Source organism: Breznakia blatticola (assembly GCF_004365815.1).
Classification (GTDB): domain Bacteria; phylum Bacillota_I; class Bacilli_A; order Erysipelotrichales; family Erysipelotrichaceae; genus Breznakia; species Breznakia blatticola.
The window spans coordinates 1-57,671 of the sequence record NZ_SODD01000012.1; the positions used below are offsets into that span (position 1 = coordinate 1).

Sequence of the window (57,671 nt, forward strand, 5' to 3'; positions counted from 1 at the left end):
TCGTGATTAATACATATGTAGCGCCGTATACGAGAACCGTACGTACGGTGCAATGGGAGGGGCGAAAGAATATATTTCTTTCCCTCTACCCTATTTGCTAGCGCACTGTTTTCGATATTCTGTTGGTGACATGTTTTCTTTTCGTTTAAATAAGAAGCTGAAGTAGTTTGGATCACTATAGCCAATTTCAAATGCGATATTTCCAAGTTTTTCATTCGTTTCACGCAGTAATTTCTTGGCAAGTGTAATGCGCTTGTTTGTAATGTATTCAATAAATGTCATATTCATCGCTTGTGAGAATATCGTACTAAAGTGTGATGGACTTAGTGCAATTTCTTCAGCGACATAATTTAATGAAATATCAGGACTACTGTAATTTTCATCAATTACTTTTAACGCTTGTGTGATGACGCTTCGATAGCGAGCCATAGAAGGATCAATTTTCGTGTTCAGGATAATTTCCAATAAATTGTTTAGCAATGCTTGGTATTGTGTAACATTATTTGAAATTGCAGAGATGCTTTCTGGTTCATTTAGAAATTGAAAGTCAAATCCTTCAACCTGAAGTTCTTTCTTGCGAACAATCGATAGTAGTTCAAGTAATACGAAGTAACGATATACGCGATTACGTGCTTCTGAAGGATGTGCATCTTCAGGGAAGTAACTTAGCAATTCGATAAGCTGTGGAATATCTTCTTTACTACTTTCGTTCAGTTTGACGATAAAATCTTTATTAAAAGGATTGGTTGGTGATAATTCACCATCACGAAGATCATCTTCACAACTTAAAATGTTATCCGGGCGTAATACCCCATAACTTTTCATCATCAAGTTTGTTGAATCAAAACATTGTTTGATTTCACTGATACGATTCACTATTGGACCAATTGCAACACCGAGTTCCGATTGACCATCACGATCGAGCTCATGAAGTATAAAGTGCGCAAGTTGATAACTTTTTTCTAAGAGGGCATCGCGATTTGCATCAAATAGTAAGAGCTTGATGTATTTTGTGGACATCGTACTAAAGATGCAACTGACATCATCAGTAAGTACACTTGCAAGCCTATCATAATAACGATGGTAATCCGATATTTCTTTTTCTGGTTTTGCGGAAACCAAAAGCACTGTATATTTCTTACCAACTAAATCTACACCCAATTCTTTAGCACGTTCAATGGCTTTATCAACTTTGAGTTGTCCTTGAAATAGTGCTTCAAGAAAATTATTGCGGCTCATCACAGACATAATTGCATCCGTATTTCCCGGGTAATGATTTTCATTTTGATTTTGTTCGTTGAAGGCATCGATGGATTTGCGCAGTGCAGTATATAGTTCAGCTGATTTAATTGGCTTGAGTAGGTAATCATCAACACCGAGTTGAAGTGCTTGTTTGGCGTAATCAAATTCATCAAATCCACTAATAATGATAATTCGTATCCAAGGAAAAATCTCTTTTGCTTCTTTGGCAAGTTGTAAACCATCCATAAATGGCATTCGAATATCTGTGATGAGGATATCTGGTTTTAAATCCATCATCATCGATAAGCCAAGTTCTCCATCTCCTGCTTCACCACAAAACTTTAAATCAAGTGCTTCACTGTTTTCGATGATTTCATTGCGAATGGAATCGCGAATCAAATGTTCATCTTCTACGATGAATACTTTATACATACATAACACCTTCCTTTATTAATGGGTTCTTTGTTTTTGGTAATACGATTTTCATAGTGGTTCCTTTGCGATGTGCACTGGTAATATCAATGCGTGCTTGTAGTCCATAGTTTAATTTCAAGCGACGATTAACATTGTACAAACCATAGCCACTTTCAAATTCATAATCCAATGGCATATCCAAATTGTTGCGAACCTCGTGTAGTTTTTCTTCAGACATTCCTACTCCATTATCTTTTACTTCAAAGACAATAGACTCTTCAGTTTCATAACCAATAATTTCAATAATTCCTTTACGACGTGAACCTTTCGTACCATGGTAGATAGCATTTTCAACGATTGGTTGTAAGATCATTTTTAGTACGGTCATATGCATGATTTCCTGTGGAATATCAATCGTATATTCCAGAGCCGCTCCATAACGCGTTTTCAAAATGGTTAGATAATCTTCAATGTGACGTTTCTCTTTTTCGATTGGAATCCAATCTTCTCCTTTACTCAATGAGATGCGCAAGAAATCCGACAATGCAAAGGTCATGCGTTTTACATCTTCCAAGCTTTCCTGGTTTGCTAATGAGATAATTGCATCAAGCGTATTGTAGATAAAGTGAGGTGTAATTTGTGCTTGAAGAACCCGCAACTCACTTTGTGCTAAATGATATTGTTTGTCAGCATTATCTTTTAGTAAAACTTGTAAGTCATTTGCCATGATATTCAATGACGAAGTTAATTCTTCTAATTCTTCCATATTGGCAGGAGGACTTTGATAGGTAAGGTTGCCTCGTGCAAGTTCTTTTGATAACAGGACAAGATCATTAATCGGTTGTTCGATTTTATTTGTCATATTTCGTTGATTGCGACGAATAAAAATGATTGAACCAATAAAAATAAGAATTTGGAATATCGTTAAGACAATAAGTGTCTGCGTTAATGTATTACTCATTTGTGCAGCCATGTTGATTTCCAGTCGAACATAATCTTGCAAGACCGAATAGAGTAAATCATTAACCGAGACAATTTGTTTCATAATGTCTTCATTTTCTTTAACTGGAACTTCGTTTTGCAAGTTATAGATAATATCTTCTAAATATCCTTCAATCGTTTCGATTGTGCGAAGCGATACATCAATAAGTGTAGTTTCTTGTGTTGTTGATGCATGTTCACGAATATCGAACAATTGTTCACGAACATCATTTAGGGTATTAGATGAACTCATGTTGGACACACTGGTTTGTCCGGTAACTAAATCCCATACATTAGCGATTACTTCGTTTTTTACGATGGAACTAGTTTCATCAGCTTTACTTACATTGTCCACTAATTGTTGGTAAGTTAGAATTTGTCGTGTATAAATAACGGTATTAAATACCAATGGAATAATAATCAATAAGGAGATGATGACATTGGAGCGTTTGAGCATCTCTTTAATACTTGTATGTTTTGAGCGAAACATGATTAATAATTCCTTGGGGGAATCGCATCAAGGTCCCCTTTATCCGAAAAGACGGTTTCTGTCATATAGATCTCTCGTGGAATCTCTTTATTGGAACCGTCTTCTTGATATTTAAAGTAACGTTCGATTGCACTTATTAAATAGGGACCGGCATCTGGGTTGCACTCCACAACACAGTTTACACGTCCTTTTTTTAGTTCCTTAATGACATCGTTTTGTCCGTCAATTGTGATGATTTTAATATCTTTTCCTGGTTTGATATCAACAGCATCCAATGCATCTAAAATACCCAAAGTCATTTCATCGTTATGTGAATAAATAATATCAATCTCTTTAATATTCTTTTCCTTAATATAGTTACGCATCAGTTCTTCACCCATCGTACGAGTGTAGTTTCCATATAAAGTCTCTTTAATCGTAAGTGTAATATTTGAACGATTGCGTATCGTTTCATCAAAACCAGAATGGCGAAGTATCGAACCATAAGAATCTGCATTTCCACTAACTTCTAAAATATTGACTTCACTTTTTTCTTCACTTGTAAAACAGCTGCTTGCATATATTCCTGCACGATTCCCTTCTGCTTTAAAGTTAGGACCAATATGTGATGTAAATAATGAAGTATCATCAATGGTAATATCACGGTCAACAAGAATCACTGGAATATTTGCTTGTTTTGCCTCTTTTAGTACAGCATCCCATCCCGTATGCGAGATTGGTGTAAAAACAATCATATCAACTTTGTATGCAATAAATGCACGAATATCTTGAATTTGTTGGCTTTGTTGCATCATCCCATTTCGATACATAACTTGATAGCCATCTGACTTTAACGCTGAAAGAATGGATTCGGTATGACGTTTACGCCATGAACTCTCAATACCTGATTGAGAAAAACCGATAATTATGTCTTTTTCAGGTTCACTTTCTTGTGGAGTACAACTAACATTTGCAAACAGCAAACACAATCCGATAAGTATGACTTGTAGTTTTTTCATCATGACAAACTCCCTTATACACTTTCTATATTTTTATTATACCTTAATTCTTTGTTGGTGCTTTTAAAAAGAAAAAAACCAAGAAATCACAAAAAATATTCAAGATAGAATAGAAAAATTCAAAGAATTGAAGAATTATTTCAAGATGATTCAAATGGAACTTAATGTAATCGCTTTCATATTTCCATAAGATAGAAGTAGATACAGAGCACAAATAAAAGAGGAGGAACTATGAAAAAGCTTATTTTAAAAGTATTAACGGTAGTAATGCTTATGGGATCTACACTTGTGATGACAGGTTGTGGTTCAGATTCAGATTCTGGTGGATCATCAGATAAAGGATTTGTAGGTATCTCAATGCCTACAAAGTCAGCAGAACGTTGGATTGCTGATGGAAATAATATGGTCACGGAACTAGAAGCACTTGGTTATAAAACAGACTTGCAATATGGTGAAGATAAAGTAGAAAACCAAGTAGCACAAATTGAAAACATGATCACAAAAGGTGTAGATATCTTAGTCATCGCATCGATTGATGGTAGTGCCTTAACTGATGTTCTTCAAAAAGCACATGATGAAGATATTGTAGTTATCGCATATGACCGCTTATTAATGAATTCAGAATATGTAGACTACTATTCAACGTTTGATAATTTTGGTGTAGGAGTTTTACAAGCAACATACATTGAAGAAAAATTAGGCTTAAAAGATGGAGCAGGACCATTCAATATTGAATTATTCGGTGGAAGTCCAGATGACAACAACGCATTAATTAACTTCAATGGAGTAATGAGTGTACTAGAAACATACATCGATAATGGACAACTGGTTGTACCTTCAGGACAAACAAACTTCAACCAAATCGCAACATTACGTTGGGATGGATCTACTGCACAAGCAAGAATGGATAACCTATTAAGTGCAAACTATACAGATAAAACATTAGATGCAGTCTTATCACCATATGACCCAATTAGTTTGGGAATCATCTCATCATTAAAAGGAGTGGGATATGGAGATGCAGATAAACCATTACCAGTAATCACAGGACAAGATGCAACAATCGCAGGAGTGAAATCAATTATCGCAGGAGAACAAACACAAACGATCTTCAAAGATACAAGAACACTAGCCAAAAACACAATCAAAATGATTGAAGCGATAACAGCAGGAAAAGAAGTAGAAGTAAATGATACAGAAACATATGACAACGGAGTAAAAGTTGTACCAACATATTTAGCAAACCCAGTATCAGTAGATAAAGAAAACTACAAGAAAGAGCTTATTGATACAGAATACTACACAGAAAAAGACTTAGCAGAGTAATCGATAACGATCTTTAAAGTATGATTGTAGGAGGAGAACAATGGCAGATTATATCTTAGAAATGAATGACATTACCAAAGAATTTACCGGTGTCCGTGCTTTAGATAATGTAAATATTAAAGTAGAACGCGGTGAAATTCATGCACTATGTGGGGAAAACGGTGCAGGTAAGAGTACATTAATGAAGGTTCTAAGTGGGGTACACCCTGCGGGAACCTATAAAGGAAGCATCACTTACAATGGAAAGGAATGTGAATTCAAGAATATTCGTGATTCAGAAAAAGAAGGAATCGTTATTATTCACCAAGAACTTGCATTAATTCCATACTTATCGATAAAGGAAAATATCTTTTTAGGAAATGAACAAGCATCACGTGGTGTGATTGATTGGGATATGACCGAAAAGAAAACGGATAATTTATTGAAAGCAGTACGCTTAAATTTAGATCCAAACACATTGATTACACAAATCGGTGTAGGCCACCAACAATTGGTAGAAATCGCTAAAGCCTTCTCAAAGCAAGTGAAACTATTAATCCTTGATGAGCCTACTGCCGCTTTGAATGAAGAAGAAAGTGATAACTTACTTGAGTTGATTCGTGAGTTTAAAAATCAAGGAATTACTTCCATTATCATTTCTCACAAATTAAATGAGATTGTAAGTATTGCAGATCGCATCACAATTATTCGTGATGGAAAAACAATTGAGACACTAACAAAAGATGATATTAGTGAAGATCGAATCATTCGTGGAATGGTGGGACGTGAATTAACCAATCGATATCCAAAGCGTGAACCGAATATTGGAGATATTGCATTTGAGGTGAAAGATTGGAATGTTCATCATCCAGTTGATGAAGATCGTATTGTGAATCGTAATATCAACATGACTATTCGAAAAGGAGAAATCGTTGGGATTGCTGGTTTGATGGGTGCAGGTAGAACGGAATTTGCGATGAGCTTATTTGGACGTTCCTATGGGCAAAAAATCAGCGGACATATCTTTAAGGATGGTAAAGAAATCAAAATTAAAGATGTACCTTCGGCGATCCAACATGGACTTGCCTATGTTTCTGAAGACCGGAAAACATTGGGTTTAAATTTACTGATGGATATTCGTGAAAACATCTCGATGGCAAATTTAAAGAAGATTAGTCATCGTGGTGTACTTGATAAAGATGAAGAATTAAAAGAAGCAGATCATTATAAAGATGTGATGCGTATTAAGACAAGTTCTGTTCAACAAAATGTTGCAAGTCTTAGTGGTGGGAACCAACAAAAGGTTGTACTTGCAAAATGGTTGATGAGTAATCCAGATGTACTTTTCTTAGATGAACCAACTCGAGGAATTGATGTTGGGGCGAAATATGAAATCTACACAATTATTGAAGAAATTGCAAAACAAGGGAAATGTGTTTGCATAATCTCTTCGGAACTTCCTGAGATTCTAGGAATGTGTGATCGCATCTATACGATGAGTGAAGGGCAATTCACAGGTGAAGTCTCAAGAAGTGATGCAAATCAAGAAGTCTTGATGAACTTGATGACGAAAGAGGGAGAAGCTTAAGATGGAAAAATTAACTACGTTAAAAGAAAAAGCATTAAATTTATTTAGCAAATATAGTATGATTATCATTCTAGTTGTCTTATTGATTGGATTCCAAATCACAACAGATGGAATTTTAATGAGACCACTAAATATTACAAACTTAGTACTACAAAACAGTCATATATTTGTATTATCAGCAGGGATGTTACTTGTTGTATTACTTGGACATGTCGATTTATCCGTTGGTTCGGTTATGGCTTTTGTTGGGGCAATTGCAGGATTCTTAATGATCAACTACAAAGTGGATCCAATCATTGCCATTCCCGTATGTTTATTAGTTGGAGCAATCATTGGTGCATGGCAAGGATTCTGGGTAGCATATGTTGAAATTCCAGCATTCATTGTGACACTATCAGGATTGTTGATGTTTAGAGGACTTACACAAGTAGTTCTTGGTGGACAATCATTAGCACCATTCCCAACAAGTTTTAACTTCTTTGCCAATGGATATCTACCAGATATCGCTGGTGGAGATCACATGCATTACTTATCGATGATTATTGGAATTGTATTATCATTAGCACTTGTATTTACACAATTCCGTACACGTGAAAAAAGAAAAAAGAATGGGTTTATCGTTGAATCGCAAACTGCATTCTTAGTGAAATCATTATTTATGGTGATTGTATTTGTTGGAGGAACATATATCTTTGCGACATACAAAGGATATCCAATTATTTTAATCATCTTAGCAGTTATGGTTGCAGGGTATGGTTTTCTAACAAACAAAACCGTTGCAGGACGTCAAATTTATGCAACAGGTGGAAATAAAAAAGCCGCAGAATTATCAGGTATTAAAACAAAGAAAATTACATTCTGGGTATTTGTGAATATGGGGGTGATGGCAGCTTTAGCTGGACTGATTATGGCAGCACGTTTAAATGCGGCAACACCACAAGCAGGAACATCAATGGAACTAGACGCAATGGCAGCAGTATACTTTGGTGGAGCAAGTACTTCAGGTGGTATTGGTACCATCATGGGAGCGATCATCGGTGGTCTTGTGATGGGGGTACTAAACAACGGTATGTCAATCATGGGTGTAGGTGTTGACTGGCAACAAGCGATCAAAGGGTTAATTTTACTCCTTGCAGTTGTCTTAGATATCTATAATAAAAAGAAAAGAAAGTAGCGTGTATATATATGGATAACCAAAAAGAATATACGATCTTACTTATCTGTAGTGCAGGAGTATCGACAGGAATTATTGTCAAACAAATGCAACATATTGCAGACCAAAGAGGCTTGCATGCACATATCTATTCGGCTCCGGCACTATTAGCCGAACAAATTATTCAAACACAGAAATTAGATGCCTTGCTGATTGGGCCACAATCAGAGTATGAAATTAATAGGTTAAAAGATTACTTACAAGTAAAAGCAATCCCTTATACATTGATTAAAAAAGAAGACTATGAGACGATAAATGGGAATGCAATACTTGATGAGGCAATCGAACTAATAAGCAACAGTAATTAACTTAGAGGAGGAACTATGAAAAAGCTTATTTTAAAAGTATTAACGGTAGTAATGCTTATGGGATCTACACTTGTGATGACAGGTTGTGGTTCAGATTCAGATTCTGGTGGATCATCAGATAAAGGATTTGTAGGTATCTCAATGCCTACAAAGTCAGCAGAACGTTGGATTGCTGATGGAAATAACATGGTCACGGAACTAGAAGCACTTGGTTATAAAACAGACTTGCAATATGGTGAAGATAAAGTAGAAAATCAAGTAGCACAAATTGAAAACATGATCACAAAAGGTGTAGATATCTTAGTCATCGCATCGATTGATGGTAGTGCCTTAACTGATGTTCTTCAAAAAGCACATGATGAAGATATTGTAGTTATCGCATATGACCGCTTATTAATGAATTCAGAATATGTAGATTACTATTCAACGTTTGATAATTTTGGTGTAGGAGTTTTACAAGCAACATACATTGAAGAAAAATTAGGCTTAAAAGATGGAGCAGGACCATTCAATATTGAATTATTCGGTGGAAGTCCAGATGACAACAACGCATTAATTAACTTCAATGGAGTAATGAGTGTACTAGAAACATACATCGATAATGGACAACTGGTTGTACCTTCAGGACAAACAAACTTTAACCAAATCGCAACATTACGTTGGGATGGATCTACTGCACAAGCAAGAATGGATAACCTATTAAGTGCAAACTATACAGATAAAACATTAGATGCAGTCTTATCACCATATGACCCAATTAGTTTGGGAATCATCTCATCATTAAAAGGAGTGGGATATGGAGATGCAGATAAACCATTACCAGTAATCACAGGACAAGATGCAACAATCGCAGGAGTGAAATCAATTATCGCAGGAGAACAAACACAAACGATCTTCAAAGATACAAGAACACTAGCCAAAAACACAATCAAAATGATTGAAGCGATAACAGCAGGAAAAGAAGTAGAAGTAAATGATACAGAAACATATGACAACGGAGTGAAAGTTGTACCAACATATTTAGCAAACCCAGTATCAGTAGATAAAGAAAACTACAAGAAAGAGCTTATCGATACAGAATACTACACAGAAAAAGACTTGGCAGAGTAATCTCTCTCTAATTATTTAGTCACACAAAACCGTCATCTCATCGTGGCGGTTTTTGTGTGTTCACCTGACAAAGATAGTGAAAAAATAAACAAAGTGTTTATAAAATGCTTAACATCTTTCAATAAATATATTATAATTCCATTTGTGTGTTTGAAGTAATTAGAGAAAAGGGAGACTTATGAAAAACTTATTAGAATCAAAATTTTCGAAGAAAAATCTTCGATTGATTTCCATGGCTATGGGAATCGCTGCGTTAATTTTTTATTTTATTACAAAAAGTTTAACGTCATCAATCGCTAGTGGTGGTTCACTAGGAGCATTTACATTTGTGTTTATCGTATTCTATGTATGTATTGCATTGGCATCAATTTTAGCGATCTACTATGCATACCGTATTTACTTCAAGAATCAAGATAAAGATGTATCAGTGGCAATTACATTTGGGGTGTGCTGCTGGACAATTGTAATTTTATTATTAAATATTCAAACCGTTATGTTCTTTTACAAAGCTGCTAATGCAACTTCGTTTTGGGATTTAGCTGCACTTGCAGATAGTGCGGAAAGTGTAGAAATGGCTGCACATTTACTTGATTTAACATTATGGGTACTTGTAATCTTAGCAGGATACAATGGATATATGTTCAACAAAACAAAAGGTATGCCTGAAGAAGTAGCACAACCAACTGTTACAGCTACAGAAACAAGTACAGCAGATACTACAACTGCATCAACGTCTACATCAACTGCAAGCGAATCACCTGATTTAGATAAAAAACCAAATGAAACGGTTGAGAAAATCAAAGGATTTGTGGCAACAAAAAAAGGTAAAGGAATTATTGCTGGTGTACTTGTTGTATGTTTAGTAGTAATTGTTGGCTTTAATGTACTATCAAATCGTAAAACAGAAGTAGACTTAACAAAAGCAGTAGAAGTAACATTTGAAGGTGTATCTGGGGAAGGATATGCATATATTACAAATGATGAAATCGAATTTGATGGAAATGACGATGATGTGGAAGACTTCATCGACAATGTATATTTCACATTAAGTAAAACAAGTGGATTAAAAAATGGTGATGAAATTACCTTAAAAGCAAAATACAATAGTTCACTTGCTGATAAATATAAAATTGATCCAATCAATGACAAACTTACGGTTACAGTTGAAGGATTGGATATTGAATTTGAAAGCTATGATGATTTAAGCAAAGATGAAAAGAAAAAAGTAGAAACAGCTTGGACTGAGTACTTTGAAGATGGATCAAACTTTGATGAAGAAGTTAGAGATGACTTAGAATATGACTTCAAACGTGATTCAACGATTGCTTTATCAGATAAACAAGTGGTAGGAAGATACTATGGGGATAGTGAATATGCTGGAGATGATGTAATTGTTTACGTCGTAAAAGTTACTGCTTCAGGTACAGAACGTTACGATGATAAAGAAAAGAAAATCACAAGATACTACCATATCAACCTTCAAGATGTAACACCAAAAACAATTGAAAAAGTTAAGAAAAATAAATTCGAATTAACATACAGTAGTGAACTTACAGATGTTGATAACGATGCAGATGCGCTTGAAGAAACAGTTGATTACTACGAAGGTAGATACAACGACTATACAATGACAAAACTTAAATAATGACATAAGACAGACTTCGGTTTGTCTTTTTTGTTTATAAAATATAGGGCAAAGTTAAAATAATTCATAAAAACCTTGGCAAGACAAAGAATTAATGATATATAATAAAGATAGAATATAAATAAAGGTTGGTGATAGCATGGAAATGAAAATATGTATCGTTGATGATGAACAAGTACAAATTGATCGATTACAAGAATATATCAATCAACATGAAACGTTTTTAGAGTTTAAAACTATAACGTTTCACGATTCGACAGATGTAAATATTCTTGCTGAAGAATTTGATTTGTATTTTTTAGATATCGATATGCCCAAACGTACAGGATTTGAATTAGCAAAAATGATTCAAAAGAAATATCCAGATGCGATCTTTATTTTTGTAAGTGCCCATAGTGAGTTTGTCTATGACTCGTTTAAATTTAATGCGTTTTATTTTGTAAGAAAGTTTACTTTTGAAGCTGATATGATTGATGCCCTTCATCTAGCAGAAAATAAATTGAAGAAATATGCAAAAAAATATGAAATTAATAGCGTTGATGGAGAAAAACAAATTGTGAATTTTGGAAATATTTTATATTTTGAAAAAATGATCAATCAATTGTTGGTGACACTAACAAATGGAAAGACGTATACCGAACGTAAAAGTATGAAACAACTACTGCAAGAAGTGAATTTAGATCTTGTAGGTTTTGTGTTAATTAACGCGGGTACGTGTGTCAATTTAAAAGGTGTAAATAAACTTGTAGACAGCGAAATGGTGATGAGTAATGGAGAACACCTAGCCATCAGCCGCCGTCGTTTTAGTGATGTGCGAAATGCGTATCATCGTTTTTTGATGGAGAGTGAATAATGCGAACAATTGAAGTAGATTTTTTATACAATGTCGTTCAAAGTCTTTTGATCGTATCTTTTTTTGTGCGCTATTTTAAGATGAAAAGTAATTTTACACCGGCGCACTTTATATTATGGGTGTTGATTTGTACAGTTGGTTCGATGTTTAGTGGATTGGAAAGTACTGCAGCACGGCAAGTCAATATCCTGATTACATCAGTATTCTATATTCCGTGGCTTTACTATTATGCATACGGACCAAATATTGAAAAGATATTTATAACTTTTTTTGCCTTACAACTAAGTGCAATGTGTTCTTCTTTGGTGACAATCATTCTGTCATTCTTTCTGTATCAAAATATTAATTTGTATTTAGTTGTAGATGAATACTATGATTTAATCGTATGGTTGACTTATGCCTTACTGGCAATCACAACCTATTTAATATCCAATCAAAGAAAACACATACGTTCGCATATGGACAATGTCATGTTGCAATGGTTTATCTTATTTCTTATTGTAGTAACCATTATGTATTTATCACTCGAACATGTCATTTTTAAAGATGTTCTTGTGATTACGGATATGATGCTAGCTCTAATTGGCTTGTTTGTTGTTGTTATTTCTGTATTTATTCTTTTTTTCCATATGCAAGCTAGTAAGGAAAAAGAAATTGAAAGTGGACTAAAGATGCGTTCACTTGAATTTGAAAGTCATTTATATGATATGGCAGTTAACGCCAACCAAGAAACACGTAAGATCAATCATGATTTAAAACACTTTGTGACACACATGAAGTATTTATTAGAAAAAGGGCAATTTGAATTGCTCGATCATGAATTGGATGATTTTATTGGAAAGGTAGATAAAAACAGTTTGGTTCTAACAAACAATACAATCATTGACTATATTTTGAACTTAAAACATGCAATTGCTTTAGAAAAAGGTGTGTCAATGCGTTATGTGATTAATGTGAGTGAAGATGCACATATCAACAATGTAGATATGTCGATTTTGCTTGGGAATTTGATTGATAATGCAATTGAAAATGCCAATGATGGTGTGGTTGAAGTGCGTGCAGAAAATAAAAATGAATATGTTCATATTACAGTAAGTAATGCGATTAAAGAAAGTGTACTTGAACATAATCCAGATTTCAAATCCTCAAAAAAAGGACGAAATCATGGACATGGACTAGTCAGCGTACGCGAGATTATTGAGCGAAATGAAGGGTCTATGGAAATCAAGGAAAGCCAAGGAAGGTTTATTGTTTCTGCACTTTTCAAAGAGAGTTAATGTGGAAAACAAACCATTATTTCTTATTAAAATTGTGAAATATAACCATTTTTCACGAATTAAATACCAATAATCACGATTTTATTACAAACGAAAAAAAATAGTGTATGATGTGTCCGTGAAGAGGAAGACATCAGAATTAAGGGCAATGGTTCCGTTGTTTCGCTCTTTATAGAAAAATCAGATTTTGGAATAAGTCATGGCGATATCTTATAATGTACTCATAATAACAAGCGCTATAATATTATTTCTCCAATCGTTCAATCAAAAAAAAGAGGGATAACACTTGCAAACAACATAATCGTGTATAAGGGTGTAAAGGAATAGGAAGTTTTTGGTTGAAACTTATCGACATAGACTTGAGGGGCAAATTCAAATTCTGAAGAAGACATTGGGAAACTGATGTCTTTTTTTCTATTTATTCATATTTGTAATAATATGATTGCTATAAGAATAATTAATACTGGATCATGATTGATAACATTTTATTATAAAAAATGACGAAAACATCAAATAATTACATGCTTAGTTATTTTAAAAATGGTCATAGTCATATGAATTCTTATATTGGTAAAGTGGATTTTCACCGTATTTATCATAAAATAAAATGAAAAACAGAAATGTTTGTCTTTAAAATGAGGACAAAGAATTATATGTGTCCGCATTTTGTGAATTATTCACAAGTGATAACGCTTACACCTGTGACATGATGCATTATATCCAAATACATATTATTCTTTGTGATTTTTAAGAGTACAATATAGAACGTTGGAGGTTTGTTATGTCATATCATTATTTATTAGATTTAGCAGCTATATTAATATCCACGAAGATTTTAGGGTTGTTTACAAAGAAGGTCGCAATGCCTCAAGTCGTGGGAGCTTTACTCTCTGGATTGATTCTTGGTCCAATGGGTTTGAATTTCCTACAGGAGACAGACTTCATCATTCAAGTAAGTGAAGTAGGTGTCATTATCTTAATGTTCTCTGCAGGACTTGAAAGTGATGTAAAAGAATTAAAGAAAAGTGGAAAAGCAAGTTTTCTAGTTGCTTGTTTAGGGGTTATTGTTCCTTTAGCAGGTGGGTTTGCTTTAGCGCATTTCTACCCAATTGGAACGACAGATCTGTTGAAAAACATTTTTATTGGAGTTATCTTAACTGCAACATCCGTAAGTATTACGGTTGAAACACTAAAAGAGTTAGGAAAACTTACATCACGTAGTGGGAATATAATTTTGGGAGCCGCATTAATCGATGACATTTTAGGGATTATTGCATTAACTGTAATTATTGGTCTTTCAAAAGGTAATGTGGATATTCTAACTGTATTATTAAAAATCGTTGGATTCTTTGCAATTAGTATGGTTCTTGGATACTTTATCCACAAATATTTTGATAAGTGGATGCGTTCAGCAAAGTTTGACTTACGACGTTTCCCATTAATCGCATTTGCATTTTGTTTGTTTTGGTCATATGTAGCTGAAGAAGTGTTCGGTGTAGCAGATATTACTGGAGCATTTGTGGCAGGTCTTATGATTGCCAAAACATATCGTTGTAGTTATGTAACACACCGTGTAGAAACGCTTGGATATTTATTTTTTGCCCCATGTTTCTTTGCAAGTATTGGATTGAAAGTAATCTTGCCAGAAATGGGAGCGAATATTATCATCTTTAGTATTCTACTTTGTATTATTGCCGTACTTACAAAAATCGTTGGTTGTGCACTTGGTGCAAAACTATGTAACTTACCAAATCGTACATGTCTACGCGTTGGAGTGGGAATGATTTGTCGTGGTGAGGTTGCCTTAATTGTGGCAAGTAAAGGTCTAGCAGCAGGTTTAATTAGCGAAACGATGTTTGCTCCTGTGATCATTATGGTTATCGTTACAACCATCGTAACACCGATCTTATTGAAGGTCGTTTACAAGGATGGAGACAACAAAACTGTAGAAGCAGATGACCCATTGATTAACCGTATGGAGAAATGCGATATCCAAGCATAACAATTCGGGATTTTCGTTGAAAGTGTCAGTTTCAAGTAGTATAATTAGTCTTGAAGAAAAAAATTTCAAATAAAGGAAATAAAGGAGATTTTATGCTAAAAGTTTTAGAACACCCACTGATTACTCACAAGTTAACGCAAATGCGTAAAAAAGAGACAAAAACGAAAGATTTTCGTGAAAATTTAGATGAGATTGGTGGATTAATGGCTTATGAAATTACACGTAATTTACCAGTACGTGAAGTGGAAATTGAAACGCCAGTAACAGCAATGAAAACGTATGAATTAGAAAAAGATATCATCTTAGTGCCAATTTTAAGAGCTGGACTAGGAATGGTTGGTGGAATTAGTAATTTGATTCCAACGGTAAAAGTTGCACACGTTGGACTTTACCGTGATGAAACAACATTACAACCACACGTATATTTTGAAAAATATCCAGTTGGAATTGAAAATGCAGTCGTAATGATTGTTGATCCAATGTTGGCAACTGGTGGTAGTGCCAATGCAGCTATCGACATGGTGAAAAAACAAGGAGCTAAAGATATTCGTCTTGTTTGTCTTGTTGGTGCACCTGAAGGTGTTGAAGCTGTTGAAAAAGCACATCCTGATGTAGATATTTATTTAGCAGCATTAGATGAAAAATTAAACGATCAGGGATACATTGTTCCTGGATTGGGTGATGCTGGAGACCGTATTTTCGGTACGAAATAATGAAACAAATGGAAGCGACACGTTTTGTTGGACGTGTTGTGCTTGGAAGTATACTTGCAGTCTTTGGTGGCTTGTGGCTAGATGATACATTTGGCACGAAACCTTGGATTATGCTTGGACTTCTACTTTATGTCTTAGTTGGAAGTCTAATAACACTTGTAAAGGATGTAGGTGACAGTAATGAGAAATAAGCAATTTAGTCAAATCGAACTACTTGCTGTAGGGATTGCCCTTATCAGTGCTGCAATCATCTATCTAATTACAAGAAATACACAAGACATCTTTAGTGTTCTATATGGTGCACTAATTGCGATTGCTGGATTTCATGGCATCGTTATTTCAAGTAAAAGCTTAATCGACAATCCAAATAAAGCAAAAAATTTAGCGATTATGCAGTATGCATTTCGCTATATCATCTATTTAGTTCTACTTGTCGTTGGATATATCTTTCTACATTTAGAATTGGTAGGTATGTTAGTTGGTTTTGTCAGTTTAAGTTTTGCGATTAAAATTCATGCAATTTTGACGCATGGAAAGGAGGTTTGATCATGGGAGACGGAATACTAATTAAAATCGGAGATTTTGATTTATTTGTTCACCAAACCATCGTCATTTGGATAGGTGTTGGAATTCTGGTTTGTGCCCTTCTTATTTGGGGTGGAAATAAACTCAAGCATGCAGACCCGACACAACCACCAAAAGGTGCAGTACTTGTATTTGAAACAATCGTTAACTTATGTGCGATGGTGGTCAAAGGAAATCTAAATAAGAAAACATGGAAGTTCTTACCATATTTTGGGACCATTATGATTATGATGGTTATCTCGAATATTTTAGGACTGGTTGGTTTACAACCACCAACATCGAATTTATCACTAGCAATGGTTCTTGCGATTGGTATCTTCTTGTTGATTCACTTTAGTGATATTAAAAACCATGGTATTAAAGGAAAGTGGAAAGCATTAACAGATCCAGTTCCGTTATTATTACCATTAAATGTGATTGGTGATATCGCCTTTCCAGTATCGTTAACCCTACGTTTGTTCGGAAACATGCTTGGTGGAAGTATCATCATGGCACTTGTATATGTACTAGTAAAAGCAGCAATGCCTTTTACGGGTATATTATTAGCGGTTACGCCGTTTTTACACATGTACTTTGATATGTTTACGGCATTTATGCAAACCTACATTTTCTTCACGTTAGCCACATTCTTCTTATCAGATGCTGTGGATGCCGCGGAAGAGTAAAAATAGAAAATTCATATAGGAGGAAAATATTATGGAATTCAATGAAGCATTTGTTACAGGATTAGCTTGTTTAGGAGCTGGAATTGCTATGATCGGTGGTCTAGGAGCAGGAATTGGTCAAGGGATCGCTGCTGGTAAAGGAGCGGAAGCTGTTGGACGTAACCCTGAAGCTGCAGATAAAATTCGTTCAATCATGGTATTAGGGATTGCCCTTGCTGAAACAACAGGGATTTATGCCTTGGTAATTGCCTTATTATTAATTTTCTTAAAGTAGTAGTTGAATTAGAAAGAGGAGGCCACTTATGGATATTAACATAAGCAATTATTTACGTATCAACTTACAAGATATGGCACTCGTTTTAATTTCTACGGCTTTGATTATACTTATTGCGAAGAAATTCTTTTGGAAGTATGCGCAAGCATATTTGGATGGACGTAGTGCATTTGTCGCTGGAGAACTAGAAGCAGCGCAAGACAATCGCCAACAAAGTGAACAAATGAAAAGCGAGTATGAAGAAAAACTTGCAAATGCGCACGATGAAGCGGTTGGCATTATTGAAAGTGCAAAACATAAAGCAGGTGTGGAAGCGAACCAAATTTTGGAACAAGCTCACAACGATGCACGTATGTACAAAGAAAAAGCACAAGTTGAAATTGAAAAAGAAAAAACGAGTATTCGTAAAAATATTAAAGATGAAATTAGTGACATCGCATTCTTAGCTGCTAAAAAAGTAGTAGAAAAAGAAATGGATGATGAAACACATAAAAAATATGTGCAAGATTTCATCGAACAAGCGCAAGAGGATGAGTCATGGCAAGCGTAATTGCTAGTCGTTATGCACAAGCTCTTTTTGAACTTGCAAAACAAGAAGACCTACTTGATGCATGTAAAGAAGATTTACATGTGATTGTTGAAGGTATGGTTCAATATCCGGAATTGTTTGCACTATTAAAACATCCAAGAATTGATAAAAAAGAGCGTAAAGATATCGTAATGAAATCTTTTTCTGGCGGACAAACGTATGTGATGAACTTTGTGAAGTTATTAATCGATCGCAATCGTTTTGCAAGCATTAAAGAAATTGAAAAACGTTATCAAGAACTTTATAACGAAGAAAAAGGTATTGAAATCGCCTATATTCAAAGTGCTTTACCATTATCTGATACAGAGGAAAAGCAAATTGTGGATATGTTAAAAGCAAAATTAAAAAAGGACATTATTGCCAAAGTGAGTATTAAACCAGAATTGATTGCTGGTTTACGTATTCAAGTTGCAGGTGATGTACTTGATAATTCTGCAAGCAATCGTTTACAACGATTGAAAGAACAAGCCAAAAACTCATAGAAAAGCGAGGAGGAAGTTATGGATTTACGACCAGAAGAAATTAGTGACATTATCAAAGAGCAGATTAAGCGTTATGATGATACATTAGAAATATCTGAAACAGGAACAGTCATCAGTGTTGGTGATGGAATCGCGCTAATCTATGGATTGGAAAAAGCGATGGCAGGAGAATTGCTTCTTTTCCCTAATGATCTTTATGGAATGGTATTGAACCTTGAAGAAGAGCACGTTGGTGCGGTTTTGATGGGTGATGACAGTAAAGTTCGTGAAGGTGATGAAGTAAAACGTACGGGACGTATTATTGAGGTACCTGTTGGTGACATGATGCTAGGACGTGTAGTAAACGCACTAGGTCAAGCCATTGATGGAGGTGACCCAATTGTCAGTGACAAATATCGTCCAATTGAGCGTGTAGCTCCTGGAGTTATGACACGTAAAAGTGTACATCAACCATTACAAACCGGTTTAAAAAGCATTGACTCAATGATTCCAATTGGAAAAGGACAACGTGAGTTAATTATCGGAGACCGTCAAACTGGGAAAACCGCAATTGCGATTGATACGATTTTGAACCAAAAGGGACAAAATGTAAAATGTATCTATGTTGCAATTGGACAAAAAGCAAGTACTGTAGCACAAATCGTTGAAAAACTACGTCACTACGGAGCACTTGAATACACAACTATCGTAACAAGTACTGCTAGTGATGCAGCACCATTACAATATATTGCACCATACGCAGGATGTGCGATTGGTGAAGAATGGATGGATAACGGACAAGATGTACTAATTGTTTATGATGATTTAAGTAAACATGCGGTTGCTTACCGTACCATGTCCTTACTATTAAAACGTCCACCAGGACGTGAAGCATATCCAGGAGATGTTTTCTACTTACACTCAAGACTACTTGAACGTAGTGCGAAGTTAAATGAAGAACATGGACTTGGATCATTAACCGCATTACCAATTATCGAAACACAAGCAGGTGATATTGCTGCCTATATTCCAACAAACGTAATTTCGATTACAGATGGACAAATTTTCTTACAAACCGAATTGTTTAATGGTGGGATTCGTCCAGCAGTAGATAGTGGATTATCGGTAAGTCGTGTTGGTAGTGCAGCACAAGTAAAAGCGATGAAACAAGTATCTGGTTCATTGAAACTTGAACTTGCACAATTCCGTGAAATGCAAGCCTTTGCACAATTCGGAAGTGATTTAGATGCATCAACAAAAGCAACACTTGATCATGGAGAACGTTTGGTAGAACTATTAAAACAACACCAATATTCACCATTATCGGTAAGTGAGCAAGTCATCTCATTATTTGCGGCAAAACACCGCTACTTAAAAGAGATTGCAGTTGAAGATGTACTTGAATATGAATCTGGTTTACACCAATTCATTAAAGATTACCACAACGATATTATGGAAACATTAGATCGAGAAAAAGAAATCGATGATGCATTGGAAGAAAATATGAAAGCTGCTATTAAGGAATATACAGACAAATTCGTTAGTTTAAGTAAGAATGGCAAATAAGTTAGAAATTAAAAACCGAATTCGTTCGGTTGATTCAACCAAGAAGATTACCAAAGCCATGCAACTTGTAGCAGCAAGTAAACTTAGAAAACAAAAAGACTTGATGGATACAAACCGCACATATGCAATGTATCTTCAAGAAGTTGTAGAACATATTTTATCTACAATAAAAACCAGTGATCACCCGTTTCTAAAACGCTCACAAACAGAAAAACGATTGATCATTGTATATACAAGCGATATGGGATTATGTGGTGGATACAATGCCAACACGTATAAATTGCTTGAGTCTTCCATCAATGAAGGTGATGAAGTCATCGTTGTTGGTTCACGCGGAACAACGTATTTAAAACGTCGTGATTTAAACATCATTGAAACTAAAATCGGAGTAAGTGAAGAAGGATATGAAGATATTCTAGATATTGCAGAACTTGCTTTAAAACAATACACAAGTGGTGTTGTTGGAAGTATTGAAGTACTGTATACCAAATTCGTGAACTCGATGGATTTTGAACCACAACTCGAACGTTTATTACCAGCGACTCGTAATGAGGAACTGGAAAAAGATGTGGTTAAGCAAGATGTGATTTTTGAGCCAGCAGGAGATGCGATTTTAGATGAACTGATTCCGTTGTATTTAAAATCATTACTTTACTCTCGTTGGATTGAAACAAAAACTAGTGAGCAAGCATCGCGTCAAAATGCGATGGAAAATGCAACAGATAACGCACAAGAGTTGCGTGATGAACTCGAACTGAAATTTAACCAAGCGCGCCAAGCATCGATTACGCAAGAAATTACGGAAATTGTTGGTGGTGCTAATGCACAATAGGAGGAATATATGAGTCAAAATATAGGAAAAATTGTTCAGGTCATTGGACCGGTTGTCGATATCGTTTATGATGGCGATAACTTACCACAATTGTTAAATGCGATTGAAATTCCTCGCGAAGGTGATGAAAGCCTTGTAGTTGAAGTCAGTCAACATATTGGTGATGAACGTGTTCGCTGTATTGCGATGGGTTCAACGGATGGACTTGTTCGTGGAATGGATGCCATTGATACAGGAGCACCAATCTCAGTACCAGTAGGAGAAAAAGTACTTGGACGTATGTTTAATGTACTTGGACGTGAAATTGATGAAATGCCACCACTAGGTGATGATGTAAAACGTATGCCAATTCACCGTGAAGCACCAAGCTTTGATGAACAACAAACATCAGCTGAAGTACTAGAAACGGGAATTAAAGTTATTGACTTACTATGTCCTTATGCAAAAGGTGGTAAGATTGGACTTTTCGGAGGGGCTGGTGTTGGTAAAACCGTGCTTATCCAAGAGCTAATTCACAATATTGCTAAAGAACATGGTGGACGAAGTGTTGTTACTGGTGTAGGAGAACGTACACGTGAAGGTAATGACATGTACCATGAAATGAAAGATTCAGGTGTACTTGATAAAACCGTGCTTGTTTATGGACAAATGAATGAAAGTCCAGGAGCGAGAATGCGTGTTGCCTTAACCGGGCTAACCATGGCTGAATACTACCGTGATGTAGATCATCAAGATGTATTACTATTCGTTGATAACATCTTCCGTTTTACACAAGCGGGAAGTGAAGTTAGTGCCTTACTAGGACGTATGCCTAGTGCCGTAGGTTACCAACCAACACTAGCTACCGAAATGGGACAACTACAAGAACGTATTACGTCAACTCGTAATGGATCCATTACATCTGTGCAAGCCGTTTATGTGCCTGCTGATGACCTTACCGATCCAGCACCAGCAACTGCCTTTACTCACCTTGATGCCAAAACGGTACTTGACCGTGGAATTGCTTCATTAGGTATTTATCCTGCAGTTGACCCACTGGAATCAAGTTCTCGTATGCTTGATCCATTAATTGTTGGGGATGAACACTACACAGTCGCACGTGATGTGCAAAGTTTATTGCAACGCTATAAAGAACTTCAAGATATCATCGCTATCTTAGGTATGGATGAATTAAGTGAAGAAGATAAGACAACGGTAAACCGTGCACGTCGTGTACGTAACTTCTTATCACAACCATTTAACGTTGCTGAACCATTCAACGGAATGGCAGGAAAATATGTACCAATGAGTGAAACGATTCGTTCACTAAAAGAAGTACTAGAAGGTAAATACGATCACCTTCCAGAGCAAGCATTCTTATACGTAGGAACCATTGAGGAAGTTGTCGAAAAAGCAAAAACGCTTGAGGTGTAAATATGATTGATGTACGAATCATTACCCCAAGTGGTATGTACTTACATACGGAAGTTGATCAACTCAACGCGCGTTCTGTAGATGGAAACTTTGGACTTTTACCAGATCACATGCCAATGGTTGCAATGCTTGATATTTCAAGCATGACCTTGATTCGTGATGGTGTGGAAAAAGACTATGCGGTATCTGGTGGATTGCTTGAATACTCTAAGAATATTGTGACAGTATTAACTGATGCAATTGAAGGGGAAGAAGACATCGATATCGAACGTGCAAAAGCAGCAAAAGAGCGTGCTGAAAAACGTTTACAAGCCAAAGAACACAGCTTGAATATGCGTCGTGCAGAAGTTGCTTTACGTAAAGCAATAAACCGTATCAACGTAAAAGGAAAATAATGAGATATAGTTTCGGCTATATCTTTTTTTGAGTTTCAAAGCATCTGAATTTACTAAATTCAATATAAAAATCGATATACCTATAAAAACACTAGGAAATTAAAAGACATATATTACATTTTTGTAGTCAAAAAAGTACATATTATTCGATAAATAAAAGATTATTTGCATGTGGCTCATATTTCAGTGAGATAGAAATTGTATATATCAAATTTTTAAATAAGTTTACTCACTATATCAAATCTTATATAAAACTCAAGATAACATATAATTTAATAATCATATTGTAACTATCGATTTAATATACTACAATATTAGTAGGATATATAATCTAACTGATTTACTATATGAACAAGTTCGAAGTTATTTCCCAATTACATATCTAGCTTCGAAACAACCCAATTGCTAATTACTTTTATAACCCTGTATAAAACTAATTCTTGTTCAAAATAACCACATAGAGTAGTTTCCTTTACACACACTAATTAACTCAAAACTATGAAGGCGTATCATCCATACGCAGGTGAATCAATTTGACATATTATCCGGCAGAAAAAAGGAGTGCTTTCCCTGCATTCCTTTTTTTATGGTTTGATCTAAATAACTAATCGATACACTTTCTTAACATTAATTAACCAAATCTTTTTGAAATCTATAAGCTTTCTTTATATTTCTTTTGTAATGTGTAGTTATGCAAAAGGAGGAGTTTATGCGTAAACTATGGATATTTGGAGTGTGTTGTTTATTGCTTGTTGGTTGTTCAACTAACCAAAAAACGACAAAGAAAACAGAATTGCTTATTGGTGGGTCGACAAGTGTACAACCCCTTATGGAAAAACTAGCAGAAAACTTTATGAAAGAAAGTGATATGAAAGTATCCGTTCAAGGTGGAGGGTCAAGTGTAGGTGTAAAAGGTGCAAATGAAGGTGTACTTGATATTGGTAGTGTCTCAAGAGAGCTTGAAGACGAAGAAAAGGAAAAACTTGATGGAGTAGTTATTGCACTTGATGGAATTGTTGTCATTGTAAACCAAAAAAATAAAGTACAAAATATAACACTTGAACAATTGCATGAAATTTATACTGGTAAGATTACTAACTGGAAACAACTTGGAGGAGTAGATGCAACAATATCTGTTGTGAGTCGTGAAGAAGGAAGTGGAACCCGTGATGGATTTGAAGGAATTGTAGGTTTTGAGTCAAATGAACTAATTAAAGATGCAGATATTCAAAATTCAACTGGTGGTGTAATATCAACAGTATCAACCAATGCCAACGGGATTGGTTATATCTCAATGGGCTCAGTTTCTGATCAAGTGGATGTACTTAGAGTAGATGAAGTTACTCCAAGTGTCGAAACAATCACAAATGGAAGTTATGCTTTGCAGCGTCCATTTATTCTAGCAACAAAGAAAGATAGTGAAGATGCACAAGAGTTCTTTAACTTTATTTTCTCTGAAAAAGGGAAAGAAATTATTGAAGATATGAAGTATATTCCAGTGAACCAATAAAAAACGAAGAAATTTCCTAGGAAATATCTCTTTTTCTGGGTAAATATGTAAAGTTTAGATATATTTTGTCTTACTTCAAACATTTCTTTTGTATTGTCATAGATATGTGTATAATTTCTATAGTAAGGAGAAATACTATGAGATTTATTCGCTATACAAATCATAATGAAATACACTTAGGTGTACTAAGTCAAGATGAAACATATGTTATAAGCCTACAAGAAATACTAGGAAAGAATTATGCAAATACAATGCAAACATTTATTGAACAAGCAAAGGATGGTGATATGAAAAAGATTCAAGACTATCTTGAATCGCATTGTTCTGGTGTGTGTATAGAAGATGTGCAATTGTTAGCACCTATGGAACGTTCGATACATGATGTCATTGCCGTTGGTTTAAATTATCAAGAACATATCGATGAAGCAGATCGTGGATTTACTCGCCATGTAGAAAAGAAAGATCCACCCATTTACTTTGGAAAACGTACAACTTATATTACAGGGCCAAGTGAAACAGTGTATGCTTGTTTTGACTTGGATGAAAAGGTTGACTATGAAGTTGAGCTTGCTGTTATCATCAAAAAGCGGGGAAAAGATATTCCTGTAGAAGAAGCGATGGATTATGTATTTGGTTATAGTATTCTTAATGATCTATCTTCACGTGGCCTACAAAGAGGACGAATTCAATGGAATAAAGGAAAGTCACTTGATGGCTATACGATTATGGGTCCTTGTATCGTAAGTGCAGATGCTTTTGATCCAAATGCATCTCATGCAGTACAATGTTATATCAATCAAGAACTTCGACAAAATGGAAATACAACGCAAATGATTCATAAAGTTGCAGAACTCATTAGCGATTATTCGCAAGGTATTACGTTGGAAGCTGGAGATATTATCTCAACAGGAACACCTTCAGGCGTAGGTATGGGATTTGAAGTTCCTAAGTGGTTAACTGAACATGATGAAATGAAATGTGTCATTGAAGGAATTGGTGTGTTAGAAAACAAGATTCAAAAACGCAAATAAAAGGGGAAGCGAATGCTTCCCTTTAGTCTACAACTTCTAAAATGGCTTTACTTTGTGTATATCCCATAATAGGGCTTTCATATATTTGATGTTCGATGCAAGCAACTGCATGTTCAATTTCACCGCTAAAATCACTTTGCATGTCTACTGCGATAATTTCTTCTTTACCATCTACATATATATAGGCTACTTTTTCTTTCCAATATGCTGGAATTTTTATGTATCCTTTTTCACCGATAAGATACGCACAACCTTTGTTTTCAGGTGTATATAGCCAGTTACTCATAATATCCGCTTGGATGCCATTTTCATAGGTGATCATTGCATGCAGTCCAAAATCACAGGCATATGCATCGATATACGTTTTCTTCTTTGTAATTTCTTTTACTTTGCTATTTGCATAGTAATGTGCAAAACAGGTTGGATATACACCAATATCAAAAGCACAGCCACCGGTTACTGGATCCAGAACCCAATGTGTATCTGGTAGTGGATCATCAAGTAATCGAGCACTATACTCAGCTTTGATGAATTGTAGTTTACCGATTACACCATTTGCGATCATTTGATACAGCTTCTGATTAAGTGGCGTAAATACCGTTTTATTTGCCTCCATTAGAAAACACTGTTTTTCTTTGGCAAGATCAAACAATTGTTTTAATTCTTTATGTGTTGTGACCATAATCTTTTCACAGATGACATGCTTGTTGGCTTGCAAACACTTACAAACTAAATCATAATGTAATGCATTTGGTACACAAATATAAACAAGTTCAACTTGTGGATCTGCTAACACTTCATCATAAGAACCATATGCATGTACTGCATCGTACTGTTCTTGAAATGCTTGTGCACGTTTTATATCACGAGCTGCAACAGCATATAGTGATGCATTTTTTGCATATGTAACACCTAAGGCAACGCGTTTAGCGATACCTCCTAAACCTAAAATTGCGACATTCATAATACATACCTCTTACATATATTATACACGAATTAACTAGCAATTAAGTTTCGATATACATATTGATGTGTAAGTGGTGCATTACTTGCAAGTGTTTGCGGGTCGTTGTAATAATACACAACAGCATTTGCTAACCACTCATAGGCATTATCATTCATATTACCACTGTATCTTACAGGAAGACTTCCTTTTTCTTGATTAAAGATTTGCTGGAACTCAGCTGTTTGAGAAAGATTGGTTCCAAAATCGTAAATATGAGTTGCTTCGTGTAATACGGTGGTTGGGTAATGATTTTGTCCATTTAACCAAATGCGACCATCACTATATCCCATACCAAGATATGGATATGCAATACTTAAATCAATGGTAATGGTATGTAATGAACTGTTGTTGTATTGGTTTGGTAGTTGCATAATTTCATTTACATATTTACGTACGGTATCATCAGAAACATTCATATCTGGTGCTTCGATTTTCCAACCACGTACATATAAATTGGTACGATCAAGTGGCGGTTGAACAGGCGTAAGAGTTTCTTGTGCGATTTCTACTGGAATTTCTTGTTGAACGGGTTCAGGCTTTGCATGATCATGCTTTTCTTCAACTTCTTTTGCTTTAACGATAATTTCTATTGTCTTACGTGAAATTTTACCAGACTTGTTTTTGGCTTCAACGATGACTTTATAGTTACCTGGTACACTTGTATTTACATCATTTTCAATAACATCCAAAAGTAGCGGTTGTTTCTTTGAATCATACGCACGTAGTTTTAAATTGCGTAAACTGAATTCTTCATCGACTACAAGTTCATATGCATTTGGTCCAATAATCGTTGGTGGGTTTTCATCGTGTACCTGTGCGGTTGATTCCTTTTGCTCACTGGTATCACTTAGAGCATTTGTTGGCATTTGAAAAACATACAATACACAAGTTAGAACTAGTGCAACACAAATCAATAATACGTTTTTTACTTTAAGATACTTCATACACATACATCCTTTTTTTCTTTTTCTACTACACGATTCATACGTTTATTTAATGTTGATAAATTAATTATGTATTATCATAATCAATTTGATATTATAAATGAAGCGAAAATAAGAGTCTACCTTTTTTACGTATTTATATAAAGAAGCATCATATTATATAAAATCAAATATGTATGGAGCATAAGAAAAGGACTTCACGCGGAAGTCCTTAGCTCTCTTATACAACTTGTTTAATCATCCAAATTGATTTTGTGAATTCCTTAATGTAGTCATCCATTTGGATACCTACAACATCAATGCTTTTTTCTTCAGCACTTTCTTTTACTTCACGAACTTCACTAAGAATAATTTCAAAGTCTTTCAACACTTCTTTCCAAATAGATTTACTATCTTTGTGATCCATGTTGGCTTCTTCGATTGCTGTAACAGCTAAATAATCTTTAAGTGAGGCAAGTGGCTTTTCGCTTACCATTAAAATCAGTTCACCAACTTCATCAATGGCTTCATTAATGAAGTCATAGTATTCTTCTAATTTTACGTGTGCAGTAAAGAAGTCACTTCCTTTCACATACCAGTGAAAATTTTGTAGTTTATGATATTCTACAACTAAGTCTGTTAATAATTTATTTAATTTTGTTTCCATGTAAATATACCTTCCTTTTCTTTTCCTTACATGTATAATTATACTAAGAATGATTCTTAATTCAAATCATATGAATGAGAAAAATGAGGACTTGACAGGTTTGTTATAATGGTAAGACATAAGCGGACGGATATTTGTTTGCAAGTCCAATTACGTCTTAAAAAGTGCTATAATGTTGGAGAGAATGAGGTTATTATGGAACAAAATACAATACGGATAAAAGGTGCAAGAGAGAACAATTTAAAAAATGTAGATTTAGTGATTCCTAGAGATCAGATTGTCATTATGACAGGAGTATCTGGTTCGGGAAAAACATCTCTTGCTTTTGATACAATTTATGCTGAAGGGCAACGTCGTTATATGGAATCGTTGAGTGCATATGCAAGACAATTCTTAGGAAATTCAGAAAAGCCAGATGTGGATAGCATCGAAGGTCTTTCACCTGCGATTTCTATCGACCAAAAAACAACAAGCAACAACCCACGTTCTACGGTTGGTACTGCTACTGAAATTTATGATTATTTGCGTTTGTTGTATGCGAGAATTGGAGTGCCATATTGTCCAGTTCACAACGAACCAATTACCTCACAAACCATTAAACAAATGGTGGATAAGGTGATGGAAACGGAGAATGGTACACGTCTTCAAATTCTATCGCCAATTGTTAGAGGAAAAAAGGGAACACACAAAGATTTATTCGAGAAGTTAATGAAAGAAGGATATGTAAGAGCACGTGTAGATGGTGAACTTACATTAATTGAAGAAGTTAAGGACTTAGAGAAAAATAAAAAACATGATATTGATGTTGTAGTTGACCGAATTATTAAAGGTGAAGATCGTGGACGTTTACATGATTCATTAGAAACTGCAGTCAAATTAAGTGATGGTCTTGCTTTAGTATTAGCTGGAAAAGATGAAATGCTTTTCTCAAGTAACTACTCATGTAAGTACTGTGATTTTGTGGTGCCAAAATTAGAACCAAGATTATTTTCATTTAATGCTCCATTTGGTTCATGTCCAGAATGTAAAGGACTAGGAGTTACACAAAAAGTAGATTTATCTTTATTAATGCCAGATAAGAGCTTGAGTATTATGCAAGGTGGTATTGTCTACTATAAGAATATTTTGAAAAAAGATAACCTAGAGTGGCAAAACTATAAAGCGATGTTGGATTACTACAATATTGATCCAAACAAACCATTAAAAGATATGACGAAGAAAGAAATGAATTACTTGTTATATGGAAGTGATGTGCCAATTGCCTACAAGATTTATTCAAAATCAGGAATGGTTACCCAGAAAAATCAATACATTGAAGGAATTGTAAATTTAATCGAACGTCGTTATATGGAAACAACATCATCATTCTCACGTGAATGGTATGCTTCATTTATGGGAGAAGATGTATGTCCAGTTTGTCATGGTTCACGTTTAAATGAAATTGCTTTAAGTGTTCGTGTAAATGGAATAAACATTTATGAATGGACACAAATGTCGATTAAACAAGCTTTAATCTTCATGGATAACATGGAATTAAGCAAAACACAGATGTCGATTGCAAAACTAATTCTTGCAGAAATAAAGAACCGTTTAAGTTTCTTAAGTGATGTTGGATTGAATTATCTAACCTTAGACCGACTTGCAGGAACCCTTAGTGGTGGGGAAGCACAACGAATTCGTTTAGCCACGCAAATCGGTTCACAGTTAACGGGAGTTCTTTATGTGCTTGATGAGCCAAGTATTGGACTACATCAACGTGATAATGAACGTTTAATTAACTCTTTAAAGAAAATGCGCGATTTAGGAAATACGTTAGTTGTAGTTGAGCATGATGAAGAAACGATGCGTCAAAGTGACTATATTGTGGATATTGGTCCAGGTGCTGGTGTACATGGTGGTCAAGTGGTTGCTGCTGGAACATATGATGAAATCATCAATAATGAAGGAAGTATTACTGCTAATTATTTAAGCGGACGTTTATCGATTCCAATTCCAAATGAACGTAAAAAAGGAAATGGAAAGTTCATTGAAATAAAAGGTGCTGCTGAAAATAACTTAAAAAATATCAATGTAAAATTTCCACTTGGAACATTGGCTGTAGTTACTGGAGTTTCTGGATCAGGAAAAAGTAGTTTGGTAAATGAAATCCTTAGTAAAGGAGTATCACAAGCACTTGGTCGTGTTCGTATGAAACCAGGAAAGTTTAAAACGATTAAAGGAATTGAAAATATTGATAAGATTATCAATATCTCACAAGATCCAATTGGACGTACACCACGCAGTAACCCAGCAACATATACTGGAGTATTTGATGATATTCGTGACTTGTTTGCCCAAACACCAGATGCGAAAATGCGTGGATATGAGAAAGGTCGTTTCTCATTTAACGTTCGTGGTGGTCGTTGTGAAGCATGTCAAGGAGATGGTATTATTCGTATCTCGATGCACTTTTTACCAGATGTTTATGTAGAGTGTGAAGAGTGTGGTGGGAAGCGCTACAATGAAGAAACCTTAGAAGTAAAATACAAAGGAAAGAACATTCATGATGTTCTTGAAATGGACGTTGAAGAAGCAGTTGAGTTCTTCAAAAATGTACATAAAGTAAAACATAAACTACAAACATTAGCAGATGTTGGTCTTGGATATGTGAAACTTGGACAAAGTGCAACTACACTATCTGGTGGGGAAGCACAACGTGTAAAACTAGCAAGTGAATTACAACGTAAAGCAACTGGTAAAACATTGTTTGTCTTAGATGAGCCAACAACTGGACTTCACAGTAGTGATGTAAATACCTTATTAAAGGTATTACAACGCATTGTGAATAATGGCGATACAGTTGTGGTTATTGAACATAACTTAGATGTGATTAAATGCGCGGACTATATTATTGATATTGGACCAGAAGGTGGAGATGAAGGTGGACAATTGATGGGTGCAGGTACACCTGAGAAAATTGCAGCAATTGAAGAATCATACACTGGACAATACTTGAAACCAATTCTAGAGGAGAATAAGAAATGAGTGTAAAAGTAAGAGAGTTAAAAGAGCATTTTGATTTTGATGTACTTTGTGGGGATGAAAAAGCATTAAATCGTGAAATTACGATTGCTGATCCAAACCGTGCAGGACTTGAACTTGCAGGATTCTTTGCCTATTCACAACCCAAACGTATTGTAATTTTGGGAGATAAAGAAATCGAATATATCAAAACGATGACAAGTGAACAAAAGAAAAAAAGTTTTGATTTTATTACAGGTGAAAAAACACCACTGATTCTTGTGACGAACCATCATGAATGTCCAGTGGAACTATTAGACATTGCCAAGGAAAAGAATTTCCCAATCTTACGTTCGAACCAAAGAACCAGTCGTATGACAACAAATCTAGTATCATACTTAGATGAACGACTAGCAAAAATTGATTCACTACATGGTGTCCTTTTAAATATTTATGGAAAAGGAGTTATGATCCGTGGAGAAAGTGGAATGGGAAAAAGTGAGGTTGCTTTGGACTTGGTGCGTCGTGGTCACCAGTTAATCTCTGATGATTTAATTGATTGTTATCTCATTCATAATGAAATTATTGGATATCCGCCAAAATTATTGGAAGGATTTATTGAACTAAGAGGGATTGGAATCATCAATATCCGTAAGTTATATGGATCAAGTTCTACACTACCAAGAAAGAAAGTAGACTTTGTTATTGAACTAACAAGTTGGGATAATGCACAAGAATATGACCGAGTTGGAATCGAAGATCAAAAATACGAATGTATTCTTGGAATTGAAATTCCAAAGATTATTTTACCGATTCGTGGTGGTCGTTCAATGGCAACTATTATTGAAAGTGCAGTAACAAATATTGTACTTCAAGAAGAAGGATACAACTCAGCTAGAGATTTCGAACAACGTGTACTTAGTTTGATTGAAACTCAAAAAAGTGAAAGTGAAGGAGATAAGTAATGCGTTTATTTCCTGATTTAAAAACGTTCTTGGAAATTGAAATTGGAAGTTTTCATTTACGCATTGCATGGTATGCCATTTTAATTGTTACAGGTGCGATTATTGCATATCGCATGTCATTAAGAAACGCAAAAAAGATTGGTTATGGAAAAGAGCTTCTTGAAGACTATTTCTTAATGATGATGCCACTAGCAATTCTAGGAGCTCGTGTTTGGTATGTCATATTTGACTGGGCAAGTTTTGCTAGTGAACCGATTCGTATCTTCTATATATGGGAAGGTGGACTTGCTATACATGGTGGATTAATTACCGGTATTATATTCTCCTATTTCTTCTTTCGTAGTAAAGGTGTAAATCTACTGCGAATTGGAGATTGTATTATGCCAAATGTATTAATTGCACAAGCAATTGGACGCTGGGGTAATTTCATGAACCAAGAGGCATACGGTGGAATTGTAAATGAAGAATACTTTCGGATGTTTCCTTCATTTATTAAAGACAACATGTATATCGATAGTGCCTATCGCCAACCGATGTTCTTAATTGAAGGTATTGGAAATGTCATTGGTTTTATCTTAATCATTACACTATTCAAACGTTTCATTCGTAAGAAAAACGGAGATATGATTTTTGCGTATGTGATTTGGTATGGAGTCATCCGCTTCATTGTGGAAATTTATCGTACCGATGCACTATATGCAGGAAGTTTAAAGATTGCACAAATCACAAGTATTGTCTTTATTTTGGTTGGCTTACTTGGGCTTGCAGGTGTATTTGATCGTTTGTTTAAAAACGTATATCCATTTAAAAAGGAAAAACCAGTGGTACTATTCGATGCAGATGGAACATTGATTGATACACAAAAGTTAATCTTCGATAGCTTCCGTCATACATTTGCAACATTAAAACCAGAAGTTCAATTAACGGATGAAGAACTTTTATTATTCATGGGACCACCATTATATGAAGGTTTGGCAAAATATTTTGATGAAAGTGAAGTAGATAAAGCACTTGAAGTCTATCGTGATTTCAATCATGGGCGTCATGATGAATATGTAAAAGCGGTGAATCATGCAAAAGAATTACTCGATTACTTGAAAGAAAATGGATATGAAATCGGTGTTGTCTCAAGTAAGATGCACTGGTTGGTAGATAAAGGATTGATTCAAAGTGGACTTGCGGATTATTTTGATGTAGTTGTAGGGCGAGAAGATGTTACACACTTTAAACCAAATCCAGAACCTTTACTAATCGCTTGTAAAGAAATGCGTGTACCACATGATAATTTGATTTATGTTGGTGATGCAACAAGTGATGTGCAAGCAGCACAAAATATGGGTGCAGTAAGTATTGCTTTTGTAAATGATCCAAGAATGAAAGAAGCATTAATCAAGACAAAACCTAGTTACATGGTATATGATTTGATTGAAATTATAGAAATAGTAAAGGAGGATCGCACATGGAACGAATTAGTGATGTAGTGATCATCGGAGCTGGACCTGCAGGAATGACTGCAGCTATTTATGCTTCACGCGCTGGATTAAAAACAATTATGTTAGAAGCAGGAGCACCCGGTGGAAAATTAACAAAAACAAATGAAATTAGTAATTATCCTGGTTATAGTTCGGCAAATGGGTTTGAACTAGCAACTGATATGTTTCAACATTCAACAACATTTGGTGCCCAATATTTGTATGGAAATGTTGTAGATATCGAAATTGATAAAACAAATAGTGGATTTCATTCAGTGATTACAGATGATGATACAGTATACAAAGCACGTAGTGTAATTATCGCTACAGGTACAAAAGAACAACTTCTACAAGTGCCTGGAGAAATGGAAAATATTGGACGTGGAGTTAGTTATTGTGCTGTATGTGATGGAGCTTTTTTTAAAGGTAAAAAAGTTGCAGTCATCGGTGGAGGAAACTCTGCGCTAGAAGAAGCGCTATACTTATCTACGATTGTAGAAAAAGTATATGTCGTGATTCGTCGTGATGTATTTAGAGCGGATAGCATCATTGTAGAGCGTGTAGAAAATACGCCAAACATTGAAGTGATTCGTGAAAGAAAAGTAGAAGAAATCGTAAGTGATGGAAAATCAGTTACAGGAATTAAACTTTATGATAGTCATGATGAAAGCAAAAAAGAACTACTTGAAGTGAGTGCTGTATTCCCATATATTGGAGCAACACCAATCAGTAGTTGGATTGCAGATGAAGGTGTTACAGATGTAGAAGGTTACATTGAAGTTAATGAACATATGGAAACAAAAATTCCTGGTTTATTAGCTGCAGGAGATGTAACTAAGAAATCATTACGCCAAGTTGTTACAGCAACAAATGATGGAGCAATTGCTGCTCAAAGTTGCGTACGCTACATAAAATGTGTCTAAATGAAGCACTTGCCATATAAATGGTGAGTGTTTTTTTGATATACTACAAGAGAGAACAGTAGAGGGAAACTTATGAGAATACAAAAACTTACAGAACGTACTACGATATTTACAATCTTTGAAGCATGTGAAGGTTTTGATTTACATCTTCAATTGATTGAAGGGAAACATCGCAATTATTTAATTGATACAGGACTAGGAGATAAAAGCTTAGAGCCAATATTTGAACATCTAAAAGATAGTACAAAAGAACTTATTGTGATTAATACACATCATCATTATGATCACATATGGGGAAATCTTTGTTTTAAAAATCATACGATTATTGGACATCGCAGCATTCTTGAAGCGATTAAAGCAGACTGGCAAAGAGCCACAACACAGTTTATCGAGTGGAAACAAGGAAATATTGAAATGGTGCTACCAAATTTGGTATTTGATGAACGTATGATGTATGTTGATGATGGAATTGAAATTTTTTATGCACCAGGTCATGCTGGGTGTGATATTGCGATTTATGATGCAGTGGATCGCACGTTAAATGTTGGTGATAATATAGGTGATACGCCAGAAGAGTTAGTGCCAGGTCTTGTCTGTGATGAAGAAATCTATAAAGCATCACTAGCGCTTTATGAAACCTATGATGCAAAATATGTTATTTCTGGACATAATCACATTATGGATAAGAGTGTATTTCAAGAAATTCGTGATTGTTTATCTAAGTAGCTAGACGCGCTATTTGCGTATACTTATGCTATAATATTTGCAAGGTGGTGGGTGTTATGGAAGTAATGAAAAAGCAGAATATTATCTTAGTCACTGGGATGTCTGGTGCAGGAAAGACAAGTGCTATTGGTGTACTAGAAGATATGGGATATCACTGTATCGATATGTTTCCTGTGCAACTCTTAGATGAACTAGGAAAGATTATTAGTGATGAACATGATCCGCGATATCAAAATATTGCATTTGCGACAAGTGCACAAGATTATCAAAAGTTCCTTTCTTATTTTGAAGGTCGGGATAAAAATGTGCGAGTTGTTTATTTAGATGCAAGCAATGAAGAACTACTAAAACGCTATAAATTCACAAGACGTAACCATCCACTTATTGTCAGTGGAAAAGCAAATACATTAGAAGAAGCAATTGAAGCTGAGCGTGACTTGTTTAACGATATTAACTATCGTAAAGTCATTCATATCGATACGACAAAACTATCAATTAAAGCATTACGTGAAATGTTAGAATCACGTCTTGCCATTGATGCAAAAAATAGTTTTGTTATTTCGTTTGTTTCCTTTGGTTATAAAAATGGGGTTCCTTTAGATGCCGATTTAATGTTTGATGTCAGATTCTTACCAAATCCATATTGGATTGAAAGTATGCGAAATCAAACCGGTGATGACAAAGATGTCTATGACTTTGTCATGGAAAAAGAAGAAACAAAAGAGTATCTTACGCACTTATTACCGTTTTTGGATTACTCATTTGAGCAGTATAAAAACGAAGGGAAAAATCACTTAACAGTAACCATAGGTTGTACCGGTGGACAACACCGTAGTGTAACACTTGTAAATTACTTATTTGATCATTATCGCAATCGCTATAAATGTCACAAGGGACATCGAGATAAAAAGGTGGACTAAATGAAAAATGTTGTTGTAATTGGTGGAGGGACAGGACAGTCTGTTATCTTACGTGGAATCAAAGATATTGAAAATATAAAATTGACAACGATTGTGACAGTAGCTGATGATGGAGGAAGTACTGGACGTTTACGTGATGCCTATCAAATACCAGCGATGGGAGATATTCGCAACGTTATGATTGCCTTGGCAGAAAGTGAAACACTTCTATCTTCATTGATGGATTTTCGCTTTGACGGGAAAGGGGATCTTTCTGGGCATAACTTAGGTAACTTACTTCTTACGGCTTTAACGCAAATTAGTGGGAACTTTTTAGAAGCGATTCAAACGTTCTCACGCGTCTTACGGGTGAAAGGGGAGATTGTCCCATCAACAACCCAAATCGTGACGCTGATGGCCATTATGGAAGATGGAACAAAGGTTGCAGGAGAAAGCAACATACCAAAGTTTCATAACCGTATTGATAAAGTATATTATGATGAAAAGGTGTATGCCACAAAGCGTGCCGTATCAGCCATAACCAATGCAGATTACATTATTTTTGGAATTGGAAGTTTGTATACGAGCATTTTACCAAACATCATTATTCCAGAAATTATCTCCGCTTTAAAATCGAGTAAAGCAAAAACGATTTACTTTTGTAATGCGATGAGTCAGCCTGGAGAAACCGATCATTTTACGATGGAAGACCATGTTGAAGCATTAGAAAAGCATACATATAAGGGAATCATTGATACGGTGGTTACCCATAATAATATCTTGCATGAGGAAACCTTAGATCGTTATCGCAAACAAGATAGTTACCCAATATGGCAAGCAGAAAATGAACACCCATACGAAGTTGTAAAATACAACTTGTTGAAATTTGACGACGGTTTGATTCGTCATGATAGTATGAAAATCAAACGTGCGTTTGAAGAAATGTTGAAATAGTTAGGAGTGAATGAAGTGTCCTTCACAAGTGATGTAAAAAAAGAAATATGTCTTTATGACTGGAATGACGAATGTAAAAAAGCACTATTAAGTGCATTTTTGCAGTTAAGTGCTTCACTTCATTTTACTAGTGAGGGTACGGCAATTAGTGCACAAACAGAAAATGTCTCTACTGCCAAATACATTTACCAAATCATCAAAGAATTGTATCAAGTTGAAACGCAGTTATCGATTATTAAAAAGATGAAACTGAAGAAAAACAATATCTATGTGATTCGTATTAAAACCAAAGCATTAGAGATTTTAAAAGATTTGGATATTATGAATGATGAAGGATTAAATGAAACACCAAGTAAGAAAATCGTGAAAAATGAGGATTGTGTACGTGCATATTTAGCGGGAGCTTTTTTATCCAATGGAAGTGTGAACTCGCCAGTTAAAAGTAACTATCATCTAGAGATATCTACGACACATACTGCACTAGCAAAATATCTTGCAAAACAAATGAATCGATTTCATTTATCTGCGAAAGTCACAAAACGTAGAAATCATGAAATGGTGTACATTAAAGCAAGTGATAAAATTAGTGATTTTCTAAAGATTGTAGGTGCAAGTAATTCTTTGTTTGCATTTGAAGATACACGAATTCAAAGAGATTTTATGAATTCATTAACAAGACTTGATAATTGCGAGCTTGCCAATGAAGTAAAAACAATAAAGGCAGCTCAAAAACAATTAGAAGATATTGATTGGATTGATAATTATGGTGGACTGGAAAATCTACCTGAAGGATTGCAACGTGTTGCCTATACACGCAAAGAACATCCAGAAGCAAATTTAAATGAATTATGTCAGTTCTATGAAGAACAGTATAATGAAAGTATTTCAAAATCGGGAATTCGTCACCGCTTAAATAAGATTCGTGACATTGCCCAGGATTATAAACGATAGGAGTTACTTATGGAAAGTTTGAAAAAGATATTAGCTGCCATTTTAACAGTTTTAATTATTATTTGGTTAATTCCAGTTATTGCATGGTTAGTTGTACTTCTACTAATCGTGGGGATTTGTTTATATGCGTATTACCGATATAAACTTCGTAAAATGATGAATGATGAAGAATATCCGTATTATCGTTCACGTGATGATTACGAACAAGAAAGAGATCAAGCAAATGGATCACGTATTGATCCAGATGTCATTGATGTTGAGTATACAGAGAGGGAAGAAGAATAATGGTTGAGATTGCAACAGAGAAAGAAAAAGAAGAGTTATTGCTGCTTAATGTGCAAAATCATCCAGCAAAAGATCAAGTGTTCTTTGAACAGTATTTTCAAGATCAATTCAGTAGAAATAAAACCTACTTTTTAGAAAATGATACACGAATTTATGCAACGATGTCTTTTCAAGAACATCCACTACGCTTTCAAGATAAAGTTCTTTTATGTAGTTATGTTTTTGGTGTTGCAACCCATGTCGATTATCGTAATCAAGGAGCGATGAGTGAATTGATGCACTATGTGCTTGATGAGTGCTCACAAAATTACTTGCTGACATTTATTGAAGCATACAATCCAAAGATCTATGAGAAATATGGCTTTCGTACCGTTTCGTATCGTAAGAAACTGCATTTAAGTCAAAAAGATATTCGCATTAAAGATCTTAAAGGAATTTCTACACATGTTGATATTGATGTCATGGTGTATTTATATCAAGAGTTTGCCAAACGCTTTGATTGTTACTACATCCGTGATCGTGAATACTATTTACGATATGTTGAAGCCATTGAGAAAAATGGTGGAGCCATTTGTATGTGTTATGATGAAGAAAATCAACCATTAGGGTATGCAGTATCGTATGAAAAAGGAGATGTGATTGAAGTAGATGAAGTCATCTATTTAGACTCACATACACTGAGTAAACTGCTTCGTTATTCTTTGCAAGATAAAGAGAATATTATCGTTGAAGTATCAAGTAACGAAAGAATTGAAAAGATTTATAAAAACATCGTTCCGCGAACAACTTCATGCGTAATGGCACGAATTAATAATGTTCCGTTGTATGAAAAACTATACGATGTAAAAATACGAAGTGTCGATGAAGCCTTCTATAAATTAAAAAAACCAGTTTTATTAGATGAAAAGTGTTAAAAAATGCTTACACATGAAAAAAATATGTGGTAGTATAACCTTCGTCGAGTAGCAAAAGCGTAAGTCCAGATGTGGATTTACGTTTTTTTTACGGATAGAGGGAGAGAATTTTTTATGAATACAAATGATTATATGACAACTGAAAAAACAAGCGTATTAATGCGCAAATATACGATTCCGTGTATTATTTCTTTACTAGTGGGGGCACTTTACAATATTGTGGACCAAATTTTTATCGCTAATGCGGATTACTTAGGTTCCTTTGGAAATGCTGCCAATACCGTGGTATATCCATTAACGGTAATCGCACTAGCCATTGCCGTTATGATTGGAGATGGAGCTTGTGCGTTTATTAGTATCCGTTTAGGGAAGAAAGAGCATAAACCAGCTAGTGTTAGTGTAGGGAATGCAATTGTGTTATCACTTATTACAAGTGTTGCACTAATGGCAGTGTACTTGGTTTTCCAACAAGATATCGTACGTATGTTTGGTGGAGCGATTAACGAGCAAACTTTCGAATTATCAAATGAATACTTCTTTTTCATCACAATTGGTTTACCGTTCTACATGTTAGGACAAACGTTAAATCCAATTATTCGTGCAGATGGAAATCCAAAATATGCTATGTTTGCAACACTATCTGGAGCTTTATGTAATGTGATTTTAGATCCAATTTTTATCTTTGTGTTCCGTTGGGGAATGATGGGTGCAGCACTTGCGACAGTTATTGGACAAATTCTTAGTTTTGCATTATCGGTGATTTACTTATTTAAACTACAACGTTTGGAACTAAGAAAGTCATATTTCATCTTAAAGTTACAATATGTAAAATCAATTTTAGAACTTGGATTTTGTAGTTTCATCTCACAATTATCAATCGTGGTATCTATTGCAGCAATCAATAATATGATTCAAACCTATGGAGCTTTAGATACGATATTCTCACAAGAAATGTATGCACATATTCCTATGGCAATTGTTGGGATTGTAATGAAGTTCTTTGGCATTGTCGTATCGATTGTGATTGGTTTAGCAGCCGGAAGTATTCCACTTGTTGGTTACAACTTAGGAGCTAACCGGAAAGATCGAGTAAAAGAAATGTTTGTAAGTTTGATGAAAATTGAAGCAATTGTTGGAGCGATTGGTTTATTAGTTGTTGAACTATTCCCAAACACACTACTTAATATCTTTGGTGCACAAAGTGAAAGTGTCTACTATACAGCTTTTGGTGTCAAAACGTTCCGTATTTATTTGAGTATGTTGATTTTTGCATCCGTGAATAAAGGTATGTTTATTTTCTTACAATCGCTAGGTAAATCATTAATGTCTACAGTTTTATCACTAATTCGTGAAATTGTATTAGGAGTTGGACTTGTCATGATCCTGCCACGATTCTTTGGTTTAGATGGAATTTTATACTCTATGCCAATTGCAGATGTAATAACATTTATTCTAGTTGCCTTTATGATTGCTCATACATACCAAAGTCTAAGTGAGAAAAGCAGTTTACAAGTAGAAGCAGCTACATCGTAAGATTTGTCCATTTTTAAAGCTTTGTTTGTCTTTTTTAGCACATTTTTTATGTTAACTAACAAAGTCTGTGTACAATACATGCATATTCTTCTAAGAGTGATATAATGCAGTTGATGGAGGAATCGTTATGAATCAAAACCCTTTAAAACAAATTGTTAAACTACAGAAAGAAGGAAACGCTGTAGGAATTTACTCATGTTGTAGTGCAAATAAATATGTCGTCGAAGCGGTCTTAAAACGCGGAAAAGAAGATGACTCTTGTGTGCTTATTGAAAGTACGGCAAACCAAGTTGACCAATTTGGTGGATATACTGGAATGAACCCACAAGCATTTATGGACTACGTCTGTGACATTGCCAGAAAATATGACTTCAATATGAAGAAATTGTTCATGGGAGGTGACCATTTAGGGCCACTAACATGGGCACACTTACCAGAAAAAGAAGCCATGAAAAATGCCGAAGATCTTGTTCGTGCATATGTATTAGCAGGATTCACAAAAATCCACATTGATACATCTATGAAAGTTGCTGATGATGATCCAAATACACGATTAAGCGATGAGAAAATTGCAGAACGTGGGGTACGACTAGCAAAAGTAGCAGAAGCTGCTTATGCAGAATATGTAAAAAGTCACCCAGATGCATTTCAACCAGTTTACATCGTTGGTAGTGAAGTGCCAATCCCTGGTGGAGTACAAGGTGATGGAGAAGGAATGCAAGTCACAAGTGTTGCTGATTTTAAAGCAACGGAAGCATTATTTGAGGATGCATTTAAAAATGCAGGCTTAGAAAAAGCTTGGGACAATGTAATTGGATTTGTTGTACAACCTGGTATTGAAGAAAAAGATGCAGGATGTACAGAATATGATCGTGCCAAAGCTGCAGACTTAATGGCATCAATTAAAGAATATCCAACCTTAGTATTTGAAGGACACTCAAGTGACTATCAAACAAAATACAAACTTCGTGAATTAATCGAAGATGGAGTTGGAATACTAAAAGTTGGACCTGGATTAACATTCATGGCTAGAGAAGCACTATTTGCTTTAGCATATGCGGAAAAAGAAATCTATGCAGATCGTACAGAAATGCAAAGTCACTTTATTGAAGTATTAGATAAAGTTATGTTAGAAGATCCAAGTCGTTGGCAAAAATACTACACAGGGAATGAAAATGAAATTCGTATCAAACGTAAGTTCTCATTCTCAGACCGTTCACGTTACTACATGCAAAATCCAGAAGTTGTCGGTGCAATTGATTTACTTATGAAAAACTTAAAGGATGGAGTTCCTTTAAACTTATTAAGTCAATTTATGCCAATTCAATATACAAAGGTACGTGAAGGATTCCTTACAAATGATCCTGAAGAACTTGTAAGAGATCGTGTAATTAACTGTATTGACGAATATTTATTCGCAACACACCAAAAAGAAATATTCTAATGGTATGAGTTTCTCTTTTTGAGGAACTCATTTTCTAAAGTAGATGAAATATAGACAAGAAAACAAAAAAGATAAACATATTCTCAAAAAAGATAAGCATTTATCGTTCGTTTTCGTCTAGAAAGATGTATAATGCAAGTACAAAGATGGAGGAATGCCTAATGATAATTCAAAGTAAAAAGGTTTGGATTGCAGGACAATTTATCCCTGCACAAATCGATGTAGAGAAAGACAAAATTGTTGGTATCTACGACTATGGTGAAAAAACTGTTGATAAAGACTATGGTGAAAACCGTATTGTCCCAGGATTTATCGATATTCACTGTCATGGTGCTTACTCATTTGATACAAATGACGCGCAACCAGAAGGTTTATTAAACTGGGTAAAACACATTCCAGGTGAAGGTGTTACTGCTTTATATCCAACAACGATTACACAAAGTAAAGAAGTTCTTAGTGAAGCATGTGAAAACGTTGCAAATGTATTGGAAAAAGGCGATTATGAAGGTGCAGAAATTATGGGGATCCACTTTGAAGGTCCATTCCTAGATATGCAATATAAAGGTGCACAACCACCTGAACATATTCGTAAACCAAATGTAGACGAATTTAAAGAATTCCAAAAAGCTGCAAGAGGTCATATTAAAATTATGACAATGGCAACAGAACACGATGATGACTTCAAACTTACAGAGTATGCAAGTCAAAATGGTGTAATGGTAAGTATGGGTCACTCTGGTGCAACATACGAACAAGCAGTTATGGGTGTTGCTCATGGGGCAAAATCAATGACACACGTATTTAATGGAATGTCTCCATTCCACCACCGTAATCCAGGATTGGTTGGTGCAGCTATGCGTATGCGTGATGTATATGGTGAATGTATTTGTGATGGGAACCACAGTAACCTAAATGCGGTAAATGATTTATTTATGGCAAAAGGACGTGACCACATGATTATGATCACGGATGCATTAATGGCAAAAGGATGTCCAATTGGATCACACCACATGTTTGGTGGCCATGAAATTGAAATCTACCCTGATGGAAGTGCACACTTAATTGAAGGTGTAAAAAGTTTGGCTGGTTCAACATTACATGTAAACCACGGACTTAAACTACTTGTTGAAGAAGCACTTATTCCATTTGATTATGCACTAAACTCTTGTACATTAAACCCAGCACGTGCACTAGGTATTGATGACCGTAAAGGTAAAATTTGTACGGGACATGATGCGGACTTAGTTGTACTAGATCCTAATTACGATGTTGTGGATACATACTGTCGTGGTAAACTTCATGTGAAAGATGGAGATGCAAAATAAAAATCTGTAATTGACTCATCTACTGATTCGTAAGAATCAGAGGTGGGTCTTTTTCTTTGTAAACTATTATATTATTATTAAATGATGATAACTAAATTATTTAGTAGAAATAGTTGATAATTATAATTACATCATATATAATGTCGCTTGTGCAATTTGTATAATACAAATTGTCACGTACAAGATAAAGGGATCTAGATGTATATGTGTGTGCAATATACAGAAAGAGGAGTAAATGAAATGCAGAAAAAGAAAAACCTAAAGATGAGGTTCTTTAGTTATGCATTGATGGTCACCATTATTGGATCCCTAAGTATCAATGCATTCTTTTCGTATGATTTGCAAAACCATCAAATTCTCATGAAACAAGAAGAACAAGATGAAAAGCTAGATCATGAAGAAAAGCAAATTGAAGAACAAACAAATGATTCAATTGAGAACGTTAAAGTTGGAACGGATAATCTGATCCAACCACGAGCAGTGACTTCTGTAGTCATCGATGTTGATGAACAACCAGAAGGTGCTGATTATCTAATAAATGAAACGGCACAACCATTACGTGCATCAGGAAGCATTGAAGGAAAGCCTACAGCAACTAAGAATATTTCATATTCTTGGCAAGTAAATGATAGTCTAGACAATACCGGATGGTCGTATATTGATGGTGCGAAAGGAAAAACGTTTACACCACCTACTAATGTTGTGGGAACAAAATACTATCGTCTCTTTATGGCATACTCTAGTCCGATTGAAGGAATGTTTGCTGGGGTGTCTAGGGCGGTACCGATTGTTGTACATGACAAGGCAAAACAACCATCTATTACAACACAACCGGTAGGAGCAACATATCGACAAGGCGACACTGTAACACCTTTAAAAGTGACAGCTAGAAAATCAGATGAAGGAACGCTAACGTATCAGTGGTATTCAACTTCAGTAAAAGGAAATGTTGGTGGAGTATTGATTCAAGGAGCAACAAAATCAACCTATACACCACCTTTAGATAATATAGAAACAAGATACTATTATGTTGTTGTGACTAATACTGGATATAAAAATACAAAGGCCAAAAGTACAAGTAATCCAGCGGCAATTGAAGTGAAAAAAGCGATTGTGCCTCCAAAGATTACAGAACAGCCAAGAGATTGGATTCTACCACAATCACCGACCACAAAAATTCGATTAAATGTAAAAGTGGAAGCACCAGAAGGTGCAAAACTAACGTATCAGTGGTATAAAAATGCGGATAAACCAGAGTATGGAGGAACCTTAGCAAGTGTAGTTTCTAGCAATTCACTAAGTGTTTCTACAGATAAACTTGGGAAAGCGTACTATTATGTAGAAGTTACAAGTAATGATGGAGGCGATATATCTATCGTTAGAAGTAATATTGTTTATGTGGATATACGAGATATCGAAGAACTAACAATTGCTACACATCCAGACTCGGCAGAGTACCAACAAAACGAAGATGCAAATGCACTTAAAGTTACAACAAACAAAATAGAATATGGAACAGTTACATATCAATGGTATAAAAATACAACAGACGCTACAGGAGGTTCTACGCAAATTCCAGGAGCCACAAAATCAACATATACGCCACCGACTTCAGAATTAGGAAGAACTTTCTATTTTGTTCGTGTTCGAAACACGTGGGGTTCGAATGTTAAAGAAAAATGGAGTAGGATCGCAAATGTAAACGTATTGCCAAATGCTCAAGAACCAATTATTTCAAAACAACCAATAACCATTGAATGGATAGAAGATGGAACGCCAGCAGAGTTTTCTGTAGAGGCGACATCACCTGATAAAGGGACTTTAAGTTATCAATGGTATCTATATGATAGTAAAACTGGTGGTACTGGAAGATTAATTAATGGAGCTACCAAATCAACATTTACACCAAAAGATGTAACAGTTGGCTCGAAATACTATGGAGTTACAGTTACAAATACGTTGAATAACTCAAGTAAGTCAGTTGAAAGTGAACGTGCTGTAGCACGCATTGTTAGTCGAGCAGAGATTCCTACAATTACAGAGCAACCAGCAGATGTAATTTATGGACAAGGGGCAAAAGCAGAACCATTAAAAGTTGTTGCTGAAGTAAGTGATGGTGGAACCCTGAAATATCAATGGTTTTCACGAAGTGGGGCATATAATACAATAAAGAATCCAATTTCAGGGCAAACGATGGACCAGTTTATTCCAGATACGAGTACGATTGGATATAAGTACTATCATGTAGATGTTTACAATTACTCTGGACAATCTTATAAAACAAGTAGAAGTAGAGTTGTTAAAGTACAAGTAGTTCCTGCAGCAAATGCACCAACCATTAATGAACAACCAAATGATGCAACCTATGGAAAACATGCAGAAGCAGATAAGTTATCAGTAACTGCGACTTCGGATACAGGAGTATTAAGTTATCAATGGTATGAAAATAGTACAAAGTCAAATACCGGTGGAAATGAAATTTTCGGTGCGACAAATAAAGACTATAGACCAAGTACTGGAAGTCTAGGGAAAAAGTATTACTATGTAAAAGTAACAAATACAGTACATGGAACTTCGAAATCAACAGTAAGTAATGCTGCAGAAATTGAGATAGTAAGTGCAGCAGAAACTCCAAAGATTACAAAACATCCAGATTCAGCAATTTACGGAAAAGGTGCTAAAGCAGACTTTCTTTCAGTAGAAGCGAGTGTAAATGATACTGGAACCTTAAGTTGTCAATGGTATCAATCTACATCAGAAAATGGTAATAATGCATTAGAAATAAATGATGCGACAGCCTCTACATATAAGCCAAGAACATTCACAACAGGTAAACTCTACTACTTTGTTGAAGTTACAAACACAAAGCATAAAACTACACGTGTATCGAGAAGTAAAATTGCAAGTATTGAAGTTGTTGAGGCAGCTAAAAAACCAATCATTGAAAACCAACCTGAAGGTGATATTTATGAAATCAATGAGCAAGCAAATACTCTACATGTGGATGCTAGAAAAGATGGTGATGGAACACTTAGTTACCAATGGTATGAATTTGAAACATTCAACAGTGATACAAAACATCCAATTGAAGGGGAAACAACGGATAGTTATACACCAAGTACAACTACATTAGGTGAGAAAGCCTACTGTGTCGTTATTACAAATACACTTCATGGTACCACTGCATCTGTTGAAAGTGAACGAGTTGAAATCAAAGTATTTGAACCAACTGGAATTCCTACAATTACTGAGAATCCAAAATCAGCAATTTATGGACAAAAGGCAAAAGCAAAAACACTGCGTGTAAGTGCAATTGCGAAAGCAGGTGGAACGCTTAGTTATCAATGGTATCAAAACGATCAACCAACAATAGATGGAGCAACTGCAATTGATCAAGAAACAAGTACAACGTATACACCAAGTACCGAAACACTTGGACATACATACTATTTTGCAATTGTGACAAACACGGAAAATGATATTTCTAAAGAAGCAACGAGTGAGATTGCTGATATCGAAGTTATTGCACCAGCAACAAAACCAACAATCAACGTCAAACCTCAAAATGCAATTTATGGTAAAGGGGCAACTGCAAAGCCATTAGAAGTTGATGCAAGTGCAAGCGACGGTGGAATCCTAACTTACAAATGGTTTAAAATCAGTAGTAAAAAAACAGGTGTAGGAAAATCCATAGATGATGCGACTAATAGCGTGTATACGCCAAGTACGGATGTTGTTGAAACTGCATATTACTATGTAGAGGTAACCAATACACTACATGGTACTAGTGCAGTAAGTGAAAGTGATAGGATACGAATAGATATCGTAAATGCAGCAGCAAAACCTGATATCACTGGACAACCAAAAGATAGTATTTATGGAAAAGGTGCCGCAGCTAACAAACTTGTTGTGGAAGCAAGTTCGAGCGATACTGGGACACTAAGCTATCAATGGTATCAAAGTGCAAACAAAGATGGTTCAAATGCCAAAGCAATTAAGGATGCAACAAATGATACCTACGCACCAAGCACAAACACACTTGGGAAAAACTATTACTATGTCGAAGTAACCAATACATTGTATGGAACTACTGCTAAAAATCAAAGTAATATCGCAGAAATTGAGGTAATCGCAGCAGCGGATACCTTGACGATTACAAAATCACCAGATGATAATACGTATGGACAAGGTGCAAAAGCTGATCCGTTGAGTGTTGATGTAGATAAAAATGATAACGGAACGCTAAGCTATCAATGGTTTGCTAGTGATGACCGCTATAAAACAAATGTAGAACTAGTCCAAGGAGCAACAAAGCCAACTTATACACCAAGTACAGATGAAGTTGGATTGACATACTACTATGTCGAAGTGACGAATACGTTATATGGAACAACTTCGTCAGTAACTAGTGATGTTGCTAAAATTGAAGTTGTACCAGCTGCACAGGCAGTAAGTATCGAAAAAGATCCTGAATCTGCAATCTATGGACAAGGGGCACATGCTACAGATCTTGTAGTGGAAGTACGTCCAAACGATACAGGAAGTATCACATATCAATGGTTTAAAAGTAATAAAAAAGATCTATCAGATGCAACATCTATTGAAGATGCAACGACAGATAGTTACATGCCAAGTACAAAAGATATTGGCACTTCCTACTACTATGTAGAAATCACCAATACACTATATGGAACAACAGCAAAAGTAGTAAGTGAAACTGCTAAAATTGAAGTTGTTGAAAAAGCAGTAAAGCCAACAATCGATACACAACCAGAAAGTGCATACTATTTAACGGGAAGCGATGCAACTGCTTTAGAAGTAGAAGGAAGCGCAAGCAATGGGGTATTGAGTTATCAGTGGTATGAAAGTGAAAATGATGAAGTCGCATATGGGCAAGCGATACAAGATGCAACAGAAGTAACATATACACCAGATACAAGTGTAGAAGATACACGTTATTACTATGTGGTTGTTACAAATACTGAACATGGAACAACTGCTAGTCAAACAAGTGATATCGCAACGATAACTGTTGTAGATGAACCGGAAACACCAACGATTAATGAGCAACTACAAGATGCTACATACATCATAAACGATGAACCAGAAATGCTATTTGTAGATGCTGAAGTATCTGATGATGGAGTATTAAGTTATCAATGGTATGTATCGAAAACAAAAGAATTAGAAGATGCAACATTGATTGAAAATGAAACGGAAGAAGCATATCTTCCAAGTACTGATGAAAAGGGTATTTTCTACTATTGGGTACAAATTACAAATACTCGCAAAGGGGAGACAAGACATATTACAAGTGAGGCTGCAATGGTACAAGTTATTCAACCAGCGGCAACACCAATCATTCACAAACATCCTGAACATGGTACATATATACAAGATGAAACACCACTTGCTTTACATGTACAAGCAACGGTGGAAGATGATGGACAGTTGACATATCAGTGGTATGAGCAAACAAGTGAAGAACATGAAGATATCTTGATTGATGATGCTACAGCACATACCTTCACACCTGATACAACAGCCATTGGTTCTACATCATACTATGTAGTTATAACCAATACACTTGATGATCAAACTAGCCAAGTGACAAGTGAAGTTGCTACTATACAAGTAAAGAAACAACCAGAACCAACAATTGATCCAGAAGAAGGAGAACTTCCTCCTATTGATGAAATAGATTTGACAGATTCTTTGGATAATGAAAATACTGTGAACAAAACGGATGGTTTAGAACCATCAACTCCTGCAAATGATGGTACAGATGCAAATGTATCTGCAACACAAGATACACATATAAACATTGCAAATAACCAACATGCAGACAAAAAGGGTGTAACTAATACCAACGATGAAGTTAAAAACACAAAAAACGATCAACATCACAAACAAAAAAGTGCGAATACAAATAAAGATATATTGACTACATCTGACAATCATAACGGATGGAGTTTGACATCCTATATCTTAATGGCGGCAGGTTTCCTATCATTATTTGGACTGTTCTTCTTACTTATTTTCCTGTGGAAGCGTAAAAAAGATGACGAAGAAGACAGCGAACAAACAGCCAATGAACGTTAGATAAGGGTATATAAAAAGCTTGACTCGAAGAAGAGCCAAGCTTTTTTCTAACTTATTTATTTGCGTTTTTTTCCATTAAATTTTTAGAGATATCCGCATATTTTTTTGCATTTGCTTTATCGCCTTTGTTTTCGTATTGCACAGATAATAAGTATGCAGTTACACCTTTTGCGGTACTATCCTGCATTTCAAATTGTTCCAACATTTCATCAATGTAGTTTGATTTCTTCATCATGAAGATATCATAAATACGTTGTGCTTCCGCTTCCATTGCCGGATGATCCAGTGTTTTTACTAAATCTAAAGCTTCTTTTGCTTTCCCTGGTTTTTCAACTCCTACATAGTAGTTGAAAGCCTTCATATATACGTCTTCTTTTTGTTTCTTCGACATTTTGTAGCTAAGAAGTTTTTGCAATCCTGCTTCAATTTTCTTTTCATCACCTTGTAGTACGTATGCATTTAAACGTAAGTAATCACGGTTAAATTGAGGGTATAGGTATTTCATCAATGGTGTATCAATTTTTGCTTCAAAGGTTTTAAAGTCACCTGTTTGAAGGTAGGTTAATAATTTTTTAAATTGCGTTCTTTTTAATACTTGAATAACAATTGTAGATAGTGCAACTACAACAAATGCGATAATAACATAATTCATGTGTTTTCTCCTTTATCCTATTCTTTAGTCAATGCAATTACATAACGTATTGCCATATAGCCACTTAATAAGGCAACTGCAAATGATGCAAGTGCAATGAGTAAATTAGTTTCGATGTAATTTTCAATGATTACATTTGCTACAAGTAGTACAGATAGTGCTACATATAGACAAATACGTAAAATTAAACCACCTTTTTCTATTTTTTTAGCTTCATTTGTAGATGCACGTGCTGCACTTGGATTGAAACTTTTAATTTGCGTAAATCTTGCAAGTAATTTACGGTAATGCCACTCCATGTAAACAAAACTTAAAGCAGCAATTAATAGTGACATCCAGTGATTCAAATTGAATAGTAATTCACAGAAGATAAATGCAACAAGTGCAATTGCATATCGATAACTCAATACTTGATATCGTTGCGTTGCATCACTTGGAATTACGTATCCTGTTTGTTTACGTTTGTTGTAGTAGATTGCACGATTGTGCTTATCATAATATATGTTTTTCCCGTTTAAAACGATTTCTTTTGCCATAATATATTTCACCTCTAGATTTTATTATATAGCCTTCATTATGGAATATCCATAATAAATTAGCGAATCATTTGCACAAATTAACAAATCAAGGCGTATTTATTGAATTCTAGAGGAAGAGGGTTATAATTCAATTGAGCGGAGGTATTAAAATGATTTATAACGTATCAATAGATGAATTAAAAAAAGAAAATGCGTTTTGGACAGCAAGTGAAATTCACCAACAACCTAAAACGTGGAAAAAAACGTTAGCGCAAGTAGAAAGTGAAAAAGATGCGATCCAAGCATTTATCAATAAGGTAATCACACAAGATGACTTTGATGTTATCTTAACTGGTGCTGGAACAAGTGAGTTTGTTGGGAATGCAGTATTCTCATACTTAAACACAAAATTAAACAATAAGGCACGTTCTTATGCAACAACTGATATTGTTGCTTGCCCAGAGAACTACTTATCACGTACGAAACCAACTTTACTTATTTCGTATGGACGTTCAGGAAACTCTCCTGAATCTGTTGCAGCAGTTGAAGTTGCAAACGTGGTTTGTGAAAACATTTACCACTTATTTATTACATGTAACCACGAAGGTGCATTATCAGAATTTGCCAAAGGTAAAGACAACTGTTATGCAATTAACTTAACACCTGAAACACATGACCAAAGTTTTGCGATGACTTCAAGTTTCTCAAATATGTATTTGGCAACTGTTTTAAGTTTTAATTTAGATAACCTAGATGAAATGAAAAACCGTGTGGATGCAATTGCTGCAGGTGTAGATGAATTAGTAAACGAACAATACACATTCCCTGAAATGTTAGTCAGTGGATTTGATTTCAAACGTATTGTATATTTAGGAAGTAATACAAATAAAGGTGTTGCCCAAGAATCAGCATTAAAAATGCTAGAATTAACAGCTGGTGAAGTTGTGACTATGTATGATACACCACTTGGTTTCCGTCATGGACCAAAATCGATTATTGACCCAGAAACACTTACAGTTGTATACTTAAGTGACGATGCTTATACACGTCAATATGAGATTGATATTCTTAAAGAAATGAGTCCACAACGTAAAGGTAATAAAATTCTTGCGATTTCATCAAGTGAAGATGAACAAGCAGAAGAACTTGTAGATTACTTCTACAGTTTTGACAACAAAGAGAAAATGGAAAATGTTTTCTTAGGACTTGAATACATCGTTATGGCTCAATTAATTGCGTACTACAAGAGTCTTTCACTAGAAAAAACACCAGACAATCCATGTCCAACAGGTGAAGTGAATCGTGTAGTAAAAGGGGTAACAATCTACCCGTACATAAAGAAATAAAAGGAGAAAGATTATGATCGGATTAGTAGTAACAGGACACGGAAATTTCGGTTCAGGGCTTACAAGCTCAGTAAACTTAATCGCTGGAGAACCAGCAAACTATGAATATGTGGATTTCACTGTAGAAAAAACACCAGAAATCTTAGAAGATGAATTACGCGAAGCATTCGACCGTTTAAAAGAATGTGAAGGAATCATCGTATTAAGTGACCTTCCAGGTGGTTCACCATTTAAAGTGGCTGCTACACTTGCGCAAGGATACAAAGATGTATACGTGTTAGGTGGAACAAACTTACCTATGATTGCAGAGCTTACAATGGCAAGAACAATGATTGAAGATGTTCATGCATTAGTTGATATGGCAATTAACACTGGTAAAGATCAAATTGTGAAATTTGAAATTAAAAAACCAGCGGCTCAAACAGAACCAACTGACGGAATTTAATTGATATAAGACGGACTTTGATGGTCCGTTTTTATTTGTTTAAACTAAAATGCATGATAGACTTTTTGTGTAAGGGAGTAAATATTATGAAAAAAGCATTATTATATATTCATGGAAAAGGTGGTTCACATGAAGAGGTATCACTATATAATAATTTGTGTAAAGAGTATGCATTAATTGGTGTTGATTATGAAGTGGATGTGCCTTGGATTGTCGAAAAAAAGATACAAAAAAGCTATGATGAAATACATAAAGATTATGATAGTATTTCTATTCTAGCAAACAGTATTGGTGCTTATTTTGCGATGCATTCTTTGCAAGATAGAGAAATTAATATGGCATATTTTATTTCACCAATCGTGGATATGGAACAATTAATCATGGATATGATGACTTGGGCGAATGTCAGTGAAAAACAATTAGAGAAACAAAAAGAAACTGAGACAAGTTTTGATGAAACCTTGTCTTGGGAATATCTTTGCTATGTTAGAAAACATCCCATAATATGGAATGTAGAAACAGAAATTCTCTATGCAACAAACGATCATCTTACAAAAAAGGAAACGATTGATACCTTTGTGTGCAAGCATAATGCAAATGTATATGTTGCAAAAGATCAAGAACACTGGTTTCATACAAAAGAGCAAATGGCCATTGTATATGAGTGGCTAACAAGAGTAATAAAGTAAAAAAAATAGCATGGTTGCTATTTTTTTAGTTATATATGGTTTTAGCATAATCACTTGGTGTGATGCCAAATTGTTGTTTGAACTTTCTTGAGAAGTAATGAATCGATGCAAAACCAAGAATGTTTGAAATTTCTGAAATCGTGTATTTTGATTCTTTAATCAATTGTTTAGATCGGTTCAGTTTCAAATCAGAAATGTACTGTTTTGGAGCCATATTTAAATTGGTTTTAAATAATTGTTGTAAGCTGCTACGTGAAATATTAAATTCATTACATAGATTCTCAATGGTGATCACCGAGTAGATGTTGTCGTTGATATGAATGAGAATTTCATTTAGTAATTCATTCTCGAACTTCTGTTGCATTGGACTTGTTTTGACTGGTAAGTCATCAATGTAATCAAAATACATCAAACGAATTAGAATTTGTTCAAGATATGAGACAAGTAATTCTCTTTGATAGGGTTCATCGCCTTCACTAGTTTTAACAAAAAGGTTAATCGTGTCAAGAATTTCACGGTTAGCTTTAAAGACGCGTTGGTTAAGACTGTCTACATGTTCATTATCACACTTCATATCAAACATAACTGTTAAGTAGGAGCACGTTTGGTCAGCTCTTGTATATTGGTTATGGAATTGATTTGGCATATAGAACATCAAATCGTATTGTCCAAGTTCAAAGTCTTGATCTTCTACTCGTGTTTGCAGTTCTCCATTATCAATGAAGGTGAGTTCCCAGTGGTTTGTAGACTCTCCTGCAAATGAATAACTCGTATTACGTACTTGATAGTAACAAGCAAGTACTTCTTCAACAAAGATCCGTGGTCGTATCGGCATATATTCGATTGGTGCATCGAGCTTCATTCGATTTCTTGTATAATTACCAGTTGTTGAAATTTCAAGTTTGGCAGAACTGGTGATGCTAATAAAGTTAAAACGCACACCTGGTTCCAAGCGAACGACACGGTGAATAACGAATTTTTCGATTTCGCTATCATCACGACTTTGTACCAAAAGTAGAACAATTCCTTCATTTACTCGCAAGTATGTATCACTTTCACTGTAATAAAGAAAGTCGACACTTTTGTTTGAGATTTTCTTTATTTTTTTCCCTGGAGAGAGAATGGAACTACCTTGTGAGAAGTCCTGGAAAATCTCTCCATATTTTTGAAAGATATAACTTGTTGTTTTTTTAAACATAGAGCATAGTCCTCCCTTGTCTTTTTAGTGTATCATACAAATTTGGGAAGGTAAAAATGAATTGGTAAAAAATTACAAGAAAATACTATCACATAAACATTTTGCTTTGAAAACGCTTATATTGTTGTAAAAACAACAAAATATTATGTGATTCACACAATTTTAACGAAAAGTGCAAACTCATTAATAATAAGTGCAAATACTTTTACCCTTTGTGTATTAAAATGAAGATGTAGTGAAGCCTGTCTCGATTTGCACTACAGAAGGAGAGAGAGTATATGCCAAATATTGTATTAACACGAATCGACAACCGTCTGATTCATGGTCAAGTTGCTACGCAATGGGCCGGAGTTGTAGGAGCTAACTTATTGTTAGTTGCAAATGATGAGGTAGCTGGAGATGAGTTCCGTCAAGGACTTATGGATATGGCTGCACCAGCATATGCACAAACACGTTACTTCACAATTCAAAAAACGATCGATGTAATCGGAAAAGCAAGCGATGCACAAAAAATCGCAATCATTTGTGAAACACCTCAAGATGTATTAAAACTTGTTGAAGGTGGTGTTCCAATTAAAAAAGTTAATATTGGAAATATGCACATGGCTGATGGAAAACGTCAAGTTGCTACTACAGTAGCTGTTGATGATGCTGACGTTGCTGCTTTTAGAAAGATGCAAGATCTTGGAGTCGAATTAGAAATTCGTCGTGTGCCAGACATTGCTGCAGAAGACACAAACAAATTATTTAAGTAAGAATTATTATTAAAAAAGGAGAAACTAATGAACGTAAATATTATACAAGCTTTATTGGTTTTCGTTGTTACATTCATAATGGCGATCGACCAATTCAGTTTCTTAGAATCACTTTACCAACCAGTAGTTCTTTGTCCTATTATTGGAGCAATTTTAGGAAACTTTGAACTAGGAGTTGTAGTAGGTGGGGCTTACCAATTAATGCAAATTGGTAGTATGCCTGTAGGTGGAGCACAACCACCAAACGCAATTATCGGTGGAATCATGGCGACTGTATTCGCGATTTCACTAGGACTTGAGCCAAGTGCTGAAGGAGTTGGAGCTGCTCTTGGATTAGCAGTACCATTCGCAGTATTCGGACAATACGCTGTAACAGTTACATTTACTTTAATGTCAGGTATGATGGCTAAAGCTGACGAAGCTGCTGCTAAAGCTGACACTAAAGGAATTGCACACATTAACTACCTTTCAATGGCTATTCTTGGAACATTATTCGGAGTAATCGCTGTTGCTGGTTTATACTCAGGACAAGCATTAGGAGAAGCACTTCGTGAATTCTCACTTAACTTCTCATGGGTAATGGCTGGATTAGACGCTGCCGGAGGAATGATGAAATTCGTTGGATTCGCAGTTCTTATGAAAGTTATGATGTCTAATGACATGTGGGGATACTTCCTTGCAGGATTCGCAGTTACTGTAATCATGAGTGCTGTACCTTCAATTTCAGGATCTGCATTGTTATTAGTATCATTCATTGGATTGGCAATTGCACTTGCTGACTACCAATTGAACTCAAAAATTAAAGCTTCAGCAGGATCTGCTGGGAATGGAGGAATGAGCGATGGCATCTAATGTTACTCAAACACACTATAATGATTTAACTCCAGCTAACAAAGTTAGTAAAAAAGCATTAAACAAAATGATCTGGAGATCATTATTCTTACAAGCATCTTTCAACTACGAAAGAATGCAAGCAGGTGGATGGCTATACGGAATGATTCCTGGACTTGTAGAAGTTCACACGAACAAAGACGACTTAGCTTTATCTATGCAACACAACTTAGACTTCATTAACACTCACCCATTCTTAGTAACATTCGTTATGGGAATCGTGCTTTCAATGGAGCAACAAAAAACTGATATTCAAACAATTCGTTCAGTACGTATTGCTGCAGCTGGACCACTAGGTGGTATCGGGGATGCATTATTCTGGTATACTCTAGTTCCTATTACTGCAGGTATTTGTGGTAACTTAGCTCTTGATGGATCTATCTTAGGGGCAGTATTATTCTTATTAATCTTTAACGCAGTGCAATTTGCAATTCGTATTTGGTTAATGAACTGGTCTTACAACTTAGGAACAAAAGCTGTTTCTACAATTACTAGTAATGCAAAAGAATTCACTCGTGCTGCTTCAATTTTAGGGATCTTCGTAGTAGGTTCATTAATTGCTGCATACGGTGGAACAGAAGTACGTATCATTATTTCTGACCCAGCAATCAACGTACAATCTTTATTAAATGGTATCTTACCAAAAATCTTACCATTAGCTATTACAATCGGTCTTTACTTCTTAATTAAAAAAGGTTGGACTCCAACAAAATGTATCATGCTTCTTATCGTAGTAGGTATTGTTGGAACAATGTTTGGAGTACTTGCTGGTAACTCACAAGCTCAAGACGAAAACGGTAACCCTCTTCCAGGTGGATATACACCACTTGTTGAATGGTACGAATACCCAACTGAGTAATTAAAGGCTTTGAACTGTATAACTCTCTCTGGAATATAAACGTATGATATTCATACATAAACTGCCTCGCGTATAATGCTTGGCAGTTTTTTAAAAATATTGTCGCAAATTTGTGTAAAAAAAGTGCAAATTTCAATAACTAGAGTATACTAAAAAGGTAGGGTAGTAGATATAATATAGGATAGAGAACTACCAAGGAGGAAATATAAATGCCAAATATAGTATTAACAAGAATCGACAACCGTTTGATTCACGGTCAAGTAGCAACACAATGGGCCGGAGTAGTAGGAGCTAACTTATTACTTGTTGCAAATGATGAAGTAGCTGGAGATGAATTCCGTCAAGGATTGATGAACATGGCAGCACCTGCTTATGCACAAACTCGTTACTTTACAATTCAAAAAACGATCGATATTATCGACCGTGCAAGTGATGCACAAAAAATCGCTATCATTTGTGAAACACCTCAAGATGTATTACGTCTAGTGGAAGGTGGAGTTCCAATTAAAAAAGTAAACATTGGAAACATGCACATGGCTGATGGAAAACGTCAAGTTGCGACTACAGTAGCTGTTGATGATGCAGATGTTGCAGCATTCAAAAAACTACAAGATCTTGGAGTAGAATTAGAAATTCGTCGTGTTCCAGATATTGCAGCAGAAGACACAAACAAATTATTTAAATAATCGTAACTATAAAACTAGCAAGTGTGCCATAATGCATTTGCTAGTTTTTACTTGTATTATAGTGTGTATGATGTCGATTATTT

The 57,671-nt window shown here is 35.2% G+C and carries 52 protein-coding genes; 43 read left to right on the forward strand and 9 right to left on the reverse strand.

Going from position 1 to position 57,671, the window contains the following annotated elements; translation table 11 throughout:
- Positions 1–90 precede the first annotated feature (90 nt).
- From EDD63_RS04870 to EDD63_RS04880, 3 genes are read right to left on the reverse strand one after another with little or no spacing between them, the layout of a single operon-like run.
- On the reverse strand, positions 91–1,674 hold the full coding sequence (locus EDD63_RS04870) for a response regulator (RefSeq protein ID WP_134169057.1): 1,584 nt from the start codon (positions 1,672–1,674) through the stop codon (positions 91–93).
- A complete protein-coding gene (locus EDD63_RS04875; protein WP_134169059.1) occupies positions 1,667–3,127 on the reverse strand; it encodes a sensor histidine kinase in 1,461 nt (486 codons plus the stop codon). The genes EDD63_RS04870 and EDD63_RS04875 overlap by 8 nt, the downstream gene beginning before the upstream one ends.
- A gap of 2 nt (positions 3,128–3,129) precedes the next feature.
- Positions 3,130–4,128: an ABC transporter substrate-binding protein gene (locus tag EDD63_RS04880; protein WP_243833737.1), complete on the reverse strand. Its 999-nt coding sequence runs from the start codon at positions 4,126–4,128 to the stop codon at positions 3,130–3,132.
- Between the two features lie 228 nt (positions 4,129–4,356).
- Here EDD63_RS04880 and chvE (EDD63_RS04885) point away from each other — a divergent pair, with 228 nt between their 5' ends.
- The 22 genes from chvE (EDD63_RS04885) (at position 4,357) to EDD63_RS04990 (ending at position 25,460) form a co-directional block, all read left to right on the forward strand.
- Positions 4,357–5,451, forward strand: coding sequence for a multiple monosaccharide ABC transporter substrate-binding protein (gene chvE / locus EDD63_RS04885; RefSeq protein ID WP_134169061.1), 1,095 nt, complete (start codon positions 4,357–4,359; stop codon positions 5,449–5,451).
- A 40-nt stretch (positions 5,452–5,491) separates the two neighbouring features.
- Positions 5,492–7,018, forward strand: coding sequence for a multiple monosaccharide ABC transporter ATP-binding protein (mmsA, locus tag EDD63_RS04890; protein ID WP_134169063.1), 1,527 nt, complete (start codon positions 5,492–5,494; stop codon positions 7,016–7,018).
- Position 7,019: 1 nt separating this feature from the next.
- Positions 7,020–8,192: a multiple monosaccharide ABC transporter permease gene (gene mmsB / locus EDD63_RS04895; RefSeq protein WP_134169065.1), complete on the forward strand. Its 1,173-nt coding sequence runs from the start codon at positions 7,020–7,022 to the stop codon at positions 8,190–8,192.
- 11 nt (positions 8,193–8,203) lie between these two features.
- Positions 8,204–8,539 (forward strand): PTS sugar transporter subunit IIB, encoded by a 336-nt coding sequence (locus tag EDD63_RS04900; RefSeq protein WP_134169066.1) that lies wholly within the window; start codon positions 8,204–8,206, stop codon positions 8,537–8,539.
- Positions 8,540–8,554: 15 nt separating this feature from the next.
- Positions 8,555–9,649 carry a multiple monosaccharide ABC transporter substrate-binding protein gene (chvE, locus tag EDD63_RS04905; protein ID WP_134169061.1) on the forward strand — a complete coding sequence of 365 codons (1,095 nt, stop codon included), beginning with the start codon at positions 8,555–8,557 and terminating at the stop codon, positions 9,647–9,649.
- A 178-nt stretch (positions 9,650–9,827) separates the two neighbouring features.
- On the forward strand, positions 9,828–11,294 hold the full coding sequence (locus EDD63_RS04910) for a CPBP family intramembrane metalloprotease (protein ID WP_134169068.1): 1,467 nt from the start codon (positions 9,828–9,830) through the stop codon (positions 11,292–11,294).
- A 139-nt stretch (positions 11,295–11,433) separates the two neighbouring features.
- The gene (locus EDD63_RS04915) at positions 11,434–12,147 is read left to right on the forward strand and encodes a LytR/AlgR family response regulator transcription factor (protein WP_134169070.1); all 714 of its coding nucleotides are present in this window, start codon (positions 11,434–11,436) and stop codon (positions 12,145–12,147) included.
- On the forward strand, positions 12,147–13,424 hold the full coding sequence (locus tag EDD63_RS04920; RefSeq protein ID WP_134169072.1) for a sensor histidine kinase: 1,278 nt from the start codon (positions 12,147–12,149) through the stop codon (positions 13,422–13,424). The genes EDD63_RS04915 and EDD63_RS04920 overlap by 1 nt, the downstream gene beginning before the upstream one ends.
- 781 nt (positions 13,425–14,205) lie before the next feature.
- Complete coding sequence (locus EDD63_RS04925) at positions 14,206–15,426, forward strand: cation:proton antiporter (protein ID WP_134169074.1); 1,221 nt, start codon at positions 14,206–14,208, stop codon at positions 15,424–15,426.
- Positions 15,427–15,518: 92 nt separating this feature from the next.
- A complete protein-coding gene (gene upp / locus EDD63_RS04930) occupies positions 15,519–16,139 on the forward strand; it encodes a uracil phosphoribosyltransferase (RefSeq protein WP_134169076.1) in 621 nt (206 codons plus the stop codon).
- On the forward strand, positions 16,139–16,330 hold the full coding sequence (locus tag EDD63_RS04935; protein ID WP_134169078.1) for an AtpZ/AtpI family protein: 192 nt from the start codon (positions 16,139–16,141) through the stop codon (positions 16,328–16,330). Before upp ends, EDD63_RS04935 begins: the two co-directional genes overlap by 1 nt.
- Positions 16,320–16,685 carry an ATP synthase subunit I gene (locus EDD63_RS04940; RefSeq protein WP_134169080.1) on the forward strand — a complete coding sequence of 122 codons (366 nt, stop codon included), beginning with the start codon at positions 16,320–16,322 and terminating at the stop codon, positions 16,683–16,685. Before EDD63_RS04935 ends, EDD63_RS04940 begins: the two co-directional genes overlap by 11 nt.
- 2 nt (positions 16,686–16,687) lie before the next feature.
- Complete coding sequence (gene atpB, locus EDD63_RS04945; protein ID WP_134169082.1) at positions 16,688–17,389, forward strand: F0F1 ATP synthase subunit A; 702 nt, start codon at positions 16,688–16,690, stop codon at positions 17,387–17,389.
- 31 nt (positions 17,390–17,420) lie between these two features.
- The gene (gene atpE / locus EDD63_RS04950) at positions 17,421–17,663 is read left to right on the forward strand and encodes an ATP synthase F0 subunit C (protein WP_134169084.1); all 243 of its coding nucleotides are present in this window, start codon (positions 17,421–17,423) and stop codon (positions 17,661–17,663) included.
- A gap of 28 nt (positions 17,664–17,691) precedes the next feature.
- Complete coding sequence (gene atpF, locus EDD63_RS04955) at positions 17,692–18,213, forward strand: F0F1 ATP synthase subunit B (RefSeq protein ID WP_134169086.1); 522 nt, start codon at positions 17,692–17,694, stop codon at positions 18,211–18,213.
- Positions 18,201–18,734: an ATP synthase F1 subunit delta gene (gene atpH, locus EDD63_RS04960; protein WP_134169088.1), complete on the forward strand. Its 534-nt coding sequence runs from the start codon at positions 18,201–18,203 to the stop codon at positions 18,732–18,734. Before atpF ends, atpH begins: the two co-directional genes overlap by 13 nt.
- Before the next feature lie 18 nt (positions 18,735–18,752).
- Positions 18,753–20,279: a F0F1 ATP synthase subunit alpha gene (atpA, locus tag EDD63_RS04965; protein ID WP_134169090.1), complete on the forward strand. Its 1,527-nt coding sequence runs from the start codon at positions 18,753–18,755 to the stop codon at positions 20,277–20,279.
- Positions 20,269–21,111, forward strand: a complete 843-nt coding sequence (atpG, locus tag EDD63_RS04970; RefSeq protein ID WP_134169092.1) for an ATP synthase F1 subunit gamma — start codon at positions 20,269–20,271, stop codon at positions 21,109–21,111. The genes atpA and atpG overlap by 11 nt, the downstream gene beginning before the upstream one ends.
- Before the next feature lie 9 nt (positions 21,112–21,120).
- Positions 21,121–22,524, forward strand: coding sequence for a F0F1 ATP synthase subunit beta (gene atpD / locus EDD63_RS04975; protein ID WP_134169094.1), 1,404 nt, complete (start codon positions 21,121–21,123; stop codon positions 22,522–22,524).
- A 2-nt stretch (positions 22,525–22,526) separates the two neighbouring features.
- Entirely contained in the window at positions 22,527–22,919 is a 393-nt protein-coding gene (locus tag EDD63_RS04980) for a F0F1 ATP synthase subunit epsilon (RefSeq protein WP_134169096.1), read from the forward strand.
- A 709-nt stretch (positions 22,920–23,628) separates the two neighbouring features.
- Positions 23,629–24,429, forward strand: a complete 801-nt coding sequence (locus tag EDD63_RS04985; protein WP_166667551.1) for a phosphate ABC transporter substrate-binding protein — start codon at positions 23,629–23,631, stop codon at positions 24,427–24,429.
- A gap of 137 nt (positions 24,430–24,566) precedes the next feature.
- The gene (locus EDD63_RS04990; RefSeq protein WP_166667552.1) at positions 24,567–25,460 is read left to right on the forward strand and encodes a fumarylacetoacetate hydrolase family protein; all 894 of its coding nucleotides are present in this window, start codon (positions 24,567–24,569) and stop codon (positions 25,458–25,460) included.
- A 22-nt stretch (positions 25,461–25,482) separates the two neighbouring features.
- On the opposite strand, the gene EDD63_RS04995 is transcribed toward EDD63_RS04990, so the two are convergent.
- The 3 genes from EDD63_RS04995 to EDD63_RS05005 all read right to left on the reverse strand — a co-directional run bounded on the left by EDD63_RS04995 (position 25,483) and on the right by EDD63_RS05005 (position 28,056).
- Positions 25,483–26,424: a Gfo/Idh/MocA family protein gene (locus EDD63_RS04995; RefSeq protein WP_134169102.1), complete on the reverse strand. Its 942-nt coding sequence runs from the start codon at positions 26,422–26,424 to the stop codon at positions 25,483–25,485.
- 32 nt (positions 26,425–26,456) lie between these two features.
- Positions 26,457–27,410, reverse strand: a complete 954-nt coding sequence (locus tag EDD63_RS05000; protein WP_134169104.1) for a hypothetical protein — start codon at positions 27,408–27,410, stop codon at positions 26,457–26,459.
- Between the two features lie 220 nt (positions 27,411–27,630).
- Positions 27,631–28,056 carry a Dps family protein gene (locus EDD63_RS05005; protein WP_134169106.1) on the reverse strand — a complete coding sequence of 142 codons (426 nt, stop codon included), beginning with the start codon at positions 28,054–28,056 and terminating at the stop codon, positions 27,631–27,633.
- Between the two features lie 195 nt (positions 28,057–28,251).
- Between EDD63_RS05005 and uvrA the strand changes: the two genes are divergently transcribed.
- The 14 genes from uvrA (at position 28,252) to EDD63_RS05075 (ending at position 49,549) form a co-directional block, all read left to right on the forward strand.
- Positions 28,252–31,080 carry an excinuclease ABC subunit UvrA gene (gene uvrA, locus EDD63_RS05010; RefSeq protein WP_134169108.1) on the forward strand — a complete coding sequence of 943 codons (2,829 nt, stop codon included), beginning with the start codon at positions 28,252–28,254 and terminating at the stop codon, positions 31,078–31,080.
- Entirely contained in the window at positions 31,077–32,021 is a 945-nt protein-coding gene (hprK, locus tag EDD63_RS05015) for an HPr(Ser) kinase/phosphatase (RefSeq protein ID WP_134169110.1), read from the forward strand. The genes uvrA and hprK overlap by 4 nt, the downstream gene beginning before the upstream one ends.
- Complete coding sequence (gene lgt / locus EDD63_RS05020) at positions 32,021–33,502, forward strand: prolipoprotein diacylglyceryl transferase (RefSeq protein ID WP_134169112.1); 1,482 nt, start codon at positions 32,021–32,023, stop codon at positions 33,500–33,502. The genes hprK and lgt overlap by 1 nt, the downstream gene beginning before the upstream one ends.
- The gene (gene trxB / locus EDD63_RS05025) at positions 33,481–34,416 is read left to right on the forward strand and encodes a thioredoxin-disulfide reductase (RefSeq protein ID WP_134169114.1); all 936 of its coding nucleotides are present in this window, start codon (positions 33,481–33,483) and stop codon (positions 34,414–34,416) included. Before lgt ends, trxB begins: the two co-directional genes overlap by 22 nt.
- A gap of 72 nt (positions 34,417–34,488) precedes the next feature.
- Positions 34,489–35,142, forward strand: coding sequence for an MBL fold metallo-hydrolase (locus tag EDD63_RS05030; RefSeq protein ID WP_134169116.1), 654 nt, complete (start codon positions 34,489–34,491; stop codon positions 35,140–35,142).
- Positions 35,143–35,207: 65 nt separating this feature from the next.
- Positions 35,208–36,062 carry an RNase adapter RapZ gene (gene rapZ, locus EDD63_RS05035; protein ID WP_134169158.1) on the forward strand — a complete coding sequence of 285 codons (855 nt, stop codon included), beginning with the start codon at positions 35,208–35,210 and terminating at the stop codon, positions 36,060–36,062.
- On the forward strand, positions 36,063–36,995 hold the full coding sequence (locus EDD63_RS05040; protein WP_134169118.1) for a gluconeogenesis factor YvcK family protein: 933 nt from the start codon (positions 36,063–36,065) through the stop codon (positions 36,993–36,995).
- Between the two features lie 15 nt (positions 36,996–37,010).
- Positions 37,011–37,946, forward strand: coding sequence for a DNA-binding protein WhiA (gene whiA / locus EDD63_RS05045; protein WP_134169120.1), 936 nt, complete (start codon positions 37,011–37,013; stop codon positions 37,944–37,946).
- A 9-nt stretch (positions 37,947–37,955) separates the two neighbouring features.
- Positions 37,956–38,231 (forward strand): hypothetical protein, encoded by a 276-nt coding sequence (locus EDD63_RS05050; protein ID WP_134169122.1) that lies wholly within the window; start codon positions 37,956–37,958, stop codon positions 38,229–38,231.
- Positions 38,231–39,145 carry a GNAT family N-acetyltransferase gene (locus EDD63_RS05055; RefSeq protein ID WP_134169124.1) on the forward strand — a complete coding sequence of 305 codons (915 nt, stop codon included), beginning with the start codon at positions 38,231–38,233 and terminating at the stop codon, positions 39,143–39,145. The genes EDD63_RS05050 and EDD63_RS05055 overlap by 1 nt, the downstream gene beginning before the upstream one ends.
- Positions 39,146–39,259: 114 nt before the next feature.
- On the forward strand, positions 39,260–40,678 hold the full coding sequence (locus EDD63_RS05060; RefSeq protein WP_134169126.1) for an MATE family efflux transporter: 1,419 nt from the start codon (positions 39,260–39,262) through the stop codon (positions 40,676–40,678).
- A 127-nt stretch (positions 40,679–40,805) separates the two neighbouring features.
- Complete coding sequence (locus EDD63_RS05065; protein WP_134169128.1) at positions 40,806–42,122, forward strand: class II D-tagatose-bisphosphate aldolase, non-catalytic subunit; 1,317 nt, start codon at positions 40,806–40,808, stop codon at positions 42,120–42,122.
- A 161-nt stretch (positions 42,123–42,283) separates the two neighbouring features.
- On the forward strand, positions 42,284–43,447 hold the full coding sequence (gene nagA / locus EDD63_RS05070; protein WP_134169130.1) for an N-acetylglucosamine-6-phosphate deacetylase: 1,164 nt from the start codon (positions 42,284–42,286) through the stop codon (positions 43,445–43,447).
- Positions 43,448–43,687: 240 nt separating this feature from the next.
- Positions 43,688–49,549: a hypothetical protein gene (locus EDD63_RS05075; protein ID WP_134169132.1), complete on the forward strand. Its 5,862-nt coding sequence runs from the start codon at positions 43,688–43,690 to the stop codon at positions 49,547–49,549.
- 52 nt (positions 49,550–49,601) lie between these two features.
- On the opposite strand, the gene EDD63_RS05080 is transcribed toward EDD63_RS05075, so the two are convergent.
- Positions 49,602–50,201, reverse strand: coding sequence for a hypothetical protein (locus EDD63_RS05080; protein WP_134169134.1), 600 nt, complete (start codon positions 50,199–50,201; stop codon positions 49,602–49,604).
- A 17-nt stretch (positions 50,202–50,218) separates the two neighbouring features.
- Positions 50,219–50,737 (reverse strand): hypothetical protein, encoded by a 519-nt coding sequence (locus EDD63_RS05085; protein ID WP_134169136.1) that lies wholly within the window; start codon positions 50,735–50,737, stop codon positions 50,219–50,221.
- Between the two features lie 152 nt (positions 50,738–50,889).
- Between EDD63_RS05085 and EDD63_RS05090 the strand changes: the two genes are divergently transcribed.
- From EDD63_RS05090 to EDD63_RS05100, 3 genes are all read left to right on the forward strand, one after another.
- Positions 50,890–52,065, forward strand: a complete 1,176-nt coding sequence (locus EDD63_RS05090; protein WP_134169138.1) for an SIS domain-containing protein — start codon at positions 50,890–50,892, stop codon at positions 52,063–52,065.
- Positions 52,066–52,078: 13 nt separating this feature from the next.
- A complete protein-coding gene (gene agaF / locus EDD63_RS05095) occupies positions 52,079–52,510 on the forward strand; it encodes a PTS galactosamine/N-acetylgalactosamine transporter subunit IIA (RefSeq protein WP_134169140.1) in 432 nt (143 codons plus the stop codon).
- Between the two features lie 86 nt (positions 52,511–52,596).
- Positions 52,597–53,199, forward strand: a complete 603-nt coding sequence (locus EDD63_RS05100; protein ID WP_134169142.1) for an alpha/beta hydrolase — start codon at positions 52,597–52,599, stop codon at positions 53,197–53,199.
- A 25-nt stretch (positions 53,200–53,224) separates the two neighbouring features.
- Here EDD63_RS05100 and EDD63_RS05105 read toward each other — a convergent pair whose 3' ends face one another.
- Positions 53,225–54,397, reverse strand: a complete 1,173-nt coding sequence (locus tag EDD63_RS05105) for a helix-turn-helix transcriptional regulator (RefSeq protein ID WP_134169144.1) — start codon at positions 54,395–54,397, stop codon at positions 53,225–53,227.
- Between the two features lie 278 nt (positions 54,398–54,675).
- On the opposite strand from EDD63_RS05105, the gene agaV (EDD63_RS05110) reads away from it, so the two are divergent.
- From agaV (EDD63_RS05110) to agaV (EDD63_RS05125), 4 genes are all read left to right on the forward strand, one after another.
- On the forward strand, positions 54,676–55,152 hold the full coding sequence (gene agaV, locus EDD63_RS05110; RefSeq protein ID WP_134169146.1) for a PTS N-acetylgalactosamine transporter subunit IIB: 477 nt from the start codon (positions 54,676–54,678) through the stop codon (positions 55,150–55,152).
- 27 nt (positions 55,153–55,179) lie between these two features.
- A complete protein-coding gene (locus EDD63_RS05115) occupies positions 55,180–56,004 on the forward strand; it encodes a PTS mannose/fructose/sorbose/N-acetylgalactosamine transporter subunit IIC (protein WP_134169148.1) in 825 nt (274 codons plus the stop codon).
- The gene (locus EDD63_RS05120) at positions 55,994–56,902 is read left to right on the forward strand and encodes a PTS system mannose/fructose/sorbose family transporter subunit IID (protein ID WP_134169150.1); all 909 of its coding nucleotides are present in this window, start codon (positions 55,994–55,996) and stop codon (positions 56,900–56,902) included. The genes EDD63_RS05115 and EDD63_RS05120 overlap by 11 nt, the downstream gene beginning before the upstream one ends.
- A 209-nt stretch (positions 56,903–57,111) precedes the next feature.
- Positions 57,112–57,588, forward strand: a complete 477-nt coding sequence (agaV, locus tag EDD63_RS05125) for a PTS N-acetylgalactosamine transporter subunit IIB (protein ID WP_134169152.1) — start codon at positions 57,112–57,114, stop codon at positions 57,586–57,588.
- Positions 57,589–57,671 lie beyond the last annotated feature (83 nt).

What these genes read in the sequence shown, in the direction of transcription:
- atpA (WP_134169090.1), top strand. Translation starts at nt 18,753, where the DNA reads ATGGATTTACGACCAGAAGAAATTAGTGACATTATCAAAGAGCAGATT.
- atpH (WP_134169088.1), top strand. Translation starts at nt 18,201, where the DNA reads ATGGCAAGCGTAATTGCTAGTCGTTATGCACAAGCTCTTTTTGAACTT.
- agaF (WP_134169140.1), top strand. Translation starts at nt 52,079, where the DNA reads ATGATCGGATTAGTAGTAACAGGACACGGAAATTTCGGTTCAGGGCTT.
- EDD63_RS04875 (WP_134169059.1), bottom strand. Translation starts at nt 3,127, where the DNA reads ATGTTTCGCTCAAAACATACAAGTATTAAAGAGATGCTCAAACGCTCC.
- EDD63_RS04915 (WP_134169070.1), top strand. Translation starts at nt 11,434, where the DNA reads ATGGAAATGAAAATATGTATCGTTGATGATGAACAAGTACAAATTGAT.
- EDD63_RS04880 (WP_243833737.1), bottom strand. Translation starts at nt 4,128, where the DNA reads ATGATGAAAAAACTACAAGTCATACTTATCGGATTGTGTTTGCTGTTT.
- agaV (WP_134169152.1), top strand. Translation starts at nt 57,112, where the DNA reads ATGCCAAATATAGTATTAACAAGAATCGACAACCGTTTGATTCACGGT.
- EDD63_RS05065 (WP_134169128.1), top strand. Translation starts at nt 40,806, where the DNA reads ATGAATCAAAACCCTTTAAAACAAATTGTTAAACTACAGAAAGAAGGA.
- EDD63_RS04925 (WP_134169074.1), top strand. Translation starts at nt 14,206, where the DNA reads ATGTCATATCATTATTTATTAGATTTAGCAGCTATATTAATATCCACG.
- EDD63_RS05040 (WP_134169118.1), top strand. Translation starts at nt 36,063, where the DNA reads ATGAAAAATGTTGTTGTAATTGGTGGAGGGACAGGACAGTCTGTTATC.
- EDD63_RS05090 (WP_134169138.1), top strand. Translation starts at nt 50,890, where the DNA reads ATGATTTATAACGTATCAATAGATGAATTAAAAAAAGAAAATGCGTTT.
- EDD63_RS05085 (WP_134169136.1), bottom strand. Translation starts at nt 50,737, where the DNA reads ATGGCAAAAGAAATCGTTTTAAACGGGAAAAACATATATTATGATAAG.
- lgt (WP_134169112.1), top strand. Translation starts at nt 32,021, where the DNA reads ATGCGTTTATTTCCTGATTTAAAAACGTTCTTGGAAATTGAAATTGGA.
- EDD63_RS05120 (WP_134169150.1), top strand. Translation starts at nt 55,994, where the DNA reads ATGGCATCTAATGTTACTCAAACACACTATAATGATTTAACTCCAGCT.
- uvrA (WP_134169108.1), top strand. Translation starts at nt 28,252, where the DNA reads ATGGAACAAAATACAATACGGATAAAAGGTGCAAGAGAGAACAATTTA.
- mmsB (WP_134169065.1), top strand. Translation starts at nt 7,020, where the DNA reads ATGGAAAAATTAACTACGTTAAAAGAAAAAGCATTAAATTTATTTAGC.
- atpF (WP_134169086.1), top strand. Translation starts at nt 17,692, where the DNA reads ATGGATATTAACATAAGCAATTATTTACGTATCAACTTACAAGATATG.
- EDD63_RS04995 (WP_134169102.1), bottom strand. Translation starts at nt 26,424, where the DNA reads ATGAATGTCGCAATTTTAGGTTTAGGAGGTATCGCTAAACGCGTTGCC.
- EDD63_RS05055 (WP_134169124.1), top strand. Translation starts at nt 38,231, where the DNA reads ATGGTTGAGATTGCAACAGAGAAAGAAAAAGAAGAGTTATTGCTGCTT.
- EDD63_RS04870 (WP_134169057.1), bottom strand. Translation starts at nt 1,674, where the DNA reads ATGTATAAAGTATTCATCGTAGAAGATGAACATTTGATTCGCGATTCC.
- mmsA (WP_134169063.1), top strand. Translation starts at nt 5,492, where the DNA reads ATGGCAGATTATATCTTAGAAATGAATGACATTACCAAAGAATTTACC.
- EDD63_RS05105 (WP_134169144.1), bottom strand. Translation starts at nt 54,397, where the DNA reads ATGTTTAAAAAAACAACAAGTTATATCTTTCAAAAATATGGAGAGATT.
- hprK (WP_134169110.1), top strand. Translation starts at nt 31,077, where the DNA reads ATGAGTGTAAAAGTAAGAGAGTTAAAAGAGCATTTTGATTTTGATGTA.
- EDD63_RS05030 (WP_134169116.1), top strand. Translation starts at nt 34,489, where the DNA reads ATGAGAATACAAAAACTTACAGAACGTACTACGATATTTACAATCTTT.
- EDD63_RS05050 (WP_134169122.1), top strand. Translation starts at nt 37,956, where the DNA reads ATGGAAAGTTTGAAAAAGATATTAGCTGCCATTTTAACAGTTTTAATT.
- upp (WP_134169076.1), top strand. Translation starts at nt 15,519, where the DNA reads ATGCTAAAAGTTTTAGAACACCCACTGATTACTCACAAGTTAACGCAA.
- EDD63_RS05005 (WP_134169106.1), bottom strand. Translation starts at nt 28,056, where the DNA reads ATGGAAACAAAATTAAATAAATTATTAACAGACTTAGTTGTAGAATAT.
- agaV (WP_134169146.1), top strand. Translation starts at nt 54,676, where the DNA reads ATGCCAAATATTGTATTAACACGAATCGACAACCGTCTGATTCATGGT.
- EDD63_RS04935 (WP_134169078.1), top strand. Translation starts at nt 16,139, where the DNA reads ATGAAACAAATGGAAGCGACACGTTTTGTTGGACGTGTTGTGCTTGGA.
- EDD63_RS05060 (WP_134169126.1), top strand. Translation starts at nt 39,260, where the DNA reads ATGAATACAAATGATTATATGACAACTGAAAAAACAAGCGTATTAATG.
- EDD63_RS05100 (WP_134169142.1), top strand. Translation starts at nt 52,597, where the DNA reads ATGAAAAAAGCATTATTATATATTCATGGAAAAGGTGGTTCACATGAA.
- EDD63_RS04985 (WP_166667551.1), top strand. Translation starts at nt 23,629, where the DNA reads ATGCGTAAACTATGGATATTTGGAGTGTGTTGTTTATTGCTTGTTGGT.
- chvE (WP_134169061.1), top strand. Translation starts at nt 4,357, where the DNA reads ATGAAAAAGCTTATTTTAAAAGTATTAACGGTAGTAATGCTTATGGGA.
- EDD63_RS05080 (WP_134169134.1), bottom strand. Translation starts at nt 50,201, where the DNA reads ATGAATTATGTTATTATCGCATTTGTTGTAGTTGCACTATCTACAATT.
- EDD63_RS04920 (WP_134169072.1), top strand. Translation starts at nt 12,147, where the DNA reads ATGCGAACAATTGAAGTAGATTTTTTATACAATGTCGTTCAAAGTCTT.
- EDD63_RS05000 (WP_134169104.1), bottom strand. Translation starts at nt 27,410, where the DNA reads ATGAAGTATCTTAAAGTAAAAAACGTATTATTGATTTGTGTTGCACTA.
- EDD63_RS05075 (WP_134169132.1), top strand. Translation starts at nt 43,688, where the DNA reads ATGCAGAAAAAGAAAAACCTAAAGATGAGGTTCTTTAGTTATGCATTG.
- atpB (WP_134169082.1), top strand. Translation starts at nt 16,688, where the DNA reads ATGGGAGACGGAATACTAATTAAAATCGGAGATTTTGATTTATTTGTT.
- EDD63_RS05115 (WP_134169148.1), top strand. Translation starts at nt 55,180, where the DNA reads ATGAACGTAAATATTATACAAGCTTTATTGGTTTTCGTTGTTACATTC.
- EDD63_RS04990 (WP_166667552.1), top strand. Translation starts at nt 24,567, where the DNA reads ATGAGATTTATTCGCTATACAAATCATAATGAAATACACTTAGGTGTA.
- EDD63_RS04910 (WP_134169068.1), top strand. Translation starts at nt 9,828, where the DNA reads ATGAAAAACTTATTAGAATCAAAATTTTCGAAGAAAAATCTTCGATTG.
- EDD63_RS04940 (WP_134169080.1), top strand. Translation starts at nt 16,320, where the DNA reads ATGAGAAATAAGCAATTTAGTCAAATCGAACTACTTGCTGTAGGGATT.
- EDD63_RS04900 (WP_134169066.1), top strand. Translation starts at nt 8,204, where the DNA reads ATGGATAACCAAAAAGAATATACGATCTTACTTATCTGTAGTGCAGGA.
- chvE (WP_134169061.1), top strand. Translation starts at nt 8,555, where the DNA reads ATGAAAAAGCTTATTTTAAAAGTATTAACGGTAGTAATGCTTATGGGA.
- EDD63_RS04980 (WP_134169096.1), top strand. Translation starts at nt 22,527, where the DNA reads ATGATTGATGTACGAATCATTACCCCAAGTGGTATGTACTTACATACG.
- nagA (WP_134169130.1), top strand. Translation starts at nt 42,284, where the DNA reads ATGATAATTCAAAGTAAAAAGGTTTGGATTGCAGGACAATTTATCCCT.
- rapZ (WP_134169158.1), top strand. Translation starts at nt 35,208, where the DNA reads ATGAAAAAGCAGAATATTATCTTAGTCACTGGGATGTCTGGTGCAGGA.
- atpD (WP_134169094.1), top strand. Translation starts at nt 21,121, where the DNA reads ATGAGTCAAAATATAGGAAAAATTGTTCAGGTCATTGGACCGGTTGTC.
- atpE (WP_134169084.1), top strand. Translation starts at nt 17,421, where the DNA reads ATGGAATTCAATGAAGCATTTGTTACAGGATTAGCTTGTTTAGGAGCT.
- trxB (WP_134169114.1), top strand. Translation starts at nt 33,481, where the DNA reads ATGGAACGAATTAGTGATGTAGTGATCATCGGAGCTGGACCTGCAGGA.
- atpG (WP_134169092.1), top strand. Translation starts at nt 20,269, where the DNA reads ATGGCAAATAAGTTAGAAATTAAAAACCGAATTCGTTCGGTTGATTCA.